The sequence below is a fragment of the Streptomyces sp. NPDC005496 genome (assembly GCF_042872045.1).
Classification (GTDB): Bacteria; Actinomycetota; Actinomycetes; order Streptomycetales; family Streptomycetaceae; genus Streptomyces.
In genome coordinates this window covers 1-55,262 of record NZ_JBIAJQ010000020.1, presented here as the reverse complement: position 1 = coordinate 55,262, position 55,262 = coordinate 1, and the positions used below count along the sequence as shown (strand labels likewise).

Sequence of the window (55,262 nt, the reverse complement as noted above, 5' to 3'; positions counted from 1 at the left end):
CCGTGGCCTCCACTCTGTCGTGCCCGGCGGGCCGGGCCCATCCGTGCACCTACTCATCCGGCCCCCTGGGTACCGGTACTCAGTCCTGGGCACCCGGACCCAGGACGCGGCGCCGCCGAATGGCTACGATCGCGTCCGTGTCCGTACTCCCCCTGGTGTTCACGAGCGGCTGGGCCAGCGGCATCAACGCGTACGCGGTGGTGCTGCTCCTCGGTGTCTTCGGCGCGACCGGCCTGACCGACGAGGTGCCGGAGTCCCTCCAGCGCCCCGAGGTCCTGATCACCGCGGGAGTCCTCTTCCTGTGCGAGGCGGTCGCCGACAAGATCCCCTACGTCGACTCGGTGTGGGACTCGGTGCACACCGTGATCCGGCCCGCCTCGGGTGCGGTGGTCGGGGCGCTGCTCGCCGGGCAGAGCGGTTCGCTCCCGGATCTCGCGGCGGGCGCCCTCGGGGGTTCGACCGCGCTGGCCAGCCACGCGGTCAAGGCCGGCACCCGGATGGCGATCAACAGCTCGCCCGAACCGTTCAGCAACATCGTGGTGAGCACGGCCGAGGATCTCGGGGTCGCCGGGATCATCACCTTCGCGATGTTCCATCCGCAGGCCGCGGCGGTCATCGCGGGCATCCTGCTGCTGTCCGGGCTGCTGCTGCTCTGGTTCCTGGTCTCGCGCATCCGGCGGTTCCTGCGCCGCAGGGCCCAGCGCCGGGAAGAGCGGCTGCTCGCCGCGCGGGCCCGGACGGCGCCCGACTGACGGCCGCGCGCCGGGCTGTCGGCGGTGGCCGATAAAGTCCCTGGCATGGCACGGATTGCGGTGATCGGCGCCGGGATGGGCGCGATGGCGGCCGCTGCCCGGCTGGCCGTCGCGGGCCACCGGGTGGTGGTGTACGAGCGCACTCGGACGTACGGCGGGGCGGTGCGCCGGTTCGAGCGCGACGGGTTCTTCTTCGACCTGGGTCCCGGGCTGCTGACGCTGCCCGCGGTCTGGCGCGACCTGTTCGTCAAGACCGGCAGGGAGCCGCTGGAGAGTTGCGTCGAGCTGGTCCAGGTGGACCCCTCCTCGCGGCACCTGTTCGCCGACGGCACCGAGATCGCCCTGCCGAACGCCTCCCGCGCGGGCGTCGTGTCCGCCCTGGACGAGGCGTTCGGAGCGGGCGCGGGAGCCCGCTGGGGTGACTTCCTGGTGCGGGCGCGCGAGGCCTGGGACCGCACGCGCCGGCCCCTCCTGGAGGAGCCGCTGTGGCCGAACTGGCAGGTGCTCGCCGAGCGTGAACCCTATCCGTCGGTGCCCCACAAGCGGCTGCTGCGTACCCGGCGGGCCACGACGCTCGCCGAGGTCGGCGCCTGGGAGCTGCGCGACGCGCGCCTCTCGGCGCTGCTGGAGAGCCACGCCCTCGCGTACGGGCTCGACCCCCGCACCGCCCCCGCGAGCGCGGCCGTGCTGCCGTACATGGAGCACGCCTTCGGCACCTGGTACGTGCGCGGCGGGCTGCGGGAGCTGGCCCGGGCGGTGTACGAGCGGTGCCTGGCCCGCAAGGTGGAGTTCGTCTTCGGTGCCGACGTCGTGCGGATCGTCGAGAAGGACGGGCGGGCCGCGGGCGTGGAACTCGCGGGGTCCGCGGCGGGGACGGTCGCCGAGGCCGACTTCGTGGTGGCCGGCGTCGCGCCCGGTGTGCTGGACGCCCTCGCGTCCGGGCCGGCGGCGCGGGGTGGGGCGGGCACCGTTCCGCCGCAGCGGGGTGCGGCGAGCCGCCTGACCGTGCTGGCGGCGCTGCGGGGCGGACGTCCCGAGGGCGCGGCGCACCGCACGGTGGTCCACGCGCCGGACCGGGACGCCGAGTTGAGCCGCCTCTTCGGTGAGCACCCGGGGCTCGCCGCCACGCCGACGGTCACGGTGCTGCGTCCCGGCGACCCGGCGTCGGCACCGGACGCGGACCACGAGGCGGTGACGCTGACCGCCACGGTGCCCTCGGGCCTTGACGTGTCCGGGCAGGACGTGGAGCGGCTGCTGGACGTCGCGGAGCGGGCCGTGCCGGGGCTGCGCGACCGTCTCCTGTGGCACGAGGCGCGTACGCCCGCGGACATCGCCGAGGCGACGGGCGCGGCCGGTGGCGCGGTACCCGCCCCGGCGCTCGCAGCGGCGGAGGGCCGGCTACTGCACCCGTCCAACGGCACGGGTCTGCCGGGGCTGTTCGCCGTGGGCGGCTGGGCGCATCCGGGCGGCGGGCTGCCGCACGCGGGCATGTCGGGCGCCCTGGTGGCCGGTCTCGTCGTGGAGGGGCCGGACTTCCGGGGCTCGCAGTGACCTGACGGGGCGTCCGGGCGGGGCCGGCGGCGGCCCCGTCGCCGGGTCAGTACCGGTACTGCTCGTCGTAGCCGGTGTTGCCGTGCCCGTTGCCGTCGCCCTGATACGGATACGGCTGCTCCGGCGGGAGTTCGCCGCCGTAGGGGTCGTCGGCGTTGCGCTGCTGCGGCACCCAGACACCGCCGGCCGGGGTCTCGCCGGGCTGGCCGCCGCCGTACTGGGACTGGTCGTAGCCCTGCTGACCGTACTGCTGCTGGCCGCCGTAAGCGGTGTCGTACGAGGCGCTGCCGTAGGTCTGCGTGCCGATGTACGGGTCGGAGTAGGCGGCGTACTGCTGCTGCCCGGTGTCGTAGCCGTACTGCTGCTGGTCGTATCCCGAGTAGCCGTCGTAGGCGTACGCCTGCTGGTTCTGGGACTGGTCGGCGTTCCCGTAGGACTGCTGGGCCGCGTACGCGTTCTCGTCGTAGACGCCGTAGGAGCCGGTGTCGTCGGGCAGCGGCTGCGGCTCGTACACGGCGGTGGCCTCGGCGGCCGGAGCGGCGGAGGCGGGCTGCGCCGGGGTGAACACGTCGTCCGGGTCGTAGTCGTCGTCCGGCGCGTAGGACGGACGGCCGGGCGCCTCCAGGTCGGAGACCTCCAGCGTCGGGTCCTGTCGGTCCGGCTCGCCGCGGCGCCGCTTGCTCGCGCCGGGACGGCCGCCGATGGCCCAGCCGGTCGAGAAACCGCGGCGGAAGGAGAGCGTGACGTACGTCTGGCCGACCGCGAAGGCGGCGGCGCCCAGGCCGATGACCACCACGGAGGGGATCAGCACGCCGAGCACGACGCAGAGGAAGCCGCCGAAGGCGAGCAGGCGCCAGCGCAGCCGTGCCTTGTACTGCAGCAGCACCTCACCCAGCAGCCACAGCGCGACCATCCCGAACGCGATGTAGAGGACCGTCCAGCCCATGTACGCCCCTCTCCCAGTAACCGCTACGCAGTGTGTCGTATACCGGCGCGGCCGGTCTAGGCCCGCTGTGGGTGGTGCAGGCCCAGATTCTCGTAGATCTCCAGCGTCGCCGTGGAGTTGTTGAGCGTGATGAAGTGCAGTCCGGGAACTCCCTCGGCCAGCAGTCGCGCGCAGAACTCGGTGGCGAACTCGATCCCAATGGAGCGTACAGCCGCCGGATCGTCTTTGGCTGTGAGGATCCGCTCTTTCAGCTCGGCCGGGATCGAGGCGTTGCTCAGCTGCGGCAGCCGTTCCAGCATCCGCACGCTGGTCACCGGCATCACCTCGGGGATCACCGGGGTGCCGCAGCCGGCCGCGGAGACACGGTCGCGCAGCCGCAGGTACGACTCCGGCCGGAAGAACATCTGGGTGATCGCGTAGTCGGCGCCGGCACGGCACTTGTCGACGAAGTGGGCGACGTCCAGGTCCCATTCCGCGGACCGCGGGTGCATCTCCGGGAAGGCCGCGACGCCGACGCAGAAGTCACCGGACTCCTTGATCAGACGCACCAGGTCGGCCGCGTAGGTCAGGCCCTTGGGATGCGGCACCCAGTCGCCCATGGGGTCGCCGGGCGGGTCGCCGCGCACCGCGAGCATGTTGCGGATCCCGGCGTCCGCGTACTGCCCGATGATGTTGCGCAGTTCCGCGACGGAGTGGTTCACCGCGGTCAGGTGGGCGACCGGGGTGAGCGTCGTGTCGGCGACGATCTGCTCGGTCTCCCGGACCGTGCCCGCGCGCGTGGAGCCGCCCGCGCCGTAGGTCACGGAGACGAAGTCGGGTGCGACGGCCTCGACCCGGCGCAGCGCGTTCCACAGGTTCCGCTCGCCCTTGGGGGTCTTCGGCGCGGAGAACTCGAACGAGTACGTCTTCTTGCCGGTCGCGAGCATGTCGCGCACGGTGCGTGCGCGGTCAGTCCTGGTGGAAGCAGATCCGAGGGCCATGACCGCAGGTTAGCCAGGGGACGCCGTGACCCCAACCGAACCGATGATATTTGTCCGTTTTGTCGACTTCTTGTCCACCCTTCGGACACTCAGCGTCACCCTCCGCCGTCTCACACCCCGCGCAGCCGCTTGGCGAACTCGCCCGCCGCCGCTCCCGGGTCGTCGGCCTCGGTGATCGCCCGGACGACGACGACCCGGCGGGCGCCCGCCTCCAGGACCTGGTCCACGTTGCCCAGGTCGATGCCGCCGATGGCGAACCAGGGGCGGTCGGTGCCGAGCGACGCCGTGTGCCGGACCAGGCCGAGGCCGGGGGCGTGGCGGCCGGGCTTGGTGGGGGTGGGCCAGCAGGGGCCCGTGCAGAAGTAGTCGACGCCCGGCTGGACGGCGGCGGCCCCGGCCTCGGACTCGGAGTGCGTGGAGCGGCCGATCAGGATGTCGTCGCCGAGGATCGCGCGGGCCGCGGGGACCGGCAGGTCACCCTGGCCCAGGTGCAGGATCGCGGCGCCGCCCGGGTGCCCGGCGCGGCTCGCGTGGGCCACGTCCGCCCGGTCGTTCACCGAGAGCAGCGCGCCGTGGCGGCGGCACTTCTCGGCGAAGAGGTCCAGGAGGTCCAGCTCCTCCGCCGCCTCCAGGCTCTTGTCCCGCAGCTGCACGAGGTCGACCCCGCCGGCCAGGACCGCGTCGAGGAACTCCGGAAGGTCGCCCTGGCGCCTGCGGGCGTCCGTGCACAGGTAGAGGCGGGCGTCGGCGAGCTGGGCGCGGGCGTCGGCACCGGTCTCGGGCATGGCTGGGTCCCCCGTGGTCGGTGGCGTACGGACCACGGCGGCCGGTCGGGCCGGCGGGCCGTGGTCCGTACACCGGAAGGTTGTCGGATCAGACGGCGAGCGCCTGGGCGCGGCGCTTCACCTCCGTGCCGCGATTCTCGCTCAGAGCCTGCGCGGGGGTGCCGGGCAGGGTCGAGTCGGGGGTGAAGAGCCACTCCAGCATCTCTTCGTCGGTGAAGCCGTCGTCCCGCAGGAGCGTCAAGGTGCCGGACAGGCCCTTGACGACCTTCTGCTCGGCCCCGTCGATGAAGGCGGCGGGGACGTGCAGCGCGCGGTTCTCACCACGGCGTACGGCGATGAGCTGGCCGTCCTTGACCAGCTGCCGGACGCGGGTCACCTCGACGCCGAGCAGTTCGGCGATGTCGGGGAGGGTGAGCCAGGCGGGGACGAGAGCATCGATCTTTGCGTCAATCTCGGTCACGGGACAAGCCTGCCATCTGGGACCGACAGTCGGAAGCCGAGGCCGTCCGACCTGGGGAGGAGCAGGCGGGCGGCGGACCGCCGGACGCCCTACGCCGCCGCCGTCTTCAGCGGCTTGGACGGGTCCGTCAGGGCGTCGGCGTCCATCGGCGTCCCCGCCTCGATCAGCTTGCGTCCCTGGGCGAGGTCCCGGGGCCGGCCCACGGCGAGCAGGGCGACCAGGCGGCCCTCGCGGAGCCAGCAGACCGTCCAGGCGGCGCCCGAGGGGTCACCGCGCCACAGGGTCGTGTCGGCGGAGGCGTGGTGGCCGACGTACTGGACGAAGCGGCCGAACTGCTCGGACCAGAAGTAGGGCACCGGGTCGTACGCCGCGGGGGCCTCGCCGATGATGTTCGCCGCCACCGTGCGCGGCCCCTGGAGGGCGTTGTCCCAGTGGTGGACCAGCAGGCGCCCCTCGTAGCGGCCCGACGGGAAGGAGGCGCAGTCGCCGACCGCGTAGACGTCGGGCGCGGAGGTGCGCAGGTGGGCGTCGGCCACGATCTCGCCGTGGGCGCCGAGTTCGATCCCGGAGCCGGCGAGCCAGGCGGTCGCGGGGCGGGCCCCGATGCCGACGACGACCGCGCCGGCGGGCACCCGCGAACCGTCGTCCAGGACCACCGCGCCGGGCTCGACGCGCTCCACGCGCGCGTGGGTGCGCAGCGCCGCCCCGCTGTCGGCGTACCAGCCGGCCATGGGGGCGGCCACCTCGGGAGGCAGCGCACCGGCGAGCGGCCGGTCGGCGGCCTCGACGACGGTCACCGCGCATCCGGCCTCGCGGGCCGCGGTCGCGAACTCGGCGCCGATCCAGCCCGCTCCGACGACCACGATGTCGTGCTGCTCGGCGAGCACCGGGCGCAGCCGCTCGGCGTCGTCCAGGGTGCGCAGCAGGTGGACTCCGGGGATGCCCTCGGTGCCCGGCAGCCGAATCGGTTCCGCCCCGGTGGCGATCACCAGGACGTCGTACGGCACGGGCCCGTCGGCGGTGTCCAGTTCGTGGTCCCCGGGGCGGGCGCCGAGCACCTCGCAGCCGAGCCGCAGTCCGATGCCGAGCGCCTCGAAGTCGACGTCGAAGGCGGAGCCCTCGGCCTTGCCGAGCAGCACCGCCTTGGACAGCGGCGGCCTGTCGTACGGCTGGTGCGGCTCCCCGCCGATCAGGGTCACCGTGCCGGTGAAGCCCTGTTCCCGCAGGGCGACCGCGGTCTGCACCCCGGCCATGCCCGCGCCCACGACGACGACTCGCGGCGCCGTGCGCTCCCCGGACTGCGTCTGCTCGCTCACGTGATCACCATAGACATCTGACACCACGTCAGTCACCGGGCGTGCTGGACGATCTCCTCCACCACGCTCGTCCCACTGCCCTCCTGCGACTCCCACTGCCAGTTCTCCTCAAGCCGTACCCGTCCGTCGGCCAGCTCGACGACCAGGGACACGCAGTGCCCGGAGGATGTCGTTCCGTCGTGCTTCAGCTGCACGTACCGGAAGTCGAGGCGGTCACCCTCACGACTACCCACGAGATGACCTCGTACGACATCGCCGCCCGCGTAGTCGGCCCAGATCCGTCCCTCCCGCTCGTGGTAGGTGAACCGGGTGCGGGTGCCGACCTGGCCCGGCGCCTGGTCGGCGACCGGGGCGAGGACGAGGCCGTCGAGCGAGCGGGCCATGCGGGGAGCTCCTCTACTGGGGGGCCGGGGCGACGGGCTAGGGTGGCCAACGTAAAGCACACGCGGGAGCCCGGACGCACCGGGCTGAGAGGGAGGCTGGACGGCCTCCGACCGTACGAACCTGATCCGGGTCATGCCGGCGAAGGGAGGGGCTGGACGCCCATGTCGCGTACCTCACAGTCCACGGACACCGCACGCGGGCCCTCGGGCTCGCCGGACGTCCTCGTCGTGGGCGGGGGCATCATCGGTCTGGTGACCGCCTGGCGGGCCGCGCAGCGCGGGCTCACCACCGCGGTCGTGGACCCCGAGCCGGGCGGCGGCGCCGCCCAGGTGGCCGCCGGCATGCTGGCCGCCGTCACCGAACTCCACTACGGCGAGCAGACGTTGCTCGGCCTCAACCTGGCCTCCGCCGAGCGCTACCCCGACTTCGCGGCGGAGCTGACCGAGGTCACCGGTCTCGGTCTCGGCTACCGCCGCTGCGGCACGCTCGCCGTCGCGCTGGACGCCGACGACCGCGCCCACCTGCGCGAACTGCACGCGTTGCAGCGCCGGTCGGGCCTGGAGTCGGCGTGGCTCAGCGGCCGGGACTGCCGCCGGCTGGAGCCGATGCTCGCACCGGGCGTGCGCGGCGGGCTGCGGGTGGACGGCGACCACCAGGTCGACCCGCGCCGGCTCGCCGCCGCCCTGGTCGTGGCCTGCGAGCGCGCCGGTGTCGTCCTGCACCGCACCTGGGCCGAGCGGCTGGACGTCGTCCGGGGCCGGGCCACCGGGGTGGTCACCACGGACGGCACCGCCCTGCCGGCCGGCCGGGTCGTCCTCGCCGCGGGCAGCCTCAGCGGACGGCTGGCGGGCGTCCCGGAGGACCTGCTGCCGCCGGTGCGCCCCGTGAAGGGGCAGGTGCTGCGGCTGACCGTGCCGCCGCGCTACGCGCCGTTCCTGAGCCGGACCGTGCGCGCCGTCGTGCGCGGCAGCCACGTCTACCTGGTGCCGCGCGAGAACGGCGAGCTGGTCGTCGGCGCCACCAGCGAGGAGCTGGGCTGGGACACCACGGTCACCGCGGGCGGTGTGTACGAGCTGCTGCGCGACGCCCACGAGCTGGTCCCCGGGATCACCGAACTGCCGCTGACCGAGACCCGCGCCGGGCTGCGCCCCTGCTCGCCGGACAACGCCCCGCTGCTCGGGCCGACCGGACTGGACGGCCTGCTGCTGGCCACCGGCCACCACCGCAACGGCGTGCTGCTCACCCCGGTCACCGGCGACGCCATGGCGCACGTCCTGACCACCGGTGAACTCCCGGACTTGGCACGCCCCTTCACCCCCCGCCGCTTCAGCACCGCCCTCACGGAGCAGCCCGCATGAACATCTTCGTCAACGGGGAGCGCCGGCACGTCGCCCCGGGCACCGCGCTCGACGCCCTCGTCGCGACCCTCACCGCTGCCCCGTCCGGTGTCGCCGTCGCCCTCAACGAGACCGTCGTCCCGCGCGGGCAGTGGGCCGGCACGGCCCTCGCCGACGGGGACCGCGTCGAAGTCCTCACCGCCGTCCAAGGAGGCTGACCCATGGCCGACGACCCCTTCGTCCTCGGCGGCACGTCCTACGCGTCCCGCCTGATCATGGGCACCGGCGGCGCCCCCAGCCTGGACCTGCTGGAGCGCTCCCTGGTGGCCTCCGGCACGGAGCTGACGACGGTCGCGATGCGCCGGGTCGACCCGCGGGCGCACGGTTCGGTGCTGTCCGTCCTCGACCGGCTCGGCATCCGCGTCCTGCCGAACACGGCGGGCTGCTTCACCGCGGGCGAGGCGGTCCTCACCGCCCGGCTCGCGCGGGAGGCCCTCGGCACCGACCTGGTGAAACTGGAGGTCATCGCCGACGAGCGCACGCTGCTGCCCGACCCGATCGAGCTGCTGGACGCCGCCGAGACGCTCGTCGACGACGGGTTCACGGTGCTGCCGTACACGAACGACGACCCGGTGCTGGCGCGGAAGCTGGAGGACGTCGGCTGCGCCGCGATCATGCCGCTGGGCTCGCCCATCGGCTCCGGCCTCGGCATCCGCAACCCGCACAACTTCCAGCTGATCGTGGAGCACGCGCGCGTGCCGGTCATCCTGGACGCGGGCGCCGGGACCGCGTCGGACGCCGCGCTCGCCATGGAGCTGGGATGCGCGGGTGTGATGCTCGCCTCGGCCGTGACCCGGGCGCAGGAGCCGGTGCTGATGGCCGACGCCATGCGGCACGCGGTGGAGGCGGGGCGGCTGGCGTACCGGGCGGGCCGCATCCCGCGCCGGCACTTTGCGGAGGCCTCCTCCCCGGTGGAGGGGCGCGCACGGCTGGACCCCGAGCGCCCCGCCTTCTAGGGCCTGTCGTTTGGATCAGGTCGGCCGTGACGGACGGTTCGTCCCGGCCGACCCGAGCGGGGTCTGGTGCGTGCAGCTGCAAGGCGGAGGAGGGAGTCGAAGCGATGGGGGTCCCCCCGCTCGAGCGGAGCCGAGAGTGGGGGAGTCGGCGACCGACGACAACGCCGCAGATGTGCGTGCCAGACCCCGCGACACCGGCCTGATCCAAACGACAGGCCCTAGCAGCCGGCGGCCCGGCGGGCCCGCGTCGGACCGGCCACACAACAGTCACAGCTCTGCTGCATTCCGCCCCCGGAAAGAGCGGACCGGGTGGGCGTGACGGTGGCGGCTCGTAGACTCACCTGCGTGGATACGACCCTTCAGGACCCGCTTGTCGGGCAGGTGCTCGACGGCCGCTACCGCGTCGACGCGCGGATCGCGGTCGGCGGGATGGCCACGGTCTACCGGGCCCTGGACACCCGCCTCGACCGCGTGCTCGCGCTCAAGGTGATGCACCCGGCGCTGGCCGCCGACGGCTCCTTCGTCGAGCGGTTCATCCGGGAGGCCAAGTCCGTGGCCCGGCTCGCCCACCCGAACGTGGTGCAGGTCTTCGACCAGGGGACGGACGGGTCGTACGTCTACCTGGCCATGGAGTACGTCGCCGGGTGCACCCTGCGTGACGTGCTGCGCGAGCGCGGGGCGCTCCAGCCGCGGGCCGCGCTCGACATCCTGGAGCCGGTCCTCGCCGCGCTCGGCGCCGCCCACCGCGCCGGTTTCGTCCACCGCGACATGAAGCCGGAGAACGTCCTGATAGGGGACGACGGCCGGGTCAAGGTGGCGGACTTCGGACTCGTGCGCGCCGTGGACACCGTGACGAACACCACGGGGTCCGTCCTCGGCACCGTCTCCTATCTCGCCCCCGAGCAGATAGAGCACGGCACGGCGGACCCCCGCGTCGACGTGTACGCCTGCGGCGTCGTCCTGTACGAGATGCTCACCGGCGACAAGCCGCACTCGGGCGACTCCCCCGCGCAGGTGCTCTACCAGCACCTGAACGCGGACGTGCCGCCGCCGTCGGCCGCCGTCCCGGGGCTGCCCCTCGTCCTGGACGACCTGGTCGCCTCGTCGACCGCGCGCGATCCCGAGGTGCGTCCGTACGACGCGGTGGCGTTGCTCGCCGAGGTGCTGGAGGCGCGCGGCGGGCTGAGCGCCGAGCAGCTGGACGCCGTACCGCCGAAGGCCGTGGCGGTGAACCACGACAACGCCGACGACCGGACGAGCGTGATCCCGCGCTCGCTGTCCGGGCAGCGGCCGCTGCCGGTGAACGAGGACGAGGCGGCGCTGAACCGCACCAGCGTCCTCGCGAGCCCGCCGGTCCCGCCGCGCCGGCGCCCCGGCGCCGGTGTGCGGCCCCGGCGCGGGATGGTCGCGATCGTGGCGGCCGTGCTGCTGGTGCTCGGCGTCGGCGCGGGCGTCTGGTACATCAACTCCGGCCAGTTCACCAAGGTCCCGGCGGTGCTGGAGAAGACCGAGGACCAGGCGAGGGACCGGCTGGAGGCGGCCGGCCTCGACGTGAAGGAGGTCCGGCGCGACTTCAGCGACACGGTGAAGCGGGGCACGGTCAGCAAGGTCGACCCCGGCGTCGGCGAGCGGATCCGGGAGAACGACTCGGTGACGCTGACCATCTCCAAGGGCCCCGAGGTCGTGAAGGTGCCGGACCTGGAGGGCGAGACGCTGGAGAGCGCCAGGGACCGGCTGAAGTCGGCGGGCCTGGCGGCCGGGATGGTCACCCGCGACTTCAGCGAGGACGTCGACCGCGGCTCAGTGATCGGCACGGAGCCCGGGGCCGGGACCGAGCGGCACGCCGGGTCGGCCATCGCGATCACGGTGAGCAAGGGCCGCGCGATCGACGTGCCCGATGTCACGGGTTCCTCGGTCGAGGACGCCACCGAGGAGCTGGAGGACGCGGGCCTGAAGGTCGAGGTCACCGCGGAGCGGGTGACGTCGTCGGAGTTCGACAAGGGCGAGGTCGCCGAGCAGAAGCCGGGCGGCGACGAGAAGCAGCTCGCGGAGGGCGACACCGTGACGCTGACCCTCTCCAAGGGCCCGGAGATGATCGAGGTCCCGGACGTCGTCGGGGACAGCGTGGACGACGCGACCCGGAAGCTGGAGGACGCCGGGTTCGAGGTCGACAAGAACCGCGGGCTGCTCGGCCTCTTCGGGGACACCGTCGAGAGCCAGTCGGTGGACGGCGGGGACAAGGCCCCCAAGGGATCGACGATCAGCATCGAGATCCGCTGAGCGGTTCCCGGCCGCTCCCCCGGGAGCGGCCGCCGGTCCGGCGGGCTCACCGCCGGAGCACCCGCCTGTGCATGACACCCTGAAGGGGTGACAAGCAAGCAGCTCCGCAATCCCGTCGGCGGCCATGTCCCGGTGGCCGGCGGCCTCGACACCGTCGGTCTGACCTACGCGCGTGAGATGGGCGCCGAGGCCGTGCAGGTCTTCGTCGCCAACCCGCGCGGCTGGGCGACGCCGGTCGGCAACCCCAGGCAGGACGAGGCGTTCCGCGCGGCCTGCGCCGCCGAGTCGATCCCGGCGTACGTCCACGCCCCGTACCTGATCAACTTCGGCTCGCACACCGAGGCGACCGTCGAGAAGTCGGTGTCCTCGCTGCGTCACTCGCTGCGCCGGGCCCGGCAGATCGGCGCGCTGGGCGTGGTCGTGCACACCGGGAGCGCCACCGGCGGCCGGGAGCGGGCGACGGCCCTCGCGCAGGTACGGGAGCGGATGCTGCCGCTGCTGGACGAGCTGACCCACGACGACGACCCGTACCTGCTGCTGGAGTCGACGGCGGGCCAGGGCTCCTCCCTGTGCTCGCGGACCTGGGACTTCGCGCCCTACTTCGAGGCGCTCGACGCCCACCCGAAACTCGGGGTCTGCCTCGACACCTGCCACATCTTCGCCGCGGGCCACGACCTGACCGGCCCCGACGGCATGCGCCAGACCCTGGACCTGCTGGTCTCCACCGTCGGCGCGGGCCGTCTGCGGCTGATACACGCCAACGACTCCATGGACGTAGTCGGCGCCCACAAGGACCGCCACGCCAACATCGGCTCCGGCCACATCGGCGAGGACCCGTTCCGTGAGCTGATGACGCACCCCGCGACCGAGGGCGTACCGCTGGTCATCGAGACACCCGGCGGCAAGGAGGGGCACGCGGCGGACGTGGAGCGGCTGAAGAAGCTCCGCGACGGCTGACCCCGTTGAGGAATACCCCGGGGGGGTATACGGTTCCTGTCAGACGCAGGAACCGCTACCTGACGATGGGGGCATCTCATGGAGCACGACACACACACCGGGCACGTGCACCAGGCCGAGGTCACCTGGGCGATGGCCGCCCAGGCCACCCTGCACTGCCTGACCGGCTGCGCCATCGGTGAGGTGCTCGGCATGGTGATCGGCACGGCGCTCGGCTGGGGCAACGTGCCGACGATGGTCCTGGCGATCGTCCTGGCGTTCTTCTTCGGCTACTCGCTCACGCTGCGCGGCGTGCTCAAGGCGGGCGTCGGCTTCCGGACGGCGTTCCGGATCGCGCTGGCCGCGGACACCCTGTCCATCGCGGTGATGGAGCTGATCGACAACTCGGTGATCGCCCTGTGGCCGGACGCCATGGACGCCCACCTGGACGACCTGCTGTTCTGGGGCGCCCTGGCGATCTCGCTGGCCATCGCCTTCGTGGTGACGACGCCGGTGAACCGGTGGATGATCGGCCGCGGCAAGGGCCACGCGGTGGTGCACCGGTACCACCACTGAGGGGCCGGTGCCGGGAGGGTCAGAGCTCGGGGCCGTCCCCGGGCTCCTCCTGGTACGAGTAGCGCTGCTCGCGCCAGGGGTCGCCGACGTTGTGATAGCCGCGCTCCTCCCAGAAGCCGCGGCGGTCGGCCGTCATGTACTCGACGCCGCGGACCCACTTGGGCCCCTTCCAGGCGTACAGGTGCGGCACCACCAGGCGGAGCGGGAAGCCGTGCTCGGCGGTGAGCAGTTCGCCGTCCTTGTGGGTGGCGAAGATGCTGCGCTCGGAGGCGAAGTCATCGAGCCGCAGGTTCGAGCTGAAGCCGTACTCCGCCCACACCATCACATGGGTGACGGAGGGCGCCGGCGGGGCGAGTTCCAGGATCGTGCGCGCCGGGATGCCGCCCCATTCGGCGCCGACCATGCTGAACTTCGTGACGCAGTGCAGATCGGCGACCACGGTGGCGTACGGCAGGGCCGTGAACTCCTCGTGGGTCCAGCAGCGCTTCTCCTGGTCGGCGGTGGCGCCGAAGACCCTGAACTCCCAGCGCTCGGGGCGGAACTTGGGCACCGGGCCGTAGTGGGTGACCGGCCAGCCACGCTGCAGTCGCTGTCCCGGCGGAAGGTCCGGCTGTGCCGCTTCTCCAGATTCACGCTCCACCGGCTGACCCATGACTCCATCCTGACAGACCTGGGGCGGTGCACATGACCAGGCCTGTCCCGATTCGGGCAACTCCTACTAAGCGTGCACTTACTGGACTGCCCCGGGTGCCGATGCGAGGATGCGGCGCAACCTGCCCACTCCCCGCCTGGAAGGAGCCTCTGCGATGCAGGGCGACCCCGAGGTCATCGAATTCCTCAACGAGCAGCTGACCGCCGAGCTCACCGCGATCAACCAGTACTTCCTGCACGCGAAGATGCAGGAGAACTTCGGCTGGACGAAGCTCGCGAAGTACACGCGGCACGAGTCGTTCGACGAGATGAAGCACGCCGAGCTGCTCACCGACCGGATCCTGTTCCTGGACGGCCTGCCGAACTACCAGCGGCTCTTCCATGTCCGGGTGGGACAGACGGTGACCGAGATGTTCCAGGCGGACCGGCAGGTGGAGGTGGAGGCGATCGACCGCCTCCGGCGCGGGATCGACGTCATGCGCGCGAAGGGCGACGTCACCTCGGCGAACATCTTCGAGTCGATCCTCGCGGACGAGGAGCACCACATCGACTACCTGGACACCCAGCTGGAGCTGGTCGAGAAACTCGGTGAGGCGCTCTACATCGCGCAGCTGATCGAGCAGCCGGAGAGCTGAGCCGGAGGCGGGCTAGGCGGCCTCGTCCAGGGCCGCGGGCGCCGCGGTCTCGGCGAGCACCGGACGCGCCCGGTCCAGCAGCTCGGGACGCGGGGTGGCCCCCCGGCCGAGCAGTGCCTGGATGCGGCGGACGCAGGAACCGCAGTCCGTGCCGGCCTTGCAGGCCGAGGCGATCTGGCGGGGGGTGCAGGCACCGGCCTCCGCGTGCTGCTTCACCTGAGCCTCGGTGACACCGAAGCAGTTGCAGACGAACACGCGGCTCACCTCCCGACGGGATCCCTGGTCATGCCGTCCCGATTGTTCGGTGAGGCAAACCTAACCTTACCCATAGCTCGGGAACCGCAAAAGTGGGTCGGGGCGCGGATCGCATGTGATCCGCGCCCCACTTCACACCGAGGTGAACACCGGACCGGCCGGTGAGCCGCTACTGGTCCCGGTACATCTCGGAGACCAGGAACGCCAGGTCCAGGGACTGGCTGCGGTTCAGGCGCGGGTCGCAGGCCGTCTCGTAGCGCTGGTGCAGGTCGTCGACGAAGATCTCGTCGCCGCCGCCCACGCACTCGGTGACGTCGTCACCGGTGAGCTCGACGTGGATGCCGCCCGGGTGGGTGCCGAGGGCCTTGTGGACCTCGAAGAAGCCCTTGACCTCGTCGAGCACGTCGTCGAAGCGCCGGGTCTTGTGACCGGAGGCCGCCTCGTAGGTGTTGCCGTGCATCGGGTCGGTGATCCAGGCGACGGTCGCGCCGGAGGCGGTGACCTTCTCGACCAGCTCGGGCAGCTTGTCGCGGACCTTGTCCGCGCCCATCCGCACGATGAAGGTGAGGCGGCCGGGCTCGCGGTCCGGGTCGAGGCGCTCGATGTACTGCAGCGCCTCCTCGGCCGTCGTCGTCGGGCCGAGCTTGATGCCGATCGGGTTGCGGATCTTCGAGGCGAACTCGATGTGCGCGCCGTCCAGCTGACGGGTGCGCTCGCCGATCCACACCATGTGGGCCGAGACGTCGTACAGCCGGCCCGTGCGCGAGTCCACGCGGGTGAGCGCCGACTCGTAGTCGAGCAGCAGCGCCTCGTGGGAGGCGTAGAACTCGACGGTCTTGAACTCCTCCGGGTCCGCCCCGCAGGCGTGCATGAAGTTCAGCGCCTGGTCGATCTCCCGGGCCAGCTGCTCGTAGCGCTGGCCGGAGGGGGACGACTTCACGAAGTCTTGGTTCCAGGCGTGCACCTGGCGCAGGTCGGCGTAGCCGCCGGTGGTGAAGGCGCGCACCAGGTTGAGCGTCGAGGCGGAGGCGTTGTACATCCGCTTCAGGCGCTCGGGGTCCGGGATGCGGGCCTCTTCGGTGAAGTCGAAGCCGTTGACGGAGTCGCCCCGGTACGTGGGGAGCGTCACGCCGTCGCGGGTCTCGGTCGGCTTGGAACGCGGCTTGGAGTACTGGCCCGCGATCCGGCCGACCTTCACGACCGGCACCGAGGCGGCGTACGTGAGCACGGCGCCCATCTGGAGCAGGGTCTTGAGCTTGTTGCGGATCTGGTCGGCGGACACCGCGTCGAAGGCCTCGGCGCAGTCGCCGCCCTGGAGGAGGAACGCCTCTCCCTTGGCGACGGACGCCAACCGGGCGCGCAGCTGGTCGCACTCGCCCGCGAAGACGAGCGGCGGATACGACTCGAGGTCCGCGATCACATCGCGCAGAGCCTCGGCATCGGGGTACTCGGGCTGCTGCGCCGCGGGAAGGTCTCGCCAGGTGTTGCCAGCGCTCGCGCTGGACTTAGCGTTCACGGTCACCTCCCCAACATTACGGGGTCGGCTCCGGCGTCCATTCACCTGCTCATCAAGTGAGACGGGGTCCGCTCGTACGGCGTGGGGACGAGGGCGGCCGGCGAGACCGGCGGCGGGCCCGGCGCTGCGGGGCCCGCCGGGCACGGCGCGCGGTCAGGAGCCCACGTCGAGCTGGTTGCGGTCGATGCCGATCTTCACCCCGCCGTGGGTCTCGGTGCGGTCGCCCGCGTACTGGTGGATGCGCTGGTGGTCCGCCCACATGTTCTCCGGGAGCGCCGGGTCGGACGTGGTGGCGGAGTCGTTCCAGCGGGCGAAGTGGATCACGTCGGGGAGCGTGCCGCCGTCCGCGTTCGCGACCAGGTCGGGGACCAGGGAGGTCGCGCTGCCGTACGCCCCCGAGCGGTAGCCGAGCTCGTGCAGGCGCACGGTGTACGCCTCCAGGTACCCGAGCACGCGCTTGGTCACCGCCGCGCCGCGGACGTAGTGCTCCAGGTCGTTGTAGATCACGGTGCCCTTGCCGAACCCGAGCGCCCCGGCCTGCCGGGCCGCGTCGTCGGCGGCGGCGGTGCCCTGCGGCTCCGGGTCGGTGATCGCCGCACAGCCGCTCCCGCAGCTGCCGCCGTCGGACGAGGGCTGCCGGCCGACGTAGAGCGGGAAGAATCTCCAGCCGTTGGCGTACTGGGTCCGCACCCAGTCGGCGGTGAGGTTGCGCTGGGCGCAGGCGCGGTTGATGCCGCCGATGTAGACGCCGACGGCGCCGTAGCCGGAGGTGCCCTTCCAGGCGTCCATCGCCGACTGGCCGGGGGCGGTGCAGGCGTCGAAGCCCTTGCCCTGGAAGCTCGTCGCGTCGGCGGGCAGCGCGACCGGTGCCCCGGAGAGCGTCTCGGCGTGCGCGGAGGTGACGGGCAGCCCGGCGGTGCGCAGGATCTCCCGGATGCGGGAGCGGTCCTGTCCGTACGCGGCGGTGACGGCGATCCGGTCGGCGGTGGCCAGGTAGGTGCCGGCCGTGCGGTTCTCGGTGACGTCGGCCGCGGCGGACCCGGCGGGCTGCACCAGGAGCGCCTCGGTGCGCCCGGCCGGGTCCGCGGGGCAGTTCTGCCGCTCGCCCGGAGTCCCGAGGTACACGACGTGCCGGTCGAAGCGGACGCAGGCGTCGGGGTCCTTCTCCAGGTCCACGACCCGCCAGGACGCGGGGACGGTGAACACGTGGCCCCGGTAGGCGACCTCGACGGTCTCCTCCTGGGGCAGGGGCGCGGCCGGGGCCGCGGCGAGCGGTCCGGCGGCGAGCGCGGTGGCGGCGGTGAGCACGGTGAGCGCACGGGCGCCGCGGCGGCGGACTCGGGATGAAAGGGCTGACTGGATGGCTCTCTCCTCGGTCGGGCTTCCTGGCCATGAATGGCCGCCGAGGGCGCCCCGCGAACCCCTCGCCGCCGCGGTTCACGCTGTTGCCGGTCCCGGCCGTCGGGTAGGGTGCGGCGCATGTTCGCGCACTCGACCCAGAACTGGTGGTGGACCGCTCATCCGGCGGCCCACTGACTGCGCGTACTCACATCACGTCGCGAAGGCCGCCCGAGGGGCGGCCTTCGGTGTTTCCCGGCCCGGCCGTTCCTCCTGGTGGATCTCCGCCCTCCGAGAAGGAACAGGACCGATGAACCTGCCCGACCTGCTCGACGATCCCCGTCCGTTCGCCCTGCTGCGCCGTCGCACCCCCGGCCACGACCACGACACGGTGGAGCTGCTGCTCGGTCCGGTGCGCGAGGTGGAGAGCCTGGCCGACATCCCGGTGGGCGAGCGCCCCTCCCTGGCGCTGGTGCCCTTCCGGCAGATCCGCGAGCGCGGTTTCGACGTGCGCGACGACGGCACCCCGCTTTCGGTGCTGACCGCCGAGGAGACCCGCGTGATCCCGCTCGACGAGGCGCTGGCACAGCTCCCGTCGCACGACGTGCGCGTCGAGGACGGCGGCTTCGACGTCGTTGACGAGGAGTACGCCGGGATCGTCGGCCGGGTGCTGGAGGAGGAGATCGGGCGGGGCGAGGGCGCGAACTTCGTCATCCGGCGTACGTACGAGGGCCGGATCCCCGGGTTCGGCCGGGCCGACGCCCTCGCCCTCTTCCGCCGGCTGCTGGTCGGCGAGCGGGGCGCCTACTGGACGTACGTCGTGCACACCGGGGACCGGACGCTGGTCGGGGCGAGCCCCGAGGTGCACGTCCGGATGTCCGGCGGGACCGTCGTGATGAACCCGATCAGCGGGACCTACCGCTATCCGGAGCAGGGGCCGACACCCGAGGACCTGCTGGGCTTCCTCGCCGACGGCAAGGAGATCGAGGAGCTGTCGATGGTCGTCGACGAGGAGCTCAAGATGATGTGCACCGTCGGCGACCGGGGCGGCGTGGTGATCGGGCCGCGGCTGAAGGAGATGGCCCATCTCGCGCACACCGAGTACGAGTTGCGGGGCCGCTCCTCGCTGGACGTGCGCGAGGTGCTGCGGGAGACCATGTTCGCGGCGACCGTCACCGGGTCGCCGGTGCAGAACGCCTGCCGGGTGATCGAGCGGCACGAGGTGGGCGGGCGGGGCTACTACGCCGGAGCGCTGGCCCTCCTCGCCCGGGACGCGGGCGGGGCGCAGACCCTCGACTCCCCCATCCTGATCCGGACCGCCGACATCGACTCCGAGGGCGGGCTGCGCGTGCCGGTGGGCGCCACGCTGGTCCGCGGCTCGGACCCGGCGGGCGAGGTCGCCGAGACCCACGCGAAGGCCGCCGGGGTGCTGGCGGCGCTGGGGGTGCGTCCGGGCAGGCACCGGGCGGAGGGCGTACGGCCGCAGCTGGCGGACGATCCGCGGGTGCGGGCGGCGCTGGACGGGCGGCGGGCCGCGCTCGCGCCGTTCTGGCTGCGGATGCAGGAGCGGGCGGAGGGGCCGGCCGGGCACGCGCTGGTCGTGGACGGCGAGGACACCTTCACCGCGATGCTGGCCCACGTACTGCGGTCGTGCGGGCTCACGGTGACCGTGCGGCGGTACGACGAGCCGGGGTTGCGGGAGGCCGTCCTCGGACACGAGGGGCCGGTGGTCCTCGGCCCCGGTCCCGGTGACCCCTCGGACACCGCTGACCCGAAGATGCGGTTCCTGCGCGCCCTGACCGCCGAGGTGCTGCGCGGGCACCGGCACGGGGTGCTGGGCGTCTGCCTCGGCCATGAGCTGATCGCCGCCGAGCTGGGCCTTTCGATCGTCCGCAAGGACGTCCCCCACCAGGGCGCGCAGAGCGACATCGACCTGTTCGGGCGCACCGAGACGGTCGGCTTCTACAACAGCTTCACGGCCCGCTGCGACGACCGGGACCGCGCCGCGCTCGCCGCCCGGGACGTCGAGGTCGGCCTGAGCGCCACCGGCGAGGTGCACGCGCTGCGCGGGCCCGGGTTCGCCGGCGTGCAGTTCCATCCGGAGTCGGTGCTGTCGCTGCGCGGTACGGAGATCGTGCGGGAGCTGCTGGCTCAGCTGCGCGCGAGCGCCGGCACCAGCACGTTCTCCGAGCGCCGGCCCGCCAGGTAGTCGAGGACGTTGCGCACGGTGGTGTCGACGATCTGGGCGACGGCGTCCTCGGTGTAGTACGCCTGGTGGGAGGTGACCAGCACGTTCGGGAAGGTGACGAGGCGGGCCAGGGTGTCGTCGTCGACGGCCTCCAGGGACCGGTCGACGAAGAACAGGCCCGCCTCGGCCTCGTACACGTCGAGTCCGACCCCCGTGAAGCGGCCCTCGCGCAGCTCGGCGACGAGGGCCCGGGTGTCGACCAGGCCGCCCCGGCTGGAGTTCACGAGGATCGCGTCGTCCTTCATGGAGCGCAGCGCGGCGGCGTCGATGAGGTGCTGGGTCTCGGGCATCAGCGGCAGGTGCAGGGTGACCAGGTCGGACTCGGCGAGGAGCTGCTGCTTCGGGACGTACTTCATGCCGAGTTCCATGCAGGCGGGGTTCTCGGCGACGTCCCAGCCGAGCAGCCGCATGCCGAAGCCGTGGGCGATCCGGGTGAACGCCTCGCCGATCTTGCCGGTGCCGAGGACGCCCGCGGTGCGGCCGTGCATGTCGCGGCCCATCAGCCCGTCGAGCCGGAAGTCGAAGTCGCGGGTGCGGTTGGCGGCGCGCACGACCCGGCGGTTGACGGCCATGCCGAGGGTCCAGGCGAACTCGGCGACGGAGCACGGCGAGTAGTACGAGACGCGGGCGACCGTCATGCCGAGGCGCCCGGCGGCGTCCAGGTCGATGTTGTTGAAGCCGGTCGAGCGCTGGGCGATCATCCGTGTGCCGCCGGCCGCCAGGATCTCCAGGACGCGGGGCCCGAGTTCGGCGTTGACGCTGCTGGAGACGATCTCGTGGCCGGCCGCGATGGGGGCGGTGTCCTCGGTGAGGAAGACGTCGAGACAGCGGACCTCGCAGTGTCCGTCGAAGGCCTTCTCGATCAGCGGCTTCTCGTCTGACTGGACGCCGAAGGCCAGGATCTCCACGGTTCCTCCCGGGCTGAGGTGGTTACCGCCGAATATAGGGCGGCAACCACCGGGGCGCCGGTCGGCCGGGGACGGGCCAGGGTCAGCCGAAGAAGACGCCGACCTCCTCGTACAGCTTCGGGTCGACGGTCTTGAGCCTGGCCGTGGCCTCCGCCATCGGGACGCGGACGATGTCCGTGCCGCGCAGGGCGACCATCTTCCCGAAGTCGCCGTCGCGGACGGCCTCGATGGCGTGCAGTCCGAAGCGGGTGGCGAGCCAGCGGTCGAAGGCGCTCGGGGTGCCGCCGCGCTGGACGTGCCCGAGGACCGTGGTCCTGGCCTCCTTGCCGGTGCGCCGCTCGATCTCCTTGGCCAGCCACTCGCCGACGCCGGAGAGCCTCACGTGCCCGAAGGAGTCGAGGGTGCCGTCCTTGAGGACCATGTCGCCGTCCTTGGGCATCGCGCCCTCCGCGACGACCACGATCGGGGCGTACGACGCCTTGAACCGCGAGGTCACCCAGGCGCAGACCTGCTCGACGTCGAAGCGCTGCTCGGGGATCAGGATCACGTTCGCGCCGCCCGCGAGGCCCGAGTGGAGGGCGATCCAGCCCGCGTGCCGCCCCATCACCTCGCAGACCAGGACCCGCATGTGGGACTCGGCGGTGGTGTGCAGCCGGTCGATGGCCTCGGTGGCGATGCCGACGGCCGTGTCGAAACCGAAGGTGTAGTCGGTGGCCGAGAGGTCGTTGTCTATGGTCTTCGGGACGCCGACGACGCCGATGCCGAACTCGTCGTTGAGCCGCGCGGCGACTCCCAGCGTGTCCTCGCCGCCGATCGCGATGAGCGCCTCGACCTCCTGTTTGCCGAGGTTCTCCTTGATCCGGCGGACGGCGTCCTGCTGTTTGAGGGGGTTGGTGCGCGAGGAGCCGAGGATGGTGCCGCCGCGGGGCAGGATCCCGCGCACCGCCGGGATGTCGAGCCGCACGGTGTCGTTCTCCAGGGGGCCTCGCCAGCCGTCCCGGAAGCCGACGAAGTCGTAGCCGTACTCCTGCACGCCCTTGCGGACGATGCCCCGGATGACGGCGTTGAGCCCGGGGCAGTCGCCGCCTCCGGTCAGTACTCCGACTCGCATGGAAAAGTCCCTTCACCGGGTTGCCTGATGGAACTCACGCTAATAGTGATCCAGGTCACTTCGGCATGGGGCGGAAGGTCAATTCCGGTGCAATGTCCGGGAGTTGATCACTGTGCCGTCACTCGTCGGTGCGAACGGGCGGTTTACCCGGCGGGGTGTCAGGCGTCGTCGAGGCCGCGCTCTATGGCGTAGCGCACCAGCTCGACGCGGTTGTGCAGCTGGAGTTTGCCGAGGGTGTTCTGCACGTGGTTCTGCACGGTGCGGTGCGAGATGACCAGGCGTTCGGCGATCTGCTTGTAGCTCAGGCCCTTGGCGACCAGCCGCAGGACCTCCGTCTCCCGGTCGGTGAGCTGGGGGGCCTTGGGCTCGTCGGCGCCCGTGGCGGGCGCGGGCTCGGAGGCGAGCCTGCGGTACTCGCCGAGGACCAGGCCCGCGAGTCCGGGGGTGAACACCGGGTCGCCGACCGCCGTCCGGCGCACCGCGTCGATCAGCTCCTCCGTGGACGCCGACTTCAGCAGGTAGCCCGTGGCGCCGGACTTGACCGCCTCCAGCACGTCGGCGTGCTCGCCGCTGGCCGACAGGACCAGGACGCGCAGGGCGGGGTCGGCGCCGACGAGCTCCTTGCAGACCTGGACGCCGGGCTTGGCGGGCAGGTTCAGGTCCAGGACGAGGACCTCGGGCGAGACGGCCTGGGCCCGGCGTACGGCCTGCTCGCCGTCGCCCGCCGTGGCGACCACGTCGAAACCGGCCTCGGCGAGGTCGCGGGCGACCGCGTCGCGCCACATCGGGTGGTCGTCGACGACCATCACCCTGATCGGGTCCCCGCCCGGCTGCTGCGCCGCCCCCGTCGTCCCCGTCGTCGTCTCCGTCATCACTGCCCCGTCGTCCTCGTCGTCGCGATTGTCGTCGTACGGCTCGTCGCCGTGCTCGTCGTGCTCGTCGTTCCGTCCGGCCCGGCCCGGTATCGGTGCCCGTGCCTGTGCCTGTGCCCCGCCGTGTCAGCGCACCCCCGCGGCCCCCCGCGCGGCCTTCGGCACCCTCAGCTCGACCTCCGTGCCCTGCCCGGGGACCGAGATCAGCTCGGCGGTGCCGCCGATGTCCCGCAGCCGACCCCGGATCGAGAGGGCGACACCGAGCCGCCCCTCCCCCTCCGCCTGGGCGAGCCGCCCCTCCGGGATGCCGGGCCCCTCGTCGCGCACGGTCACGATCACCGCGTCCGGCTCGTCCTCGACCAGGATCCAGGCGCGGGCGCTCTCCCCGACGTGCTCACGGACGTTGTCCAGAGCGGCGCCGACGGCACCGGCCAGCTCCCGCGCCGCGACCGGGGGCAGCGGCACCGGCGCGCCTGGCTCGGAGAGGGTCACCCGCGCGCGTGCGTAGCGTGCGAGCAGCGGGCGCAGGTCGACCGGCTCGCCCGTCTCCTCGTCCGGTTCGTCCACCGCGCGGACGACGGCACCGAGCGCCACGTCCTCGGAGACCCGCGAGACCGGCACGAGCCCTCCGGAGACCAGTGAGCGCAGGGCCACCTCCTGCTCGCCCGCCATCCGCCCCAGTTCGGCCGCCTCGCCGCCGAGCACCGCGCCCCGCCGCTGCACCATGGCGAGGACCTGGAGCACACCGTCGTGGATGTCCCGGGCCAGGCGCTCCCGCTCCCGGGTCGCCGCCTCGATCTCCAGGGCCCGGGCGAGGGTGCGCTCGGAGGCGCGGGCGACCTCGACCACGTAGCCGATGGCGATGGAGGCGACCCAGACGAGGATCACGTTGTGGACGGTGTCCCGGGTCGGGGCGCCGCGCTCGGCGATGTTGACGACCGCGACGAGCGTGGAGGCGAAGGCCGCCCAGCGCCAGCCGCCCTTGATGGCGAAGGCCAGCACGGATCCCGCGGTCCAGATCGACGGCAGGGTCGGACCGCCGGCCTCTATCCGGGACACGTCGTCGGCGACCCGGGTGAGCAGGACGCCCGCCAGCGCGACGGTGAGGTCGGCGGCGAGGAACGGCTTGGTGCACGCCGCGGCCCCGGCGACCCGGGGCAGCGTCGCGAGGGTCCACCCGGCCAGCACCACGTAGTAGCCGACGGCCACCCAGGGCCGGGGGAACCTGTCGTACGCGGTGACGAAGAGCCCGATCGCGTAGAACAGGGTCAGGACGCGGTACGCGGTGAGCGCACGCCACAGCGGCTGCTCGACCGACATCCTCATGACTCTCTCGCGCTTGGCCATGTCCCCCACCCCCACATGACGGACGCGGTTACGAGCCGGACCGTTCCCCGTCCGCCCGTTCCCTGCCGTCCTGTTCCGCCTGGGCCCGGTCCCTGGCGGCCTGGGCCCTGTCCTTCTCCGCCTGCGCGAGGGCGGCCCTGGCCGCCTTCTCGGCTTCCTTCTCCGCCTTGGCCGCCTCCGCGATCTGTCGCTTGGCGGCCGTCGCGTAGATGTCGACGTACTCCTGGCCGGAGAGCTTCATGATCTCGTACATGACCTCGTCGGTCACGGCGCGGAGCACGAAGCGGTCGTGCTCCATGCCGCCGTACCGGCTGAAGTCCAGGGGCCTGCCGATGCGGATGCCGGGCCGCATCAGCTTCGGCATCACCTGCCCGGGCGGCTGGATCTTCTCCGTGTCGATCATGGCGACCGGGATCACCGGGGCACCGGTGGCCAGTGCCACGCGCGCGAGACCGCCGGGCTTGCCCCGGTACAGACGCCCGTCGGGCGAGCGCGTGCCCTCGGGATAGATCCCGAACAGCTCACCGCGCTCGATGACGTCGACCCCGCTCTTGATGGCCGCCTCCCCCGCGCCGCGCCCTCCGGAGCGGTCCACGGGAAGCTGGCCCACGCCCTTGAAGAAGGCCGCGGTCATCCGCCCCTTGATGCCGGGCGTGGTGAAGTACTCGGCCTTCGCGATGAACGTCACCTTGCGGTCGAGGACCGCGGGGAGGAAGAACGAGTCCGAGAACGACAGGTGATTGCTCGCCAGGATGGCGGGGCCCTCGGCGGGAATGTTCTCGAGGCCTTCCACCCAGGGCCTGAAGGCGAGCTTCAGTGGCCCTCCGATGGAAAACTTCATTGCGCCGTAGATCAACCGAGTGCCTCCTGTGTCGTCGGTCAGACCTTAACCCGGAGCACTGCCAATGGCCCCGACGACCCTGGTCGGTGTCAGTGCGGTCGCGTACGGTGAAGTACGCCCCGAACCCTCGGGACCCTCGGGCGCACGTGCCGCCCCGGTCGTCGTGCCGTCTCCGGTTCGCCCGCCCGTGACCCGTTCCGCCCGCACATGACCGTTCCGCCCCCTGATGAGCAAGGAGACCGAAGGTGCCGGTCCTTCCCGGAGCCGAGCCGTACCGCCACGAAGGCGGAGAGACCGGCGTCCTCCTCTGTCACGGCTTCACCGGTTCCCCGCAGTCGCTGCGCCCCTGGGCGGAGTACCTGGCCGAGCGGGGTCTGACCGTCGCGCTGCCGCTGCTGCCCGGGCACGGCACGCGCTGGGAGGACATGCAGCTCACCGGCTGGCAGGACTGGTACGCGGAGGTGGACCGCGAGCTGCGGGCCCTGCGGGAGCGGTGCACGCGCGTGTTCGTCTGCGGCCTGTCCATGGGCGGCGCCCTGACCCTGCGGCTGGCCGCCCGGCACGGGGACGACATCAGCGGCATCGTCGTCGTCAACCCGGCGAACAAGGTGCACGGACTCTCCGCGTACGCCCTTCCGGTCCTGCGGCACCTGGTGCGCACGACGAAGGGGCTCACCAGCGACATCGCCAAGGAGGGCGGCGTCGAGATCGGCTACGACAAGGTGCCGCTGCACGCCGCCCACTCGCTGCGGAACTTCTTCCGGGTGGTCGACGCGGAGCTGCCGCAGGTCACGCAGCCGATGCTGCTGCTGCACAGCCCCCAGGACCATGTCGTGCCGCCCGCCGACTCGGCCCGCATCCTCAGCCGGGTGTCGTCCACGGACGTGACCGAGATCCTGCTGGAACAGAGCTACCACGTCGCGACGTTGGACCATGACGCGGACCGGATCTTCGAGGAGAGCTACGCGTTCATCGGCCGGCTCGCGCCCGAGGTCGGCGAGGAGTCCGAAGCGGGTCAGGTGAGTCAGCAGGAAGGGACGGCCACCGGTGGCTGAGTACGACGCGGACCGCGGCGAGCCAGACGAGAAGGACCCGCCGCTCGGTGACGAGCAGAGCGTGCCCTTCGACGAGGAGGCCGCGTGGGCGGCGATCGTCGCCGGGTACGGTGCCGAGCCGCCGGACCCGCCCGGCGCGAAGCCCTTCAAGTCCGTCGAGGACCTGGCCCTGCTGGACCCGGAGACCAACGACGCGAAGACGGACGGCACCGGGGCGGACGACGCGGAGAAGGACGCCCCCGGTCGGCGCGCCAAGGAGCCCCCGGCGTCGGCGAGACCGCTGGGCAGCTCCGTCGCCTTCGCCCCGGGCGTCGCCGGCGGCCCCCGCGACTACGAGTCCCCCGACGCCTCCGACGACGACTTCGGCGACGACGACGAGGGCCACTTCGTGCCGCCCGAGCCGCCCCCGCTGCCCGCGGCCGACACGACGGCCAAGTTCGCCTGGCTCGCGGTGACCGGCGGGCCCGTGCTGCTGCTGCTCGCGGTGCTGCTCGGCTGGGACATGACCTGGTGGCTCGCCACCCTCGGCATCGGCGGTTTCCTCGGCGGCTTCGCCACGCTGGTCACGCGCATGCGGGGCGACGACGAGGGCGAGGACGACCCCGGCCGCGGCGCGGTCGTCTGACCTCCACGGCTTCCCCGCCCGACTGGCCGGAGGCAGGCTCTAGGTCGTGTCCGCGAAGTCCCGCCTGTTCCGCGACGCCTGGCACGCACTCTCGCCGCACCGGGCGAAGCCCCGAGTACGTCCAGTACGAGGGTCTCCGCCCGGCCCTCCCCCAGCCTCCGGCCGGGGGGACCCCCAGAGCACGCACCAGACGCCGCGGAACCCGCCCTCCGGGCGGACGACGGGACGTCGCGGACACGACCTAGGCGGCGGGGATTCTGAGGGCGGCGAGGACCGGAAGGTGGTCCGTGGCCGCCCTCAGGTCCGTCTCCGTCACCCCGGGATGGCCGATCGGCACCCCGCAGCCCAGGATCTCGATGCCGGGGGTCGCGAAGAGGGCGTCGATGCGCTGGTGGGGGTCGGCGGGGGTCGAGGTGTGCTCGGCGCCCCAGGGGGCGGTCGCCCAGCAGTCGCGGAGTTCCTCGCCGATGCGGGTGAAGGCACGGCCGCCCGGGCGCTCGTTCAGGTCGCCGCCCGCGACGGCGTACGGGGTGCCGAGTCCCGCGACGCGGTCGAGGAGCAGGCCCGCCTGCTCGTACCGCTCGTCCTTCTGCAGCGAGAGATGACAGCTCACGACGCCCAGGCGGGCCCCGCCGAAGCGGACCACCGCGGTCGCGAAGCCGCGGCGGTGCAGGCCCGGGGTGAGCGGGAGCAGGACGTCCTCGGTCCGTTCGACCGTCGCGCGCAGGCTGCAGAGAACGGCCGGCCCGGACGCCGTGGCGCCGCCCGTCAGGACCACCTGCCCCGAGGCCGCCGCGAGCCGGGCCAGTTTCTTGCGCCAGCGGAAGAACCGCGGCGCCTCCTGGACGAGGACCAGGTCGGGTGCGCAGGCGCTGATCACCCGGGCAAGGGCGTCGGTGTCGTCGCGCATCGACCGGATGTTGTAGCTGAGCACCCGCACGACGGCCGAACCGTCGGCTTCGGTGCGGGAGTCGGGCAGCGGACGGGTCGCGCTCGGCGTGCTCGCAGACATGCCGATCAAGATACGACAGCCGCCCCCTGCACACGGCCCCGACGGCGCGACCCCACCGACGGTCCGGCGCATCGCCGAGGGCTGGGCGCGGTGGTCCCGGACAGCCTTGGCCAGTCCGGGGCCGCATTCCGGCGAGCGGGAACGTATGCGTGCCTGCCCGTCCCGGCACGCCCCGGCCGGTCCGGGGCTATGTCCCGGATAACGAGGACGCGTGCGGGCCTGCCCGTCCCGCCACTCCGTGGCCGGCCCCGGGGGACGTCTCGGCAACCGGGCACCTATGCGAGCCTGCCCGTCCGGGCACGCCCTGGCCGGTCCGGGGGCGCGTCCCGGTGACCGGGGCTGCCCCGGCCGTGGGGCGGGGCGCGGTGGTCCATGACGCGGCAGCGCCCGCCGTGCCCCTCGTGGGGTGCGGCGGGCGCTGCCGTGGAGCGGGGGCCGTCACATGACGGGGTCGGGCTCCCGGGCCAGGTCCGCCGCACCGACGAGACCGGCCTTGTTGCCCAGCTGCGCGGCGATGACGTCGGCCACGGGCCGCCAGTTCCCGCCGACCAGCCAGCGCTTGTACGACTTGCGGATCGGGTCGAGCACCAGGTCGCCCTCGTCCGACAGGCCGCCGCCGACGATGAAGGCGGAGGGGTCGAAGAGGGAGGCCAGGTCGGCCAGGCCGGCGCCGGCCCAGCGGGCCAGCTCGCGGTAGGAGTCCACGGCGACCGGGCAGCCCTGCCGGGCGGCCATCGAGATGTGCTTGCCCTCGATCCCGTCCGGGGTGCCGTCCCCGAGGGCCAGCAGGACCTCGGCGCGCTCCGGGGTCGCGTTGGCGCGCTGCTTGGCGTACCGGACGAGGGCACGGCCGGACGCGTACTGCTCCCAGCAGCCCTGCGAACCGCAGCCGCACAGCAGCCCGTCCGGGACCATCCGGATGTGCCCGAACTCGGCGGCGACGCCGAAGTGCCCGCGGCGCAGCTTGTTGCCGATGATGATGCCGCCGCCGAGGCCGGTGCCGAGGGTGATGCAGATGACGTTGCGGTGCCCCTTGCCGGCACCGAACTTGTACTCGCCCCACGCGGCCGCGTTCGCGTCGTTCTCCACGACGACGGGCAGACCGACCCGGGCCTCGACCTCGTCCTTCAGTGGCTCCTGCCGCCAGTCGATGTTCGGCGCGAAGTACACGGTCGAGCGCTGACGGTTGACGTAACCGGCGGCACCGATGCCCACGCCCACGATGTCGTGCCCCGCCCGGGCACCCTCCACTGCCGCGGCGATGGCGTCCACGATCGCCTGCGGTGTGGTGGGGGTCGGCACCTTGAAGGTCGAGAGGATGTTGCCTTCCTCGTCGACCACGCCGGCCGCGATCTTCGTGCCGCCGATGTCGACGCCGATGGTGAGTCCCATGAATCCCTCAGTTTCGGTCGAGCCCCGCTACGGGCAACCGTACCCGAGGGGCTCTCAGTCCAAGTCGATGTGTTCCCCGGGACCGGTGCCCTCGTCCCGGGGGCGGGTGGTGTCCCGGGCCGTCCAGCGCCGCTCCTGGGCCTCGACGGCGGAGCGGTAGGCGGCGAGCAGCTCGGAGCCGGCGGCCGCCAGGTGGTCGAAGACGTCCGGGTTGCGTTCTATGACGGGTTCCACCGCCGCCTTGGCCTGCTGCACGACCTGGCTGACCATCTGCTGGGCCGTGCCCGAGGCGACGGCACCGAACAGCGGCGACTGCAGTCCGGACAGCTTGTCGGCGACGGCGTCGACGAGCTTGCGCAGTTCCTCGGCGGCGGAGCCGGGCGGCGTGCCGTGCTCGGCCCTGCGCCGGGCCTTCTCCGCCGCGAGGTCCTCGGCGCACGCCTTCGCCCAGGCGTCGGCATCGGCGTCGGCGGCTCGCACCTCGTCGTCCCTGTCCTGAGCGGCGTCGGACGTGGGGCGCTCTTCGCTCATGGCGGACTCCTGACTACGTTTCGTCCCTCCGACGTTACCCGAACGGAGGTACGCGGTTCACCGTGTCCGCGGCCCGGTTTCCCGGCCGGTGACCGCGATCCGGTCACCGGCCCTGCGGCCACAGCCCGGGATCGGGGGCGAACCGCACGCGCAGCTCGCCCTCGCGCAGGGCGGCGCCGGCCACCGTGCAGCGGCGCAGCACGGACGGCAGCGGCACGATCCTGCGGAACTGTCCGACGGCCACGACGAGTTCGTCGCCGCGGCGGACGAGGTCCAGTTCCTCGCGTATCGCGCCGGGCAGCGGGAGGTGCCAGACGAGCACCCCGTCGTCGGCGAGGTGGTCGGTGACGGGCCACTCGACCGGCGTCCCGGATTCACCCGCACCGGGGACGGCGAGTGCGGTCAGGTCGTCGGCGCCGCGGGGGTCGTGCCCGAGGTGCGGGACCTCGTGCAGGGCGTACGCCCCCCGCCATTCGTCCAGGGCCTTGGACTGCTGGGCCGCCAGCGCGGCCAGCCAGTGGTCCTCCGTGGCGGAAGGCAGTACGCGGTTGGCGACCAGGGAGTCGACGCGCAGACCGCGCAGGGCGAGGGCGGTGCCCGCGGTGCGTACGGCGTCGGCGCCGGCCGGTCCGGGCTCGGCGACCAGCCGTACGGTCGTGGCGTCGTCCCCGACGACCGCCTCCACGGCGGCGAGCTCGACGTCCCAGCGGGCCGCCGTCTCGTACAGCCACTCCGCGGGCATCGGTACGCCGGCCAGCCGGCCGAGCATGGGGCGCAGGGCGCGGGCGGCCTGGCGTTCGGCCGGGAGCAGCCGGCGCAGATAGCGGCGCAGTTCCTCGGGGAGCGCGAGGAGGGCGAGGGCCTGCGGGGCCGGCGGGAGGTCGACGACCAGCAGGCCGTACGTGCCCGAGGTGGCCGCGTCGCGCAGGGCGCGCAACAGCGCGAGCTCTTCGGCGCCGGGCAGCGGGGTGACCTCCTCGGCGTCGAGACGGGTGGCTCCGAGGAGGTCCAGGGCGCTGGTGGCGCGCTCCTGGAAGGCCGTGAGGTCGTCGCGGAAGCGTTCGGCGGCGTCGGGGCGCCAGGCGGTGAGGTGCGGCGCGGCCTCGACGGGGTCCGCGCCGGTACGGGTGCCGAGGGCCGCCCCGAGGGTGTCGGTGCGGTCGGCGCTCAGGACCAGGGTGCGGGTGCCCTCGCGGGCGGCCTTCAGCGCGGTGGCCGCGGCGACGGTGGTGCGGCCGGTGCCGCCTTGGCCGGTGATCAGGATGGTGCGCATGGTGGTGAACGGTACCTGGGCCTTGCCGGCCGGGGGGCGGGCTCACCTGGGCGTCGGCCTGCCTGGCGGGCGTTCGGTTCGTCGGCCCCCGTCGCGGGGGTGCCCTCGGTTTCCCAGCCGTCGATCGCCCTGCGGGCTCGTCCTCAAACGCCGGACGGGCTGAATCCCTGCCCCCCGACGCGAACGCACCCCCGGCTTCCCAGCCGTCGATCGCCCTGCGGGCTCGTCCTCAAACGCCGGACGGGCTGGAATTTTCCGGACCGCGTCGAAAAGCCTCCGCCTTGCTCAGGCGGATGACACCGGCGTTACCTCCGGCTCCGGCTACTTCTCGCCGGATTCCACTCGCTTCTTCAGGCCCGCCAGGGCGCGGTCGATGATGACCTTCTCGGCCTTGCGCTTGATCATGCCGAGCATGGGGATCTTGACGTCGACGGTCAGGCGGTAGGTGACCTCGGTGGCGTTGGGGCCGGCCGGGGCGAGGTGGTACGAGCCGTCGAGGGAGCGGAGCATCTGGGACTTGACCAGGGTCCAGGAGACCTCGTGGTCGCCGGTCCAGGTGTAGCCCAGCGTCTGGTCGTCCTTGATGGCGCCCGCGTCCATGACGAGACGCACCTGCTCGGCGCGGCCCCGCGCGTCCGTGGCGAGAACCTCCGCCTCCTTCACCTCGCCGGTCCAGTCCGGGTAGCGGGCGAAGTCCGCGATCACCGCCATGACGTCGGCCGGTGCCGCCTCGATCGTGATGCTCGAGCTGGTGTGTTCCGCCATCGCGGTGGCTCCTCCAGATGCGGTCCGGTGAGGAAGGGTGCTGCGCACGTGTGTGCAGCGTGAAGGCTACCGCGCGCGGACCTCCCCGCCGTCACCGCGTCCGCAGGGCCGAGAACGCCGCGTGGCCTGCCCGGAGGATCGCGGACCTCACCATTCCAGGGCCCAGGGCCGGCCCGAGCTCGCGAAGTGCCCCACGTTCACGCACTCGGTCGCCCCGACGCGCATCCGCCGGACCAGCGGCTGGTGGACGTGGCCGAAGAGCGAGTAGCGCGGGCGGGTGCGGTGGATGGCGTCCAGCAGGGCCCGGCTGCCGCGTTCGAAACGGCGCGCCACCGTGTCGTACACCAGCTCCGGCACCTCCGGCGGGATGTGCGTGCACAGCACGTCGACCTCGCCGACCGCCTCGATCTTGGCCGCGTACTCCTCGTCGCTGATCTCGTACGGCGTGCGCATCGGCGTGCGCAGTCCGCCGCCGACGAACCCGAAGACCCACCCGCCGATCTCCACCCGTTCGCCGTCGAGGACCGTCGTACCGGGTCCGGCGTATTCCGGCCACAGGGTCGGCATGTCGACATTGCCGTAGGTGGCGTACGTCGGTGCCGGGAAGGCGCCGAACAGTTCGGCGTACTGCTTGCGTACCGCCTTCTCGATGGCCGCGGCCCGGTCCGCGCCGATCCCGCTCCACAGCCGGGCCCCGAACTCGCGCGCCTCCTCGAAGCGGCGGGCGGTGCGCAGCTCGACGATGCGGTCCGCGTTCTCCGGTCCGAAGAGGTCGGGGAAGATGCCGCGCGAGTGGTCGGCGTAGTCCAGGAAGAGCACCAGGTCACCCAGGCAGATCAGGGCGTCGGCGCCCTCTCCGGCCGTGGCCAGATCGCGCGCGTTGCCGTGCACGTCGCTGACCACATGGACGCGCGTCCTTCGGTTACCGCCTCGTGTGGGTGCCATGACGATCAAGCGTAGGCGTGTGCGGCAAACGTGAACAGAGGCGGCCGGACCTGCGGTTACTGGCTAGTCCCGAAGGGGGTGGACTACTGTGCGCGAAGGAACGCCAACACGTGTGACGCATAGAACATCTCGCCGGGACCCCCTGTCGTAGAAGCCATACCGGCGGGTAACGTCCGGGCCGTCCAGTCGTGCTCAGGATTTCAACCATGACGTCTTCGAGCACCTGCCCGAGCCTTGGACCGCACCGTCGCATCACACAGAGTCGTGGCGCCGGCGCCCTATGAGGAGCAGCAGTCTTGCGCGAGTTCAGCCTTCCGGCTTTGTACGAGGTCCCTGCGGACGGCAATCTGACCGACATCGTCCGCAGAAACGCCGCGCAGCATCCCGATGTCGCCGTCATCGCCCGCAAGGTGGGCGGCACGTGGACGGACGTCAGCGCCACCACGTTCCTCGCCGAGGTGCGGGCCGCGGCCAAGGGCCTGATCGCGTCCGGCGTCCAGCCGGGCGACCGGGTCGGCCTGATGTCCCGCACCCGCTACGAGTGGACGCTGCTCGACTTCGCGATCTGGAGCGCCGGCGCGGTCACCGTTCCGGTGTACGAGACCAGCTCGGCGGAGCAGGTGCAGTGGATCCTCGGCGACTCGGGCGCGACCGCCTGCATCGTCGAGCTGGAGACGCACGCCGCCTCCGTCGAGTCGGTGCGCGACCGGCTGCCCGCGCTCAAGCACATCTGGCAGATCGACGCCGGCGGCGTCGAGGAGCTGGGGCGCGCGGGCAAGGACGTCTCGGACGAGACCGTCGAGGAGCGCAGCTCGGCCGCCAAGGCCGACGACCCGGCGACCATCGTCTACACCAGCGGCACGACCGGCCGTCCCAAGGGTTGCGTCCTGACCCACCGCGCCTTCTTCGCGGAGTGCGGCAACATCGTGGAGCGGCTGCGCCCGCTGTTCCGCACCGGCGAGTGCTCGGTCCTTCTCTTCCTGCCGCTCGCGCACGTCTTCGGGCGCCTGGTGCAGGTGGCGCCGATGATGGCGCCGATCAAGCTCGGCTGCGTCCCGGACATCAAGAACCTCACCGACGAGCTGGCCGCCTTCCGGCCGACGCTGATCCTCGGCGTGCCGCGCGTCTTCGAGAAGGTCTACAACTCGGCGCGCGCCAAGGCGCAGGCGGACGGCAAGGGCAAGATCTTCGACAAGGCGGCGGACACGGCGATCGCCTACAGCCGCGCGCTGGACACGCCCTCCGGGCCGTCCCTCGGTCTGAAGATCAAGTACAAGACCTTCGACAAGCTCGTCTACAGCAAGCTCCGGGCCGTGCTCGGCGGGCGGGGCGAGTACGCGATCTCCGGCGGCGCGCCCCTCGGTGAGCGGCTCGGCCACTTCTTCCGCGGTATCGGCTTCACGGTCCTGGAGGGCTACGGCCTCACCGAGTCCTGCGCGGCCACCGCCTTCAACCCGTGGGACCGCACCAAGATCGGCACGGTCGGGCAGCCGCTGCCGGGGTCCGTGGTGCGGATCGCGGACGACGGTGAGGTGCTGCTGCACGGCGAGCACCTGTTCAAGGAGTACTGGAACAACGAGGGCGCGACCGCCGAGGCGCTGGCCGACGGCTGGTTCCACACCGGTGACATCGGCACCCTCGACGAGGACGGGTACCTCCGGATCACCGGCCGCAAGAAGGAGATCATCGTCACGGCGGGCGGCAAGAACGTCGCCCCGGCCGTGATCGAGGACCGCATCCGGGCGCACGCGCTGGTCGCCGAGTGCATGGTGGTCGGCGACGGGCGGCCCTTCGTGGGTGCGCTGGTCACCGTCGACGAGGAGTTCCTGGGCCGCTGGGCCGAGGAGCACGGGAAGCCTGCCGGGTCCACGGCGGCGTCTCTCCGGGAGGATCCGGAGCTGCTGCGCGCGATCCAGGACGCCGTCGACGACGGCAACGCGGCGGTGTCGAAGGCGGAGTCGGTGCGGAAGTTCCGGCTGTTGCCGGCGCAGTTCACCGAGGAGTCGGGGCATCTCACGCCGTCGCTGAAGCTGAAGCGGAACGTCGTGGCGAAGGACTTCGCGGACGAGATCGAGGCGATTTATCGGGGCTGATGCCCGAGCGGCGGTTCCCTCTGTCGTCGGGGTGACGTGTCTGCTGCGTCCACTGGGCGTGGGGGCGCGTTCGTCGTAGGGTGTGGGAGGGCGTCCGTTTGTGCGGGCGCCCTTTCGCCGTACGGGGCGTTTCCCCCCTCGGCCGGGGGCCTTTTCGGCCTGCTCGCCGTGGGGGCTGGTCGCGCCGTTTCCGCGCCCCTGAACGCCCGCCCGCCGTACGGGGATCGGTTCGTCTGCGGCTTACCCGCCGTCGGGGTTGCTCGCGCCGTTCCCCGCGCCCCCAGACGCCCACCCGCCGTACGGGGTCCGGATCGTCTGCGGCTTGCTCGCCATCGTGGTTGCTCGCGCCGTTCCCCGCGCCCCTAAAAGCCCACCCCGCCGTACGGGGTCCGGATCGTCTGCGGCTTACCCGCCATCGTGGTTGCTCGCGCCGTTCCCCGCGCCCCTAAAAGCCCACCCCGCCGTACGGGGTCCGGATCGTCTGCGGCTTACCCGCCATCGTGGTTGCTCGCGCCGTTCCCCGCGCCCCTGAACGCCCGCCCGCCGTACGGCGATCGGTTCGTCTGCGGCTTGACCGCCGTGGGGGCTGGGTGCGCCGTTCCCCGCGCCCCTAAACGTCCGCCCGGTGTGCGTGGGCTAGAGGAGGGTCTTCAGGTGGGTTGCCAGGAGGTCCCAGCGCCATTTCTCCTCGATCCACGTGCGGCCCCGCTCCCCCATCCGGCGGCGGAGTTCCGCGTCGCCGAGGAGGGTGACGATCCGGTCGGCGGCCTCCTCCGGGGCGCCGCCGCGGACGACCCAGCCGGTCTCGCCGTCGAGCACGGCGTCGGGCGCGCCGCCGGAGTCACCGGCGACCACGGGAAGGCCGGTCGCGGACGCCTCCAGGTACACGATCCCGAGCCCCTCGACGTCGAGACCGCCCCGGCGCGTGCGGCACGGCATGGCGAAGACGTCCCCGGCGCCGTAGTGCGCGGGCAGCTCGGACCAGGGCACCGCGCCGGTGAAGCGGACGGAGCCGGCGACACCGGTGGCGTGGGCGAGCCGGCGCAGTTGCTTCTCGTAGGGTCCGCCGCCGACGACGAGCAGCACCGTCTCCGGCTCGGCCGCCAGGATGCGGGGCATGGCGAGGATCAGGGTGTCCTGGCCCTTGCGCGGCACGAGCCGCGAGACGCAGACCACGACCGGCCGGTCGGTGAGCCCGAGCCGGGCCCTGACCGCGTCGCCTCCCGAGTCGGGGTGGAAGGTCTTCTCGTCGACGCCGGGCGGCAGTTGGACCATGCGGGAGGCGGCCTCGGGCGTCAGCGCGGAGGCGATCCGCGAGCGCGTGTACTCCCCGAGGTAGGTGATCGTGTCCGTGGACTCGCCGATCCGGCGCAGGAGTTGCCGGGCGGCGGGCAGCTGGGCCCAGCCGGCCTCGTGGCCGTGCGTGGTCGCCACGAGCCGCCGGGCGCCGGCCTTGCGCAGCGCCGGCGCCATCAGCCCGAGCGGTGCCGCCGCCCCGAACCAGACCGACGTACAGCCGTGTTCGCGCAGCAGGTCCGCCGCCCGCCGGGTCACCGCGGGCGTCGGCAGCAGCATCGTCGTACGGTCGCGTACGACGGTGAACGGCTGCTCGGCGTCGAAGGCGGCGGTCGCCTCGGCGCCCTCGCGACCGCGCTTCCAGGTGGACGCGTAGACCACGAGCCGCCCGGGCTCCAGCCGCAGCGCCATGTTGTGCAGGAACGCCTGGATGCCGCCGGGGCGGGGCGGGAAGTCGTTGGTCACGATCAGCGTCTTGTCCATCGCGCCCGACCCTACCGAACCCCCCCTCCCGGCCGTACCGACAGCTCCGTACGGCCGTGTTTGACGGCCCTCGCACAGCCCCGCACGCCATCATGACTGCGCGGACGCACGATCCGGACGAACGGGGGCCAGGTGGGCATGACGAGCACGAGGCGGGAGGGATTCCCGTACGCGCCGCTCTTGGTCTGGGCGCTGACCAGGACGGTGCTGCTGCTGTTCGTGTTCCGGGTGTTCGTCTTCCCGGGGCCCGACGTGGCGAGCGACGTGACCGTGATCTACCAGGGCTGGTACGAGGTGCTGCGCACCGGCACCTTCCCGCTCGACGACGTCACCTGGCAGTACCCGCCCGCGGCGGCGCTCCCCGTCCTCTCCCCCGCCCTGCTGCCCTTCCTGGACTACACGTCGGCCTTCTTCGTCCTCGCGCTTCTGGCCGACCTGCTGGTGTTCGCGCTGCTCGGGTACGCGGGGCGGCGTCCCGGGAAGTCCCCGCGCGGGGCATGGGTGTGGGTGGCGGGCGTGGCGCTGCTCGGCCCGACCGTGTACGCCCGCTACGACGTGATGGTGACGGCGGTCGCCGTGGCCGCGCTGCTCGCCGGGGTGCGTCACCCCCGTGCGATGGGGGCGCTGGCGGGGTTCGGCGCGCTGCTGAAGGTGTGGCCGGTGCTGGTGCTGGTGGGGGCGGCGAAGGGCAGCGCGGGGCGGGCCTGGGGCACGGCGGCGGTGACCGTCGGCGGGCTCGGCCTGCTGGCCGGGGTGGCGATGCCCGGCGCGTTCTCCTTCCTCGCCTACCAGCGCAACCGGGGCACGGAGGTGGAGTCGCTGGGTTCCCTGGTCTTCCACGTCGCCCGGCACTTCGGCTGGGAGGGCGAGGTGCTGCTCAACTACGGCTCGGTGGAGTTCCTCGGCCCGCACGTCGGCCTGGTGAGCGGGGCGGCGCTGCTCCTCACCGCCGTCGCGTTCGGCTGGATGCTGCTGTGGCGGCTGTGCGCGAAACGCTTCCTCGCGCACACGCTCGCCGAGGCCGCCTTCGTCGCCGGGCTCATGTTCACGGTGACCAGCCGGGTGATCAGCCCGCAGTACATGGTGTGGCTGGTGGGGCTGGCGGCGGTGTGCCTGTGCTTCCGCGGCACCCGGATGACCCGGCCGGCCGCGCTGGTCCTGGCGGCGGCCCTGGTGACCGTCCTGGAGTTCCCGGTCTTCTTCTCGCACGTGGTGGCGAGCGACGCCCTCGGCGTGGCCCTGCTCGTCGCCCGCAACGGCCTCCTCGTGGCCGCCACCCTGCTCGCCGCCCGCGAGCTGTGGCGGGGCACGGTCTCCCAGCCGCCCCCGACGGTCCCCCCGCAGGCCACCCGCAGCAAGGCGTCCCTGGCCTCCTCCTGATGTCGCGCACCGCCACGCGGGGCCCTGCTGATCCCGCGGATCAGCCGAGCTGCGCGCGCAGGTAGTCCCGCCACTGCCCGGTGAACTCCTCCGGCGACGTGTGCAGGACGTCCCGCAGCGCGGCCTCGACGGCGCCGGCGCGCTGCCGGTGCTCGCCGACGGCGCGGTAGAACTCGTTCAGCCGGACCTCGCCCCAGCGGTCGGCGATCAGCCGGCAGGCCAGCCAGCCGCTCTCGTACGCCCGCGCGAGCCGCGCCGCGTCCCCGGTGAAGCCGAAGTCCGCGTCCTCGGGCAGACCGGCGGGCAGCCGCCCGTCCACCACGGCGCGCTCCAGCTCGGGGGCGACCTCGGTGGCGGGCCGCCCGCTGCCCAGGTAGCCCGCCCAGTCGGCGTAGCCCTCCGACAGCCACAGGGGCGTGGCGGCGGTGGTGTGCGCGCGGGTGGCGACGTGGGTGGTCTCGTGGGTGAGCACGACCTGCCTGCCGAGGGCGCCGAGGACGCCGTACGCCTCGGGGTTGACGATGATCCGGTCCGCGGGCGCCCGTGCCGAGGCGCCCGCCTCGCCGGTGGTGACGGCCGCGATCCCCCGGTATCCGGACGCCGCCGCGCCGAGCAGCCCGGCCATGCCGTCCAGGGACTTCGGTACGAGCACGACGACGTGCCCCGACCAGTCCGTGCCCCACGTCCGCGACACCGCGGGCACCGCGCGGTCCGCCAGCCGCGCGTATCCGCGCAGGGTCTCGGCCGACTGCCCGACGCCGAGGACGAGGCTGTGCTCCCCGCGTACGGTGCGCACGGGCCCCTGCTCCCAGAGCTGTTCGGCGGCCTTCCCGGCGGGCCGGTCGGAGACGACGTGCCAGCGGCCTTCGTCGCGGGTCAGGCGCAGGGTGCGGGCGGCGGTGAGCGGCGCCCGGTCGTAGCCCTCGATGCGGTAGCCGAGGTCGGCGTCGGCGGTGGCCGTGTCGCCGGTGCGGTGGAAGCCGGTCAGCCGGTACGACCAGGCGGCCAGCGGCACCTCGCGCAGGTTCCCGAGGGCGGTGGTCCCGGCGGCCTCGGTCCCGGTCGCCCGGTAGGCCGCCGCGTCCCGGTGCAGGACCGCCGCCGCCCGCCGGTCGAGCACGCGCTGGACGGCGTCGGCCGCGGTGTCGCGCGCCGGGCGGCCCGCGCAGCCGACCAGGGACACGAGGAGCAGCACGCAGCTCGCCACCGCCCCCGACACGCGCCCACGACCAGCCACGTTCCTGATCGTACGGGGGCCCGGCCGGGGCGTCCGCCCGCTGTCCGGGAACCCGGCCGGAACCGGACCCCCGCGCCGGGCCGTCCGGTCAGACCCGGGTCACCGAGGACACCGGCATCATGCCCACCGGGTCGTAGCGGACCGGCGCGCCCGGGTAGGGGGCGTGGATCACCTGGCCGTTGCCCATGTACATCGCGATGTGGCTCGCGTCGGACCGGTAGGCGACCAGGTCGCCGGGCTGCGCCTGGGAGAGCGGCACCTGGCGTCCGGCGTACCGCTGGGCCTGCGAGGTGCGCGGCAGCCCGACGCCGGCCTGGGCGTACGACCACTGCATCAGGCCCGAACAGTCGAAGCCGCCGGGGCCGTTGGCGCCCCACACGTACGGGCGCCCGAGCGCGGAGCGGGCTGCGGCGACGGCGGCGGCCGCGCGGCCCGAAGCCGGCGCCGCGCCGGGGTCGGGCACGCCCGCGCGTCCGGAGCGGGAGGCCCGGTCGTAGGCGGCGCGCTCGGCGTACGGCAGCGAGTTGAGCAACTCCCTCGCCTTGGCGAGCTTCCGCTCGACCGTCTTCTTGTGCCGGGCGACGGCCGCGCGGCTGCGTTCCAGTTCGGCGAGCTTGTCGCTCGCCTCGTCGCGCCGCTGGGCGAGGTCGCGCATGGCCGTCTGGAGTTCCTTGAGTTCGCCCGCCTGGTGCACGCCGATCCGGTCGAGCACGGCGGCCTTGTCGAGGTAGTCGTCCGGGTCGTCGGAGAACAGCAGGGCGAGCGAGGGGTCCATCCCGCCGGAGCGGTACTGGGCTCCGGCCAGCGACCCGAGCGCGTCCCGCATGGTGTTGATGCGCTCCTGCCGGCGGGCGATCTCGTCCTGGGCCGTGGACACCTGCTCGCGCAGGGTGTCAGCCCGCTCGTCGGCCTTGTTGTACGCCTCGGTGGCCTGTTCGGCCTGCTCGTACAGGCGGTCCACCGTGGACCGGGTGTCCTCCTCGGGCTCGGCGAGTGCCGGCACGGCCCCGAGGGCGGCGGCCGCGGCGGACAGGACGCAGACGGCGGCACCGGCCGCGCCCCGGTCGAACCCGGATGGTGCAAGGCGACGATGGGACCCCACGGGTAGCCGCTCTCCCTCCGCTGACGGACCCCCGGTGTTGGGGGAAACGCGCCAGACAGTAGCCGCGCGACTACGCACAGGCCAAAGACCCCGACGGGCACACAACGTGACGCCCCGCCTCAGACGCAGGTCATCGGCGGGGCGCGGGGTCAGCGGGAGCCGCGTCAATTCGCCCGTTTGGGCGGTACGGCGGCGGCCGTGGGAGGGCGGCCCGCCGGGGCGGGCCGCGCGCGGGACGTCAGACGCGGACGCCGAACTGGAAGGGCATGTTGCCGATCGACTCGTAGCGCACGACGGTGCCGGTGCGCGGGGCGTGGAGGACCTGGCCGTTGCCGGCGTAGAGGCCCACGTGGTGCTGGTCGCCGTAGAAGATGACCAGGTCGCCGATCTGCAGGTCGCTCTGGGAGTAGATGCGGGTGCCGGCGTTGGCCTGCGCCTGCGAGGTCCGGGGTATGCCGACACCGGCCTGGGCGTAGGCCCACGAGGTGAGGCCCGAGCAGTCGAAGGAGCTGGGGCCGGTCGCGCCGTAGACGTAGGGCGAGCCGAGCTTGGTCTGCGCGGCGGCGAAGGCCGCTCCGGCCCGGCCGGAGGCGGGCTTGGCGCCGGAGTCGAGGGCGCTGCGCTCGCTGGCGCGGGTGGCGCGTGCCTGCTCCGCGTCGAGCGCCGCCTTCTCCTTGGCCGTCAGGGTGTTGAGGAGCTTCTGCGCCTCGGCGAGCTTGCCCTGGACTTCCTTCTTCTTCTTGCCGAGCTCGGTGCGGGTGTCGGCGAGGTCCTTGAGCTTGGCGGAGGCTTCCTGGCGCTGCTGGGAGAGCGAGCGCTGCTTCTCCTGGATCTTCTTCAGCGCCTCGACCTGCTGGCCGCTCAACTGGTCGAGCGTGGACGCCTTGTCGAGGTAGTCGTCCGGGTCCGAGGAGAGGAAGAGCTGCACGGAGGGGTCGATGCCACCGGAGCGGTACTGGGCGGTGGCCAGCGAACCGAGGCCGTCGCGCAGGTCGTTGAGCTCTTCCTGGCCGCGGGCGACGTTGTCCTGCAGGGTGCCGATCTGCTTCTCGAGCTTGTCCTGCTTCTCCTTGGCCCCGTTGTACTTCTCGGTGGCCTTCTCGGCGTCTTCGTAGAGCTTGTCGACCTTGGACTTGACCTCGTCCTTGCTCGGCTTCTCGCTCGGCGCGGCGTTCGCGGCCTGCGAGCTGAGGGCGACTGCGGCGGCAGCAGCGGTGGTGAGCACGGTCACGCGGGTGCGGCTCGGCTGCTTGGGTCGACGGTGGGACGCCACGAAGGCGAGCTCCTTCTTCCTCCAGCCGCCTGCCGATGCGCCGACGGGCGGTGTCCCTCCACCGTCACTCCCTATGAGTGATCACCCGAGCGGAGGTTCGAGGCCTGACCCTAGTGACCTTCTTGTGATCAGTTCAAATCCTCACAGGAAAAATCTCGGTCACCGACTGCATTCTTTACCGGCAACTCACGTGCAGTGATGCGCGTTTGACGCTACGTTGCGTGAAGGTTTCGCCAATTCGGGCATCAGGCCCAGACGTTACGCATGGTGCGTACGTTTCCTATGGGCCGGTAAGCACGGAAAGGCGCCTCCGCGGTCCCGGCGGCGTAAAGCGGTGTATTCGGTTCCGTCTCAGCCGCGCGAGAAGCGCTTGAGGAGCACCACCGAGGCGACCGGCCGCGCACCCGCCTTGGCGATCCCGTCGGCCACCTCGCGGTCGGTCGACACGACGATGACGGGCCGTCCCACAGGCTCGGCGCGCACCAGCTGGCGGATCAGCTCGTCCGCCGTCACCCCGGGCTTGGAGAACAGCACCCGTACTCCGCGCGGCGGCGCGAGCAGCACCGGCGCGGCCAGCTCGGCCCCGTCGAAGACGCAGGTGACCTCGGCGCCGGTCTGCGCGGCGAGCTGCGAGAGCTGGCCGAGGAGCCGCAGCCGCTGCTTCTCCAGCGGCATCTGCGGATAGCCGGTCTTGGTGACGTTGTAGCCGTCGACGACCAGATGCGCCTGGGGCAGCGCGAGCAACTGGTCGAGGATCGCGGGGTCGTCCTCGGACAGGGCGCGGGCGGCGATGTCCTTCGGCGTCATCCGTCCGGGCTCGACGGCGTCCACGGTCTCGGCGGGACGCTGGGACACCGGGGGCAGGGCGAGTTCGCGCCGCAGCCCCTGGGCCGCGTCCAGCACCGTGTCGAGCAGCAGCCGCACCCGCATGTCCTCGACGCTGCGGCCCTCGCGTGCGGCCCTGCGGGTGGCCTCCAGGGCCGCCTCGGCCTCGCCGAGCCGCGCCTTGAGCCGCCGGCCCTCGCTCTCGGCTGCGGACAGCTGGGCCTGCCCCTCGGCGCGCGCGGTCTCCATCTCGTTCTGGAGCTTACGCAGGGCCGCCTCGCCCCGCTTGACGTCACTGAGGGCGCTTCGCAGCTTGCGGTGAAGCGATTCGGCTTCCTTGCGGGCCGACTCCAACTCCGTCCGCAGCCGTTCGGTCTCGGCCCTGGTCTGGCCGCGGGCCGCCGCGAGTTCCTCGCGCAGCCGCTCCAGCTCGGCGCGGTTCTCCTCGTCGGCGCGCTCGGCGTCCGCCCGCAGGGCCTCCTCGCCCGCGGCGGTCACCAGCTTCACCCAGCCCGCGGGGCGCAACACGTAGGCCGCGGCCGCCACGTCCAGCGGGTCCGCGGCCGGAGGCGGTGAACCCGCGTCCAGGGCGCCGGTGAGCTCCGGCTGGGCCTCTCTCAGCTTCTCGGCGATGCGCTGCCTGAACAGCGGGTCCGTCTCCAGGGCCGCGGCCATGGCGTTGCCCGCGAACTTCGCCCGCCGATTGGGGGCGAAGCGCGCGTACTGCCGCAGCTGCGCGGGCAGTTCGGCCACGGTCAAACCGCCGAAGCCGTCGGAGACGATCTGTACGACCCGGCGCCGCACGCCGTCGGGCAGCGGGCGGTCGAGCACCTCGGCGGTGCCGTCGTCCGGCTCCCCGCCTGTGGTCTCCACCATCCGTCACACCCCAATTTCTCGCGGGGCCCTCCCCCACTCTCGGCTTCGCTCGAGCGGGGGGACCCCCATCGTCAGGAGCCGGCGCCCGGCCTGTCCACCAGTTCCACCTGATCCACCGCGTTGCACCAGCGGCAGCGCACCGAGTCGATGGTCTCACTGACCACCTCGCGCTCCTCGACCTTCGGCTCGCCGGCGAGGTCGAGGTGCACGTACTCGACGACCTTCGAGGAGCGGGTCACGTCGAAACGCGTGAGGTTGCCGCAGAGCATGCAGCGCCACCGCGTCTCGGCGGTCGGCAGGGGAACCGTCATCGTGGCTGTTCGCTTTCCCTCTAGTGTCCGTGATGCGCCAGCTTCCCTGGTGCGTGTGGCTCGTACCCTACGGCCTGGCGGGTCCTCGACGCTCGGCCGTCCACGCGGCGAGGCGGTCTGTGCGCTTCCGCCCGATTACGCCATGCTCTGTCGCATGACCGGTAAGTGGAGCGCGGTGATCGGCCGGAGCGTCCGGGGACAGTCCGCGCCGGTGACGTACGGACTGATCGGTGTGTGCTGCCTGATCTTCGTGATCGGCCCGGCGGCGGGACTGAACCCGGCGTACGGCACCGGGGACGACCTTTTCGCCGCCCAGCAGGCGTACTTCCGCCGCTGGGGCGTGATCCCCGCCGAGCTCCTCGACGGGCGGCCGCGCGCCCTGCTCACTCCCGCGACGGCGCTGTTCATCCACGGCAGCTGGCTCCACCTCCTCGGCAACATGCTCTTCCTCTACGTCTTCGGGGCGATGGCGGAGGAGCGCATGGGCCGCGCCGGGTTCGCCCTCTTCTATCTGGGCTGCGGGTACCTGGCCCTGCTCGGCTACGCGATCGCCAACGCCGAGTCCACACAGACCCTGGTCGGCGCGTCGGGGGCGATCTCCGCGGTCCTCGGAGCGTTCCTGTACCTGTTCCCCGGGGCCCGGGTGACCAGTCTCTTCCCGTTCCTCTTCTTCCTGCCGCTGCGCTTCCCGGCCTGGGTGGTCCTGCCCTTCTGGGCGGTCCTCCAGTGGCTCGCGGCGGGCCGCGACGACCAGGGGCCCGGGGTCGCCTACCTGGCCCACCTGCTGGGCTTCACCGCCGGGTTCCTCTGCGCCTGGGTGCGCTTCGGCCGTGCGACTAGAGTGAAAACCCCAGTGACGGCCCCCGAGGGAGAGAACCAGCCGTGATCACCGCGATCGTGCTCATCAAGACCAGCGTGGACCGGATCCCCGAGATCGCGGAGTCGATCGCGGCCCTCGACAGCGTCAGCGAGGTCTTCTCCGTCACCGGCACCTACGACCTCATCGCCATGGTCCGCGTGCAGGCGCACGACGACCTGGCCGACGTCATCCCGGGCCGCATCAGCAAGATCCCGGGCGTCGAGGGCACCGACACCCACGTCGCGTTCCGCACGTACTCCCAGCACGACCTGGAGGCGGCGTTCGCGATCGGCCTCGACTCCTGACCTGCCGGGACCGTACCGCGCCCGCCGCCTCCGGCCGCTGAGCCGTTTCTACGGCCTCAGACCGCCGGCACGCAACGCCCGTCCTGGGTCCGGTACCGCCACCGGGCGCCGTCCCGCACCAGTTCCCTCACGGCGCGGACGAAGCGCTCCACGTGCTCGTCCGGGGTGCCCGCGCCGAAGCTGACGCGGATCGCGTTCAGGGACTTCTCGCCGGGCGCGGCCTCCGGGGCCCCGCACTCCCCCTGGCTCTGCGGGTCGCTGCCGAGCAGGGTGCGCACCAGCGGGTGGGCGCAGAAGAGGCCGTCGCGCACGCCGATGCCGTACTCCGCGGACAGGGCCGCCGCGAAGTGCGAGCTGTTCCAGCCGTCGACGACGAACGAGATGACGCCCACCCGCGGGGCGTCGTCCCCGAACAGCGACAGGACCCGCACCTCGGGCACCTCGGCGAGGCCCGCGCGGACGGTGTCGATCAGGTGCTGCTCGCGGGCGACCAGGGAGTCGAAGCCGGCCTCGGTGAGCGCCTTGCAGGCCGACGCGATGGAGTAGACGCCGATCACGTTCGGGGAGCCGGCCTCGTGGCGGGCGGCGCTGTCGTGCCACTCGACGTCGACCCCGCCGTCCGCGCGCCGCGAGACCTTGCGGCTGGCGCCGCCCCCCGCGAGGTAGGGCTCGGCCTCGGTCAGCCAGTCGGCGCGGCCCGCGAGGACACCGGAGCCGAAGGGCGCGTACAGCTTGTGCCCGGAGAAGGCGACCCAGTCGACGTCCAGGTCCTTGACCGACACCGGGTGGTGCGGGGCGAGCTGGGCGGCGTCCAGGACGATGCGGGCGCCGTGCGCGTGGGCGGCGGCGGCCAGCTCGCGCACCGGCCACAGCTCGCCGGTGACGTTCGAGGCGCCGGTGACGCACACCAGGGCCGGGCCGTACGGGTCGCGGGCGGCCAGCGCGCGCTCCAGGGTGGCGACGGCCTCGTCCGGGGTGCGCGGGGCGTTCAGGTACGTCACGCGGGCGTCGCGCCAGGGCAGCAGCGAGGCGTGGTGCTCGGTCTCGAAGACGAAGACCTGGCAGTCCGCCGACAGGGCGGCGGCGAGCAGGTTGAGGGAGTCGGTGGTGGAGCGGGTGAAGACGACCTGGTCGCCGTCCCGGCAGTCGAGGAACTCGGCGACGGTCACGCGGGCGCTCTCGAAGAGGTCGGTGGAGAGCTGGGAGAGGTAGCCGGCGCCCCGGTGCACGCTGCCGTAGTACGGGGCGTACGCGGCGACGTCGTCCCAGACGCGCTGGAGGGCCGGGGCGCTGGCGGCGTAGTCCAGCGCGGCGTAGGTGACCTCGCCGCCGGTGACCAGGGGGACGGTGACATCCCGGCCGAGAACGGGCAGCGGGGCACAAACGGAACGGTCGGCGGCAGCGGTGGGGACAGACATGGCGAACTCCTGTGAGTGGCAGGCGAGATCGCTGTGCGGACAGCCCGCTCGGGGGGCGTCGACGGCACAGGAAGGAGGAGAAAAGGGTGTGCGGAGGCGGGGCTCTACGCCCTACCGCATTCGCTTGCTCACAGAAGGCTCCCTCGAACGACCAGGACCCCTGGCGGTGCTCACTCGGAAGAGTGCGAGGGGTCCGCGCTTGCCGTAGACCTCGCTGCCTACGGCCTGGTCTTCACCCGGGGCACCCCGCCACGGACGGAGGGTTGCCGGACAGCCGGCCGGGGCCTGATGGCTGTCGCTCATGACCTGGTACAGCATCTTGCCAGAAGATCTTCCACGCGCAAGGCGCGGTCCAGAATCCGGACCGCGCCCCGCCTCACCGTGTGTGCGGCTCAGGCGTTGCTGGCCGCGACCCACCGGTCCAGGGTGCGCTTCGCGGCCCCGGAGTCGACGGCCTCCGCGGCCCGTGCCATCCCGGCGCGGATCTGCTCCGCGAGCGGCCCGCTCCCCGGCTCCAGGGCGACCAGGGCCGCCGCCGCGTTCAGCAGCACCGCGTCCCGTACGGGCCCGCTCTCGCCGTTCAGCAGCCGCCGGGCCACGTCCGCGTTGTACGACGCGTCGGCGCCCCGCAGGGCCTCGACCGGGACCAGGTCGATGCCCACGTCACGCGGGTCGAAGGCGTCCTCGTGGACCTTCCCGTCGCGCACGACCCACACCCTGGACGTGGCGGTGGTGGTCAGCTCGTCGAGGCCGTCGTCGCCGCGGAACACCAGCGAGGAGTTGCCGCGTTCGGCGAAGACACCGGCGACGATGGGCGCCATCCGCAGATCGGCCACCCCGACGGCCTGGGCCTTGACCCGGGCCGGGTTGGTCAGCGGCCCCAGGAAGTTGAAGGTCGTGCGGATGCCCAACTGCCCGCGCGCGGCGGCCACATGACGCAGGGCGGGATGGAACTTCACCGCGAAGCAGAAGGTGATCCCGGCCTCCTCGGCCACCTCGGCGACCCGCTTCGGTGTCAGCTGGAGATTGACGCCCAGCTTCTCCAGGACGTCGGAGGCGCCGGACGCGCTCGACGCGGCCCGGTTGCCGTGCTTGACCACCTTGGCGCCCGTGCCGGCCACGACGATCGCCGACATGGTGGAGATGTTGACGGTCTTGGCGCCGTCGCCGCCCGTGCCGACGATGTCGACGGTCTCCCCGGGCACCTCGATCACGTTGGCGTGCTCGTACATCGCGCGGACCAGGCCGGAGATCTCCTCGACCGTCTCTCCCTTGGCCCGCAGCGCCACCGCGAACCCGGCGATCTGCGCGTCCGTGGCCTCACCGCGCATGATGCGGTCCATCGCCCAGGCCGTCTCGTCCGCGCTCTGGTCACGCCCGTCCAGGAGGCCGTTCAGCACCTGGGGCCAGGAACGGCCCGCCGCGATGTCGCCTCCAGCGGGGGTCACAGCACTCATATGCCGCTCCTGGGTCCGTAGACAGATACGAGAAGACCGTGCACGAGGTGTCACGGGCAGGGTCCACCCTATCCACGCCCGGGGACGGCAAAGAGCCCCGTCCATGCAATGGACGGGGCTCCAGCCGTGGCGACCGGTCGGGACCGGGGCGGAGGATCAGTGGTGGCCGTGGCCGCTCGTGATCTCCTTGTACTCGTCGACCGTGGGCTTGGGGATCTGGTTCTCTCCCCCGTAGTACGCGTTGCTGAGCTTCGCGCGCAGCTTCTGCGTGCCCTTGACCTTGCGCTCGACGCCGTTCTCGTCGACCGCGGGGCCGATCTCGGCCGGCTGGTACTGCTCGTGCGCGGTGAGCGTGTGCAGCGCCTCCTGGCTGAGCGGCTCGTGCACCTCGACGAACTCACCGTGCGGCAGGCGCTTGATGATGCCCGACTCGCGGCCGTGCAGCACCTTGTCGCGGTCCCGGCGCTGGAGGCCGAGGCAGATCCGCTTGGTCACGATGAACGCGATCACCGGCGCCACGAAGAACGCGATGCGGACGAACCAGGTGATCGAGTTGATCGACATGTGGAAGTGGGTGGCGAAGAGGTCGTTGCCACCACCGATCAGCATGACGACGTACCAGGTGATCCACGCGACGCCCACGGCCGTACGGGTCGGGACGTTGCGCGGGCGGTCCAGGATGTGGTGCTCGCGCTTGTCGCCGGTGACCCAGGACTCGATGAACGGGTAGACCGCGATCACGACCAGCACGAGCGGGAAGATGACCAGCGGGACGAACACACCCAGGACGAGGGTGTGGCCCCACAGGTTGATCTCCCAGCCCGGCATGGTGCGGATCAGGCCCTCGGAGAAGCCCATGTACCAGTCGGGCTGGGCGCCGGTCGACACCTGGTCCGGCCGGTAGGGGCCGAGCGTCCAGATCGGGTTGATCGAGGCGATCGCCGCGATGATCGCGATGACACCGAAGACCAGGAAGAAGAAGCCGCCCGCCTTGGCCATGTAGACCGGCAGCAGGGGCATGCCGACGACGTTCTTCTCCGTCTTGCCCGGGCCCGCCCACTGGGTGTGCTTGTGGTAGAAGACCAGGATCAGGTGCGCCACGACCAGGCCGAGCATGATGCCCGGCAACAGCAGGACGTGGATCGAGTAGAACCGCGCGACGAAGTCGCCGCCCGGGAACTCGCCGCCGAAGAGGAAGAACGACAGGTACGTGCCGACGATCGGCACGGACAGGATCGCGCCCTCCATGAAGCGGACACCGGTGCCGGAGAGCAGGTCGTCCGGGAGCGAGTAGCCGGTGAATCCGGTGAACATGCCCAGGACGAACAGCAGGAAGCCGAACAGCCAGTTGACCTCACGCGGCTTGCGGAACGCGCCCGTGAAGAACACACGCATCATGTGGACGAACATGCCGGCCAGGAAGACCAGCGCCGACCAGTGGTGGATCTGCCGGATGAGCAGACCGCCGCGCACCTCGAACGAGATGTGCATGGTCGAGTTGAACGCCTCGGACATCAGCTGTCCCTGCAGCGGGACGTAGCTGCCGTGGTACTCCACCTCGTTCATCGACGGGTGGAAGAACAGCGTCAGGTACACACCCGTGAGGATGATGATGATGAAGCTGTAGAGGCAGATCTCGCCCAGCATGAAGGACCAGTGGTCCGGGAAGATCTTGCGCATGTTGGACTTGGCGAGGGAGTAGATCCCCAGCCTGCCGTCCGCCCAGTCCGCCACCCGCTCACCGGCGGGCGCCTTCTCGCGCGAACGCGTCTCGTTGTGTGCAGTGCTCATCCGCGCTCCCAGAAAGCAGGACCGACGGGCTCTTCGAAGTCGCCGAGCGCCTGAAGGTAGCCCTCATCGTTCACACCGATGCGCAGCTGCGGCAGCGGGTGACCGGCCGGGCCGAAGATCACTCGGGCACCGTCGGAGAGGTCGAAGGTGGACTGGTGGCACGGGCACAGGACATGGTGGGTCTGCTGCTCGTACAGGGAGATCGGGCAGCCCACGTGGGTGCAGATCTTCGAGTACGCCACGATGCCCTCGTGCGACCACTCGAGCTCGCGCTTGTCCTTGATGTTGTCCGGCTGGAGCCGGACGATCATCAGGGCCGCCTTGGCGATCTCGGTCTGGAACTCCTCGTCGTGCTCCTCCAGCCCCTCGGGCTTGACGAAGGTGAGCGAACCGACGGCGACGTCAGAGGGACGCAGCGGCTCGTTCGTGTTCATGTTGACGAGCAGCTTGCCCTTGGACCACAGCGTGTGGCGCAGCTTGTCCTCGGGCAGCGGGCCCAGGTCGCGCAGCAGGACGATGCCGGACAGCGGCACCAGGGTCAGTGCCCCGAGCATGGTGTTGCGGATCAGCTTGCGACGGCCGAGCGCGGACTCCTTGGCACCCTGCCGGAAGTCGGCCATGACCTTGGCGCGCACCTCGGGCGGCGCCTCGATCGGGTGACGGTCGTCGGCGATCTCCACGTCGGACATCAGCGTGCGGGCCCAGTGGACCGCGCCCGCGCCGATGGCGAAGAGCGCGACGCCGAGCGTGGTGCCCAGCGCGAAGTTGAGTCCGCTGATGTGCCCGAGCGGCCAGATGAAGACCGACTTGTCGGCCGGGATCGTCACGAACGCGGCGATGAAGCCGATCGTGGCCAGCATCGACAGCGTGAACAGCATGGCGACCACGCGCTCGGAGCGCTTGGCGGCCCGCTCGTCGATGTCCTGGACGCGGTGCTCGTGGGGCGGCAGACCGGGGTCCGCGAACGGGTTCTGCTCGTCCGCGATGCCGACCGCAGCGTTGTGCTCGTCGGTGGCCCGCTCAGCGGGCAGGTTCTCTTCTGGAATGTCTTGGCTACTCATGACTTCTTGGCCTTTGCGGTCCGAGCGGCGACCCAGACGGCGACGGCGATGAGCGCGCCGAGTCCGAAGATCCAGCCGAACAGGCCTTCACTGACCGGCCCGAGGCCGCCCAGGTCCAGGCCGCCGGGGCTCTCGGTGTCGTCTCCGTTGACCGCGTGGAGGTACGCGATGATGTCCTTCTTGTTCTTCTCCGACATCGTGGTGTCGGGGAAGGACGGCATGTTCTGCGGGCCGGTCTGCATGGCCTCGTAGATGTGCTTCGGGTCCACGTCTTCCAGGCTCGGCGCGTACTTGCCCTCGGAGAGCGCACCACCCTTGCCGACGAAGTTGTGGCACTGCGCGCAGTTGGTGCGGAAGAGCTCGCCGCCCTTGGCGATGTCCGCACCCTCGGGGCTGTACTGGTTCTTCGTGGGCACCGCGGGACCGGCACCGAGCGAGGCGATGTACGCCGCGAGCTGGTCGATCTCGGCCTGCGAGTAGATGTTCTTCTTCTTCGGGATCTGAGCACCGGGCTGCTGGGCCGGCATCCGGCCCGTAGCGACCTGGAAGTCGACGGCGGCGGCGCCCACGCCGACCAGCGAGGGACCATCGGTGGTGCCCTCACCGCCGGTGCCGTGGCAGCTGGCGCAGCCCACGGAGTACAGCTTCTTGCCCTCGTCGATGGCGAGGGACTGGGCGGTTTCGTCGGCCTGCGCCTTGCTCGCGGGTGCGAACGCGGCGTACAGCCCCCCGGTGGCCGCCAGCGCGAGGAGTAGGACGACGACCGCCGCCAGCGGATGGCGTCGTCGTGCGGAGAGCTTTTTCACGGATTACCCCGGTGTCAGGATCTTCTGCGTCGATGCTTCGGGAATGGATCGGACCGCCTGTGCGGCGCGCCGACTACTTGATCATGTAGATCGTGGCGAAGAGGCCGATCCAGACGACATCGACGAAGTGCCAGTAGTAGGACACGACAATGGCGGCGGTTGCCTGCTCGTGAGTGAACCTTCGGGCCGCGTAGGTGCGGCCGAGGACCAGCAGGAAGGCGATGAGACCGCCCGTCACGTGCAGGCCGTGGAAGCCGGTGGTCAGGTAGAACACCGAGCCGTACGGGTCGGAGGAGAGCGAGAGCCCGTCCTTCTTGACCAGCTCCGTGTACTCGAAGACCTGACCGCCGATGAAGATCGCACCCATGATGAAGGTGACGATGAACCACATCCGGAGCTTCTTCACGTCCCCGCGCTCGGCCGCGAACACGCCGAGCTGACAGGTCAGGGAGGAGAGCACCAGGATCGTGGTGTTCGTCGCCGAGAACGGGAAGTTCAGGCTTGACGCCATTTCCTTCCAGTGATCCGGCCCGGTCACCGATCGCAGGGTGAAGTACATCGCGAAGAGGGCCGCGAAGAACATCAGCTCGGAACTCAGCCAGATGATGGTTCCGACGCTGGTGAGGTTCGGCCGATTGACCGACGGGTGCGCGTGCCCGGTTTCTACTGTCGTTGCTGTCGCCACGACCGACATTATGTCGGTCGCTTATCCCGCCCTCACCCCGGGGGGTGCCGTTCGGAGTGTCCGGGGGGTGTGTCCAGCCCGTATGGCCCATCGAAGCCCTGTCCGAACCGGTGCTGACGAGGTGTCCGAGGGAGTAGCATCCGCGCAGCGGTTCACACCCGTACGACGCCGACGTCGCCGAAGTCACGGAGGAACAATGCAGCCGACCGCCACGGTGCTGGTCTACAGCGACGACTCCAACACCCGCGAACAGGTGCGGCTCGCGACCGGTCGCAGGCCCGCCGCCGACGTTCCCCAGGTGGAGTTCGTCGAGTGCGCCACGCCCGCCGCCGTGCTGACGGAGCTGGGCAAGGGCGGGATCGACGTCTGCGTGCTGGACGGCGAGGCGGTGCCGATGGGCGGCATGGGTGTGTGCCGGCAGATCAAGGACGAGATCTTCGAGTGCCCGCCGGTCCTCGTGCTGATCGGCCGTCCCCAGGACGCCTGGCTGGCCACCTGGAGCCGTGCCGAGGCCGCGGTGACCCATCCGGTCGACCCGGTGGAGTTCGCCGCCACGCTGGCCTCGCTGCTGCGCCGCAAGGCCCTGCAGGGAACCTGACCGTCCGGCGGGCCGGGCGTGTCGCCCGCCGGCCGTTCCGGGCCTCGCGCGTCCGCGCGCGGGGGCCGTGCTGGTCACGGCCCCGCGCCCCTCGCGGGGCGCGGCGTCAGGCACTCTCCGGACGCAGCCGCGCCCGGTCCGCGGGCCGGGGTCCGTCGGGTGTGCCGCCGAGCAGCGCGCTGCCGGAGCGCCACTTGTCCCAGTCGAGGTTCCAGTCCCCGAACCCGTTTCCGAACGGGTCCATCGTGTCGCCCTCGGAGTTCTCGACCTTCACGATGTCGCCGGGGCGGACGTTCTTGAAGAACCAGGCGGCGTTGGCGGTGCTCATGCCGGTGCAGCCGTGGCTGACGTTGGCCGATCCCTGGGACCCCGTCGACCAGGGCGCCGCGTGCACGTACTCGCCGCTCCAGGTGACTCGGGTCGCGTAGTAGACGGGAAGGTCGTACGAGTCGGCGCTGCCCTCGGAGATCCCGATGCTGGTACCGCGCATCCGTACGAAGTACTCCTTGCCGAGCACTACCTTGACGCCGTTGCGGGTCTCGAAACCGGGCTTGCCGGTGGTGACGGGGATCTCGTTGATCTCCTCGTCGTTGCGGTAGACCCGCATCGTGTGCGCGGCGGCGTCGGTCAGGGCCACCACCCGGTCGCCCGTGCTGAGGCTCAGCGGTTTGGCCTCGCCGCCCCACATCCGGTCGCCGATCTTGATGCCGTCGAGGTTGGCGTGCGCCTGGATGGTGGCGTGGGCGGGCCAGTATTCCTTGGGGCGGAAGTGCAGTTGCTTGTCGTCCACCCAGTGCCAGGCGCCCTCGACGGCGGGCGTCGAGTCCACCTTCAGGGCTCGCTCCACGACGGCCCGGGACGCCTTGTCCTTGATGGGAGCGCTGAGTTCGGCGGTGACGGGCTGGCCCACGCCGTACTCGCCGGCCTTCGGCCCGAAGGTGACGTCCAGCCGCTTCTTCGCGGTGGGCCGGCTGGTGTCGAAGGCGAGGACCTTGCGGCCGGGCGCGCCGTCCTCGTTCTCGGTGCTCACCCGGACCGTGTAGTGGGCGTTCGCCGCGAGCGGTGAGGTGCTGTGCCAGCGGGAGCCGTCGGCGGCCAGTTCGCCGGCGACGTACCTGCCGGTCGCGTCCACGGCCGTGACGTCCGTGATGCGGCTCTCGGAGCCCTTGGTGGTGATCTCCAGGGGCTTGTCCGGGTCGGCCTTGCGGCTGCCGCCCGCGGGGCCGCTGAAGGCGACCTGGCCCGCCGCGTCGTACGGCTCGGCCGTGAGCTGCTTGTCGTCCGCGCTGCAGGCGACGGTGCCCGCGCCCAGGGCGGCCACCAGCACGGCGCAGCTTGCGACCGTGCGGACGCGCCGGTGGGGTGTCGAGAGGCCGAGTGCGCGCAGGCCCGAAGGGTCGAGCACGGTCGGCCTCTCGACACCGGCTCTTGCGCCTCGGAAGAACACTGTGTGGTTCATGGCCTCACGCTATGAACCCCGGCGGGCTCCGGCGCGGCGGGTGAGCCGTGCGGGGGACACCGTGTACGGCAAACGAGGGAGCCCGGACCCTCCTGACGGAGTGTCCGGGCTCCCGTGCGCTCGGCGCGTGCTACTGGGTGCGGTTCTCACCGCGGTAGTACTCGAAGACCCAGCCCCACAGACCGATGAAGATGATCGGGGCCGAGAAGTAGAGCAGCCACCAGCCGAAGACGACGCCCATGAAGGCGAAGGCGCCACCGATGCCGAGGGCGAGGGGCTGCCAGCTGTGCGGGCTGAAGAAGCCCACCTCGCCGGCCTCGTCCGCGACGTCGGCCTCCTTGTCGTCCTGCGCGAGCTGGTCGACCCGCCGGGCCGTGAAGGCCAGGTAGTAGCCGATCATGATGCTCAGACCGAAGCCGAGGAACAGTGCCGTGGTACCGGCCGGCTCCTTCGACCACACGCCATAGACGATCGCCATGACGAGGATGAAGAGGGCGAGCCAGATGAACATCTTGCCCTGGATCTTCACTTGCCGGCCTCCTTGCCACCCGTGAGGGCGCTGGCACCGTGGCCGCCGTGACCGAGCTGCTCCAGGGCGGCGATCTCCGGGTGGTGCAGGTCGAACGCCGGGGATTCGGAGCGGATCCGCGGCAGGGTGAGGAAGTTGTGGCGCGGCGGCGGGCAGGAGGTCGCCCACTCGAGCGAACGGCCGTAGCCCCACGGGTCGTCGACCTCGATCTTCTTGCCGTACTTGGCGGTCTTCCAGACGTTGTAGAAGAACGGCAGGATCGACAGGCCCAGCAGGAACGAGCAGATCGTCGAGATCGTGTTCAGGGCGGTGAACCCGTCGGCGGCGAGGTAGTCCGCGTACCGGCGCGGCATGCCCTCGGCACCCAGCCAGTGCTGCACCAGGAACGTGCCGTGGAAGCCCACGAACAGCGTCCAGAAGGTGATCTTGCCGAGCCGCTCGTCGAGCATCTTGCCGGTCATCTTCGGCCACCAGTAGTGGAAGCCGGAGAACATCGCGAACACCACGGTGCCGAACACCACGTAGTGGAAGTGCGCCACCACGAAGTACGAGTCCGAGACGTGGAAGTCCATCGGCGGCGAGGCCAGGATGACGCCGGTCAGACCACCGAAGGTGAAGGTGATCAGGAAGCCGGTGGCCCAGAGCATCGGTGTCTCGAAACTCAGTGAGCCCTTCCACATCGTTCCGATCCAGTTGAAGAACTTCACGCCGGTCGGTACGGCGATGAGGAACGTCATGAAGGAGAAGAACGGCAGGAGTACGCCGCCGGTGACGTACAT

At 71.9% G+C, this 55,262-nt stretch carries 54 protein-coding genes and 2 riboswitches; of the genes, 18 read left to right on the top strand and 36 right to left on the bottom strand.

The genetic code is table 11. The annotated features are described in order from the left end of the window. The first annotated feature begins 137 nt into the window (after positions 1 to 137). A complete protein-coding gene (locus tag ACFYQQ_RS38955) occupies positions 138 to 752 on the top strand; it encodes a DUF4126 domain-containing protein (RefSeq protein WP_355790040.1) in 615 nt (204 codons plus the stop codon). A 45-nt stretch (positions 753 to 797) separates the two neighbouring features. Continuing rightward, entirely contained in the window at positions 798 to 2,303 is a 1,506-nt protein-coding gene (locus ACFYQQ_RS38950; RefSeq protein WP_388907248.1) for a phytoene desaturase family protein, read from the top strand. Between the two features lie 46 nt (positions 2,304 to 2,349). Here ACFYQQ_RS38950 and ACFYQQ_RS38945 read toward each other — a convergent pair whose 3' ends face one another. The 6 genes from ACFYQQ_RS38945 to ACFYQQ_RS38920 all read right to left on the bottom strand — a co-directional run bounded on the left by ACFYQQ_RS38945 (position 2,350) and on the right by ACFYQQ_RS38920 (position 7,173). Continuing rightward, on the bottom strand, positions 2,350 to 3,249 hold the full coding sequence (locus tag ACFYQQ_RS38945) for a hypothetical protein (protein WP_355791349.1): 900 nt from the start codon (positions 3,247 to 3,249) through the stop codon (positions 2,350 to 2,352). Between the two features lie 56 nt (positions 3,250 to 3,305). Then, positions 3,306 to 4,229, bottom strand: coding sequence for a methylenetetrahydrofolate reductase [NAD(P)H] (gene metF, locus ACFYQQ_RS38940; RefSeq protein WP_355791346.1), 924 nt, complete (start codon positions 4,227 to 4,229; stop codon positions 3,306 to 3,308). 110 nt (positions 4,230 to 4,339) lie between these two features. Then, complete coding sequence (thiE, locus tag ACFYQQ_RS38935; protein WP_355791343.1) at positions 4,340 to 5,014, bottom strand: thiamine phosphate synthase; 675 nt, start codon at positions 5,012 to 5,014, stop codon at positions 4,340 to 4,342. Between the two features lie 88 nt (positions 5,015 to 5,102). Continuing rightward, a complete protein-coding gene (locus ACFYQQ_RS38930) occupies positions 5,103 to 5,474 on the bottom strand; it encodes an Rv2175c family DNA-binding protein (RefSeq protein ID WP_355791340.1) in 372 nt (123 codons plus the stop codon). Positions 5,475 to 5,563: 89 nt separating this feature from the next. Further along, entirely contained in the window at positions 5,564 to 6,790 is a 1,227-nt protein-coding gene (locus ACFYQQ_RS38925) for an FAD-dependent oxidoreductase (RefSeq protein WP_356170163.1), read from the bottom strand. Between the two features lie 32 nt (positions 6,791 to 6,822). Continuing rightward, entirely contained in the window at positions 6,823 to 7,173 is a 351-nt protein-coding gene (locus tag ACFYQQ_RS38920) for a hypothetical protein (RefSeq protein ID WP_355792719.1), read from the bottom strand. A gap of 52 nt (positions 7,174 to 7,225) precedes the next feature. Next, a riboswitch (TPP riboswitch) is annotated at positions 7,226 to 7,338 on the top strand. On the opposite strand from ACFYQQ_RS38920, the gene thiO reads away from it, so the two are divergent. From thiO to ACFYQQ_RS38890, 6 genes are all read left to right on the top strand, one after another. Next, entirely contained in the window at positions 7,336 to 8,532 is a 1,197-nt protein-coding gene (gene thiO, locus ACFYQQ_RS38915; RefSeq protein WP_355792722.1) for a glycine oxidase ThiO, read from the top strand. Its footprint overlaps the riboswitch before it by 3 nt. After that, positions 8,529 to 8,729, top strand: coding sequence for a sulfur carrier protein ThiS (gene thiS, locus ACFYQQ_RS38910; RefSeq protein ID WP_355792725.1), 201 nt, complete (start codon positions 8,529 to 8,531; stop codon positions 8,727 to 8,729). Before thiO ends, thiS begins: the two co-directional genes overlap by 4 nt. A gap of 3 nt (positions 8,730 to 8,732) precedes the next feature. Beyond that, positions 8,733 to 9,527: a thiazole synthase gene (locus ACFYQQ_RS38905; RefSeq protein ID WP_355792728.1), complete on the top strand. Its 795-nt coding sequence runs from the start codon at positions 8,733 to 8,735 to the stop codon at positions 9,525 to 9,527. Positions 9,528 to 9,872: 345 nt separating this feature from the next. Further along, entirely contained in the window at positions 9,873 to 11,807 is a 1,935-nt protein-coding gene (pknB, locus tag ACFYQQ_RS38900) for a Stk1 family PASTA domain-containing Ser/Thr kinase (RefSeq protein ID WP_355788884.1), read from the top strand. Between the two features lie 87 nt (positions 11,808 to 11,894). Further along, positions 11,895 to 12,764 carry a deoxyribonuclease IV gene (locus tag ACFYQQ_RS38895; protein WP_355788881.1) on the top strand — a complete coding sequence of 290 codons (870 nt, stop codon included), beginning with the start codon at positions 11,895 to 11,897 and terminating at the stop codon, positions 12,762 to 12,764. 78 nt (positions 12,765 to 12,842) lie between these two features. Beyond that, positions 12,843 to 13,319 (top strand): DUF4396 domain-containing protein, encoded by a 477-nt coding sequence (locus ACFYQQ_RS38890; protein ID WP_355788879.1) that lies wholly within the window; start codon positions 12,843 to 12,845, stop codon positions 13,317 to 13,319. Between the two features lie 19 nt (positions 13,320 to 13,338). Here the strand turns inward: ACFYQQ_RS38890 and ACFYQQ_RS38885 are convergent, their stop codons facing one another. After that, on the bottom strand, positions 13,339 to 13,971 hold the full coding sequence (locus ACFYQQ_RS38885) for a sulfite oxidase-like oxidoreductase (RefSeq protein ID WP_355788876.1): 633 nt from the start codon (positions 13,969 to 13,971) through the stop codon (positions 13,339 to 13,341). Between the two features lie 154 nt (positions 13,972 to 14,125). Between ACFYQQ_RS38885 and bfr the strand changes: the two genes are divergently transcribed. Continuing rightward, the gene (gene bfr / locus ACFYQQ_RS38880) at positions 14,126 to 14,605 is read left to right on the top strand and encodes a bacterioferritin (protein WP_355788874.1); all 480 of its coding nucleotides are present in this window, start codon (positions 14,126 to 14,128) and stop codon (positions 14,603 to 14,605) included. Between the two features lie 12 nt (positions 14,606 to 14,617). Here bfr and ACFYQQ_RS38875 read toward each other — a convergent pair whose 3' ends face one another. The 3 genes from ACFYQQ_RS38875 to ACFYQQ_RS38865 form a co-directional block, all read right to left on the bottom strand. Beyond that, positions 14,618 to 14,869 (bottom strand): (2Fe-2S)-binding protein, encoded by a 252-nt coding sequence (locus tag ACFYQQ_RS38875; RefSeq protein ID WP_355788871.1) that lies wholly within the window; start codon positions 14,867 to 14,869, stop codon positions 14,618 to 14,620. A gap of 160 nt (positions 14,870 to 15,029) precedes the next feature. After that, positions 15,030 to 16,382 (bottom strand): class II 3-deoxy-7-phosphoheptulonate synthase, encoded by a 1,353-nt coding sequence (locus ACFYQQ_RS38870; RefSeq protein WP_355795256.1) that lies wholly within the window; start codon positions 16,380 to 16,382, stop codon positions 15,030 to 15,032. Between the two features lie 147 nt (positions 16,383 to 16,529). Then, the gene (locus tag ACFYQQ_RS38865) at positions 16,530 to 17,684 is read right to left on the bottom strand and encodes a glycoside hydrolase domain-containing protein (protein ID WP_356174842.1); all 1,155 of its coding nucleotides are present in this window, start codon (positions 17,682 to 17,684) and stop codon (positions 16,530 to 16,532) included. 87 nt (positions 17,685 to 17,771) lie between these two features. On the opposite strand from ACFYQQ_RS38865, the gene ACFYQQ_RS38860 reads away from it, so the two are divergent. Then, a complete protein-coding gene (locus ACFYQQ_RS38860) occupies positions 17,772 to 17,912 on the top strand; it encodes a trp operon leader peptide (protein ID WP_356174839.1) in 141 nt (46 codons plus the stop codon). A gap of 112 nt (positions 17,913 to 18,024) precedes the next feature. Beyond that, positions 18,025 to 19,923 (top strand): anthranilate synthase family protein, encoded by a 1,899-nt coding sequence (locus ACFYQQ_RS38855; RefSeq protein ID WP_388907237.1) that lies wholly within the window; start codon positions 18,025 to 18,027, stop codon positions 19,921 to 19,923. Here the strand turns inward: ACFYQQ_RS38855 and ACFYQQ_RS38850 are convergent. From ACFYQQ_RS38850 to ACFYQQ_RS38830, 5 genes are all read right to left on the bottom strand, one after another. Then, positions 19,866 to 20,870, bottom strand: coding sequence for a 2-hydroxyacid dehydrogenase (locus tag ACFYQQ_RS38850; protein WP_355781364.1), 1,005 nt, complete (start codon positions 20,868 to 20,870; stop codon positions 19,866 to 19,868). The two genes, ACFYQQ_RS38855 and ACFYQQ_RS38850, sit on opposite strands and share 58 nt — an antisense overlap. A gap of 82 nt (positions 20,871 to 20,952) precedes the next feature. Continuing rightward, positions 20,953 to 21,981, bottom strand: a complete 1,029-nt coding sequence (locus ACFYQQ_RS38845) for a 6-phosphofructokinase (protein ID WP_355781367.1) — start codon at positions 21,979 to 21,981, stop codon at positions 20,953 to 20,955. A 158-nt stretch (positions 21,982 to 22,139) separates the two neighbouring features. Continuing rightward, entirely contained in the window at positions 22,140 to 22,787 is a 648-nt protein-coding gene (locus ACFYQQ_RS38840; protein ID WP_388907273.1) for a response regulator, read from the bottom strand. A 192-nt stretch (positions 22,788 to 22,979) separates the two neighbouring features. Next, complete coding sequence (macS, locus tag ACFYQQ_RS38835) at positions 22,980 to 24,200, bottom strand: MacS family sensor histidine kinase (protein WP_355781373.1); 1,221 nt, start codon at positions 24,198 to 24,200, stop codon at positions 22,980 to 22,982. 28 nt (positions 24,201 to 24,228) lie between these two features. Further along, positions 24,229 to 25,041 (bottom strand): lysophospholipid acyltransferase family protein, encoded by an 813-nt coding sequence (locus ACFYQQ_RS38830; protein WP_355781391.1) that lies wholly within the window; start codon positions 25,039 to 25,041, stop codon positions 24,229 to 24,231. Between the two features lie 245 nt (positions 25,042 to 25,286). Between ACFYQQ_RS38830 and ACFYQQ_RS38825 the strand changes: the two genes are divergently transcribed. Together ACFYQQ_RS38825 and ACFYQQ_RS38820 are read left to right on the top strand one after the other, a co-directional pair. After that, positions 25,287 to 26,096: an alpha/beta fold hydrolase gene (locus ACFYQQ_RS38825; protein WP_355781376.1), complete on the top strand. Its 810-nt coding sequence runs from the start codon at positions 25,287 to 25,289 to the stop codon at positions 26,094 to 26,096. Next, positions 26,089 to 26,721 carry a hypothetical protein gene (locus ACFYQQ_RS38820; RefSeq protein WP_356174827.1) on the top strand — a complete coding sequence of 211 codons (633 nt, stop codon included), beginning with the start codon at positions 26,089 to 26,091 and terminating at the stop codon, positions 26,719 to 26,721. Before ACFYQQ_RS38825 ends, ACFYQQ_RS38820 begins: the two co-directional genes overlap by 8 nt. 241 nt (positions 26,722 to 26,962) lie before the next feature. Here ACFYQQ_RS38820 and ACFYQQ_RS38815 read toward each other — a convergent pair whose 3' ends face one another. From ACFYQQ_RS38815 to ACFYQQ_RS38790, 6 genes are all read right to left on the bottom strand, one after another. Continuing rightward, entirely contained in the window at positions 26,963 to 27,733 is a 771-nt protein-coding gene (locus tag ACFYQQ_RS38815; protein WP_356174825.1) for an endonuclease/exonuclease/phosphatase family protein, read from the bottom strand. Positions 27,734 to 28,171: 438 nt separating this feature from the next. Then, positions 28,172 to 29,125 carry an ROK family glucokinase gene (locus ACFYQQ_RS38810; protein WP_355794362.1) on the bottom strand — a complete coding sequence of 318 codons (954 nt, stop codon included), beginning with the start codon at positions 29,123 to 29,125 and terminating at the stop codon, positions 28,172 to 28,174. 54 nt (positions 29,126 to 29,179) lie between these two features. Further along, the gene (locus tag ACFYQQ_RS38805) at positions 29,180 to 29,656 is read right to left on the bottom strand and encodes a DUF5304 domain-containing protein (RefSeq protein ID WP_355794361.1); all 477 of its coding nucleotides are present in this window, start codon (positions 29,654 to 29,656) and stop codon (positions 29,180 to 29,182) included. 103 nt (positions 29,657 to 29,759) lie between these two features. After that, positions 29,760 to 30,929 carry an ArsA-related P-loop ATPase gene (locus tag ACFYQQ_RS38800; RefSeq protein ID WP_356174820.1) on the bottom strand — a complete coding sequence of 390 codons (1,170 nt, stop codon included), beginning with the start codon at positions 30,927 to 30,929 and terminating at the stop codon, positions 29,760 to 29,762. A gap of 321 nt (positions 30,930 to 31,250) precedes the next feature. Continuing rightward, positions 31,251 to 31,694 (bottom strand): SRPBCC family protein, encoded by a 444-nt coding sequence (locus tag ACFYQQ_RS38795; RefSeq protein WP_355779879.1) that lies wholly within the window; start codon positions 31,692 to 31,694, stop codon positions 31,251 to 31,253. A gap of 147 nt (positions 31,695 to 31,841) precedes the next feature. Next, positions 31,842 to 32,597: a metallophosphoesterase gene (locus ACFYQQ_RS38790; RefSeq protein ID WP_355779893.1), complete on the bottom strand. Its 756-nt coding sequence runs from the start codon at positions 32,595 to 32,597 to the stop codon at positions 31,842 to 31,844. Positions 32,598 to 32,935: 338 nt separating this feature from the next. Between ACFYQQ_RS38790 and ACFYQQ_RS38785 the strand changes: the two genes are divergently transcribed. Next, positions 32,936 to 34,732, top strand: a complete 1,797-nt coding sequence (locus ACFYQQ_RS38785) for an AMP-binding protein (protein ID WP_355779882.1) — start codon at positions 32,936 to 32,938, stop codon at positions 34,730 to 34,732. A gap of 636 nt (positions 34,733 to 35,368) precedes the next feature. Here the strand turns inward: ACFYQQ_RS38785 and ACFYQQ_RS38780 are convergent. After that, positions 35,369 to 36,511 carry a glycosyltransferase family 4 protein gene (locus ACFYQQ_RS38780; RefSeq protein ID WP_388907228.1) on the bottom strand — a complete coding sequence of 381 codons (1,143 nt, stop codon included), beginning with the start codon at positions 36,509 to 36,511 and terminating at the stop codon, positions 35,369 to 35,371. A 138-nt stretch (positions 36,512 to 36,649) separates the two neighbouring features. On the opposite strand from ACFYQQ_RS38780, the gene ACFYQQ_RS38775 reads away from it, so the two are divergent. Then, the gene (locus ACFYQQ_RS38775) at positions 36,650 to 37,891 is read left to right on the top strand and encodes a glycosyltransferase family 87 protein (RefSeq protein WP_355794717.1); all 1,242 of its coding nucleotides are present in this window, start codon (positions 36,650 to 36,652) and stop codon (positions 37,889 to 37,891) included. A gap of 40 nt (positions 37,892 to 37,931) precedes the next feature. Here ACFYQQ_RS38775 and ACFYQQ_RS38770 read toward each other — a convergent pair whose 3' ends face one another. The 5 genes from ACFYQQ_RS38770 to ACFYQQ_RS38750 form a co-directional block, all read right to left on the bottom strand. After that, the gene (locus tag ACFYQQ_RS38770; RefSeq protein WP_388907225.1) at positions 37,932 to 39,128 is read right to left on the bottom strand and encodes a hypothetical protein; all 1,197 of its coding nucleotides are present in this window, start codon (positions 39,126 to 39,128) and stop codon (positions 37,932 to 37,934) included. An 88-nt stretch (positions 39,129 to 39,216) separates the two neighbouring features. Beyond that, positions 39,217 to 40,230, bottom strand: a complete 1,014-nt coding sequence (locus ACFYQQ_RS38765) for an NlpC/P60 family protein (RefSeq protein WP_388907222.1) — start codon at positions 40,228 to 40,230, stop codon at positions 39,217 to 39,219. Positions 40,231 to 40,468: 238 nt separating this feature from the next. Continuing rightward, complete coding sequence (locus ACFYQQ_RS38760) at positions 40,469 to 41,503, bottom strand: NlpC/P60 family protein (RefSeq protein ID WP_356174804.1); 1,035 nt, start codon at positions 41,501 to 41,503, stop codon at positions 40,469 to 40,471. Between the two features lie 351 nt (positions 41,504 to 41,854). Beyond that, positions 41,855 to 43,204, bottom strand: a complete 1,350-nt coding sequence (locus ACFYQQ_RS38755) for an NYN domain-containing protein (protein ID WP_355781483.1) — start codon at positions 43,202 to 43,204, stop codon at positions 41,855 to 41,857. A 71-nt stretch (positions 43,205 to 43,275) separates the two neighbouring features. Continuing rightward, on the bottom strand, positions 43,276 to 43,515 hold the full coding sequence (locus tag ACFYQQ_RS38750; protein ID WP_355781480.1) for a hypothetical protein: 240 nt from the start codon (positions 43,513 to 43,515) through the stop codon (positions 43,276 to 43,278). 154 nt (positions 43,516 to 43,669) lie between these two features. On the opposite strand from ACFYQQ_RS38750, the gene ACFYQQ_RS38745 reads away from it, so the two are divergent. Then, positions 43,670 to 44,401 (top strand): rhomboid family intramembrane serine protease, encoded by a 732-nt coding sequence (locus ACFYQQ_RS38745; protein WP_355781478.1) that lies wholly within the window; start codon positions 43,670 to 43,672, stop codon positions 44,399 to 44,401. Next, positions 44,398 to 44,679 carry an Lrp/AsnC ligand binding domain-containing protein gene (locus ACFYQQ_RS38740; RefSeq protein WP_355781475.1) on the top strand — a complete coding sequence of 94 codons (282 nt, stop codon included), beginning with the start codon at positions 44,398 to 44,400 and terminating at the stop codon, positions 44,677 to 44,679. Before ACFYQQ_RS38745 ends, ACFYQQ_RS38740 begins: the two co-directional genes overlap by 4 nt. A gap of 56 nt (positions 44,680 to 44,735) precedes the next feature. On the opposite strand, the gene ACFYQQ_RS38735 is transcribed toward ACFYQQ_RS38740, so the two are convergent. The 6 genes from ACFYQQ_RS38735 to ACFYQQ_RS38710 all read right to left on the bottom strand — a co-directional run bounded on the left by ACFYQQ_RS38735 (position 44,736) and on the right by ACFYQQ_RS38710 (position 51,906). Continuing rightward, positions 44,736 to 46,097, bottom strand: a complete 1,362-nt coding sequence (locus ACFYQQ_RS38735) for an aminotransferase class V-fold PLP-dependent enzyme (RefSeq protein WP_355781472.1) — start codon at positions 46,095 to 46,097, stop codon at positions 44,736 to 44,738. A gap of 190 nt (positions 46,098 to 46,287) precedes the next feature. Beyond that, a riboswitch (SAM riboswitch) is annotated at positions 46,288 to 46,404 on the bottom strand. A gap of 85 nt (positions 46,405 to 46,489) precedes the next feature. Further along, on the bottom strand, positions 46,490 to 47,554 hold the full coding sequence (trpD, locus tag ACFYQQ_RS38730; RefSeq protein WP_355781469.1) for an anthranilate phosphoribosyltransferase: 1,065 nt from the start codon (positions 47,552 to 47,554) through the stop codon (positions 46,490 to 46,492). Positions 47,555 to 47,710: 156 nt separating this feature from the next. Continuing rightward, positions 47,711 to 49,345 (bottom strand): cytochrome bc complex cytochrome b subunit, encoded by a 1,635-nt coding sequence (locus tag ACFYQQ_RS38725; RefSeq protein ID WP_355781466.1) that lies wholly within the window; start codon positions 49,343 to 49,345, stop codon positions 47,711 to 47,713. Next, positions 49,342 to 50,406: a Rieske 2Fe-2S domain-containing protein gene (locus tag ACFYQQ_RS38720; RefSeq protein ID WP_355781463.1), complete on the bottom strand. Its 1,065-nt coding sequence runs from the start codon at positions 50,404 to 50,406 to the stop codon at positions 49,342 to 49,344. Before ACFYQQ_RS38720 ends, ACFYQQ_RS38725 begins: the two co-directional genes overlap by 4 nt. Further along, positions 50,403 to 51,212, bottom strand: a complete 810-nt coding sequence (locus tag ACFYQQ_RS38715) for a c-type cytochrome (RefSeq protein WP_355781460.1) — start codon at positions 51,210 to 51,212, stop codon at positions 50,403 to 50,405. The genes ACFYQQ_RS38720 and ACFYQQ_RS38715 overlap by 4 nt, the downstream gene beginning before the upstream one ends. A gap of 73 nt (positions 51,213 to 51,285) precedes the next feature. After that, entirely contained in the window at positions 51,286 to 51,906 is a 621-nt protein-coding gene (locus tag ACFYQQ_RS38710) for a heme-copper oxidase subunit III (protein ID WP_355781457.1), read from the bottom strand. A 187-nt stretch (positions 51,907 to 52,093) separates the two neighbouring features. On the opposite strand from ACFYQQ_RS38710, the gene ACFYQQ_RS38705 reads away from it, so the two are divergent. Beyond that, positions 52,094 to 52,495: a hypothetical protein gene (locus tag ACFYQQ_RS38705; protein WP_355781454.1), complete on the top strand. Its 402-nt coding sequence runs from the start codon at positions 52,094 to 52,096 to the stop codon at positions 52,493 to 52,495. Between the two features lie 106 nt (positions 52,496 to 52,601). On the opposite strand, the gene ACFYQQ_RS38700 is transcribed toward ACFYQQ_RS38705, so the two are convergent. The 3 genes from ACFYQQ_RS38700 to ACFYQQ_RS38690 form a co-directional block, all read right to left on the bottom strand. Then, positions 52,602 to 53,954 (bottom strand): Ig-like domain-containing protein, encoded by a 1,353-nt coding sequence (locus tag ACFYQQ_RS38700; RefSeq protein WP_356174793.1) that lies wholly within the window; start codon positions 53,952 to 53,954, stop codon positions 52,602 to 52,604. 130 nt (positions 53,955 to 54,084) lie between these two features. Next, positions 54,085 to 54,483, bottom strand: coding sequence for a cytochrome c oxidase subunit 4 (locus ACFYQQ_RS38695; protein ID WP_355793080.1), 399 nt, complete (start codon positions 54,481 to 54,483; stop codon positions 54,085 to 54,087). Then, the coding region (locus ACFYQQ_RS38690) for a cbb3-type cytochrome c oxidase subunit I (protein WP_388907213.1) at positions 54,480 to 55,262 on the bottom strand (783 nt) is incomplete at its 5' end. The genes ACFYQQ_RS38690 and ACFYQQ_RS38695, both read right to left, overlap by 4 nt.

Bases quoted from the DNA above. Each gene is read 5' to 3' on its own strand.
- thiO (WP_355792722.1), top strand. From the start codon at position 7,336: ATGTCGCGTACCTCACAGTCCACGGACACCGCACGCGGGCCCTCGGGC.
- ACFYQQ_RS38775 (WP_355794717.1), top strand. From the start codon at position 36,650: ATGACGAGCACGAGGCGGGAGGGATTCCCGTACGCGCCGCTCTTGGTC.
- ACFYQQ_RS38845 (WP_355781367.1), bottom strand. From the start codon at position 21,981: ATGCGAGTCGGAGTACTGACCGGAGGCGGCGACTGCCCCGGGCTCAAC.
- ACFYQQ_RS38735 (WP_355781472.1), bottom strand. From the start codon at position 46,097: ATGTCTGTCCCCACCGCTGCCGCCGACCGTTCCGTTTGTGCCCCGCTG.
- ACFYQQ_RS38710 (WP_355781457.1), bottom strand. From the start codon at position 51,906: ATGTCGGTCGTGGCGACAGCAACGACAGTAGAAACCGGGCACGCGCAC.
- ACFYQQ_RS38810 (WP_355794362.1), bottom strand. From the start codon at position 29,125: ATGGGACTCACCATCGGCGTCGACATCGGCGGCACGAAGATCGCGGCC.
- thiS (WP_355792725.1), top strand. From the start codon at position 8,529: ATGAACATCTTCGTCAACGGGGAGCGCCGGCACGTCGCCCCGGGCACC.
- ACFYQQ_RS38795 (WP_355779879.1), bottom strand. From the start codon at position 31,694: ATGGCGGAACACACCAGCTCGAGCATCACGATCGAGGCGGCACCGGCC.
- ACFYQQ_RS38920 (WP_355792719.1), bottom strand. From the start codon at position 7,173: ATGGCCCGCTCGCTCGACGGCCTCGTCCTCGCCCCGGTCGCCGACCAG.
- ACFYQQ_RS38815 (WP_356174825.1), bottom strand. From the start codon at position 27,733: ATGTCTGCGAGCACGCCGAGCGCGACCCGTCCGCTGCCCGACTCCCGC.
- ACFYQQ_RS38755 (WP_355781483.1), bottom strand. From the start codon at position 43,204: ATGGTGGAGACCACAGGCGGGGAGCCGGACGACGGCACCGCCGAGGTG.
- ACFYQQ_RS38890 (WP_355788879.1), top strand. From the start codon at position 12,843: ATGGAGCACGACACACACACCGGGCACGTGCACCAGGCCGAGGTCACC.
- metF (WP_355791346.1), bottom strand. From the start codon at position 4,229: ATGGCCCTCGGATCTGCTTCCACCAGGACTGACCGCGCACGCACCGTG.
- thiE (WP_355791343.1), bottom strand. From the start codon at position 5,014: ATGCCCGAGACCGGTGCCGACGCCCGCGCCCAGCTCGCCGACGCCCGC.
- ACFYQQ_RS38855 (WP_388907237.1), top strand. From the start codon at position 18,025: ATGAACCTGCCCGACCTGCTCGACGATCCCCGTCCGTTCGCCCTGCTG.
- macS (WP_355781373.1), bottom strand. From the start codon at position 24,200: ATGGCCAAGCGCGAGAGAGTCATGAGGATGTCGGTCGAGCAGCCGCTG.
- ACFYQQ_RS38745 (WP_355781478.1), top strand. From the start codon at position 43,670: ATGACCGGTAAGTGGAGCGCGGTGATCGGCCGGAGCGTCCGGGGACAG.
- ACFYQQ_RS38725 (WP_355781466.1), bottom strand. From the start codon at position 49,345: ATGAGCACTGCACACAACGAGACGCGTTCGCGCGAGAAGGCGCCCGCC.
- ACFYQQ_RS38780 (WP_388907228.1), bottom strand. From the start codon at position 36,511: ATGGACAAGACGCTGATCGTGACCAACGACTTCCCGCCCCGCCCCGGC.
- bfr (WP_355788874.1), top strand. From the start codon at position 14,126: ATGCAGGGCGACCCCGAGGTCATCGAATTCCTCAACGAGCAGCTGACC.
- ACFYQQ_RS38945 (WP_355791349.1), bottom strand. From the start codon at position 3,249: ATGGGCTGGACGGTCCTCTACATCGCGTTCGGGATGGTCGCGCTGTGG.
- ACFYQQ_RS38860 (WP_356174839.1), top strand. From the start codon at position 17,772: ATGGCCGCCGAGGGCGCCCCGCGAACCCCTCGCCGCCGCGGTTCACGC.
- ACFYQQ_RS38830 (WP_355781391.1), bottom strand. From the start codon at position 25,041: ATGAAGTTTTCCATCGGAGGGCCACTGAAGCTCGCCTTCAGGCCCTGG.
- ACFYQQ_RS38750 (WP_355781480.1), bottom strand. From the start codon at position 43,515: ATGACGGTTCCCCTGCCGACCGCCGAGACGCGGTGGCGCTGCATGCTC.
- trpD (WP_355781469.1), bottom strand. From the start codon at position 47,554: ATGAGTGCTGTGACCCCCGCTGGAGGCGACATCGCGGCGGGCCGTTCC.
- ACFYQQ_RS38720 (WP_355781463.1), bottom strand. From the start codon at position 50,406: ATGAGTAGCCAAGACATTCCAGAAGAGAACCTGCCCGCTGAGCGGGCC.
- ACFYQQ_RS38950 (WP_388907248.1), top strand. From the start codon at position 798: ATGGCACGGATTGCGGTGATCGGCGCCGGGATGGGCGCGATGGCGGCC.
- ACFYQQ_RS38800 (WP_356174820.1), bottom strand. From the start codon at position 30,929: ATGCGCACCATCCTGATCACCGGCCAAGGCGGCACCGGCCGCACCACC.
- ACFYQQ_RS38705 (WP_355781454.1), top strand. From the start codon at position 52,094: ATGCAGCCGACCGCCACGGTGCTGGTCTACAGCGACGACTCCAACACC.
- ACFYQQ_RS38700 (WP_356174793.1), bottom strand. From the start codon at position 53,954: ATGAACCACACAGTGTTCTTCCGAGGCGCAAGAGCCGGTGTCGAGAGG.
- ACFYQQ_RS38840 (WP_388907273.1), bottom strand. From the start codon at position 22,787: ATGGTCGTCGACGACCACCCGATGTGGCGCGACGCGGTCGCCCGCGAC.
- ACFYQQ_RS38885 (WP_355788876.1), bottom strand. From the start codon at position 13,971: ATGGGTCAGCCGGTGGAGCGTGAATCTGGAGAAGCGGCACAGCCGGAC.
- ACFYQQ_RS38805 (WP_355794361.1), bottom strand. From the start codon at position 29,656: ATGAGCGAAGAGCGCCCCACGTCCGACGCCGCTCAGGACAGGGACGAC.
- ACFYQQ_RS38905 (WP_355792728.1), top strand. From the start codon at position 8,733: ATGGCCGACGACCCCTTCGTCCTCGGCGGCACGTCCTACGCGTCCCGC.